Origin of the sequence: Leptospira kirschneri serovar Cynopteri str. 3522 CT (assembly GCF_000243695.2) — a bacterium.
Lineage (GTDB): Bacteria > Spirochaetota > Leptospiria > Leptospirales > Leptospiraceae > Leptospira > Leptospira kirschneri.
Window position 1 is genome coordinate 127,843 of the sequence record NZ_AHMN02000020.1, and the last position, 57,671, is coordinate 185,513.

Annotated in this window: 44 protein-coding genes and 4 pseudogenes (2 of these 48 only partly in view); 22 read left to right on the top strand and 26 right to left on the bottom strand. The window is 36.7% G+C overall.

Translation table 11 applies throughout. The features are described 5' to 3' along the window. Both LEP1GSC049_RS01390 and LEP1GSC049_RS209000 read right to left on the bottom strand, forming a co-directional pair. Positions 1 to 2,228 (bottom strand): annotated as a pseudogene (locus tag LEP1GSC049_RS01390) (ABC transporter permease); it reaches 227 nt to the left of the window's first position. 5 nt (positions 2,229 to 2,233) lie between these two features. Beyond that, positions 2,234 to 2,929 carry an ABC transporter ATP-binding protein gene (locus LEP1GSC049_RS209000; protein WP_004753899.1) on the bottom strand — a complete coding sequence of 232 codons (696 nt, stop codon included), beginning with the start codon at positions 2,927 to 2,929 and terminating at the stop codon, positions 2,234 to 2,236. Between the two features lie 308 nt (positions 2,930 to 3,237). Here LEP1GSC049_RS209000 and LEP1GSC049_RS2000000229185 point away from each other — a divergent pair, with 308 nt between their 5' ends. Next, positions 3,238 to 3,489: a transposase gene (locus LEP1GSC049_RS2000000229185; RefSeq protein ID WP_232410861.1), complete on the top strand. Its 252-nt coding sequence runs from the start codon at positions 3,238 to 3,240 to the stop codon at positions 3,487 to 3,489. 203 nt (positions 3,490 to 3,692) lie between these two features. Further along, positions 3,693 to 3,971, top strand: a complete 279-nt coding sequence (locus tag LEP1GSC049_RS2000000229195) for a hypothetical protein (protein ID WP_004761723.1) — start codon at positions 3,693 to 3,695, stop codon at positions 3,969 to 3,971. Between the two features lie 407 nt (positions 3,972 to 4,378). On the opposite strand, the gene LEP1GSC049_RS208995 is transcribed toward LEP1GSC049_RS2000000229195, so the two are convergent. After that, on the bottom strand, positions 4,379 to 5,503 hold the full coding sequence (locus LEP1GSC049_RS208995) for a SpoIID/LytB domain-containing protein (protein ID WP_004754484.1): 1,125 nt from the start codon (positions 5,501 to 5,503) through the stop codon (positions 4,379 to 4,381). Positions 5,504 to 5,774: 271 nt separating this feature from the next. Between LEP1GSC049_RS208995 and LEP1GSC049_RS208990 the strand changes: the two genes are divergently transcribed. Next, positions 5,775 to 6,929, top strand: a complete 1,155-nt coding sequence (locus LEP1GSC049_RS208990) for a hypothetical protein (protein WP_004754106.1) — start codon at positions 5,775 to 5,777, stop codon at positions 6,927 to 6,929. Positions 6,930 to 7,266: 337 nt separating this feature from the next. After that, positions 7,267 to 7,473: pseudogene (locus LEP1GSC049_RS2000000229320) on the top strand (hypothetical protein). A gap of 208 nt (positions 7,474 to 7,681) precedes the next feature. Here the strand turns inward: LEP1GSC049_RS2000000229320 and LEP1GSC049_RS208985 are convergent. The 7 genes and pseudogenes from LEP1GSC049_RS208985 to LEP1GSC049_RS2000000228590 form a co-directional block, all read right to left on the bottom strand. After that, a complete protein-coding gene (locus tag LEP1GSC049_RS208985; RefSeq protein WP_016561170.1) occupies positions 7,682 to 9,046 on the bottom strand; it encodes a class I SAM-dependent RNA methyltransferase in 1,365 nt (454 codons plus the stop codon). Positions 9,047 to 9,258: 212 nt separating this feature from the next. Next, the gene (locus LEP1GSC049_RS208980; protein WP_004754897.1) at positions 9,259 to 10,245 is read right to left on the bottom strand and encodes an LIC11086 family outer membrane transporter; all 987 of its coding nucleotides are present in this window, start codon (positions 10,243 to 10,245) and stop codon (positions 9,259 to 9,261) included. Next, positions 10,245 to 11,123 (bottom strand): laminin/fibronectin-binding adhesin Lsa30, encoded by an 879-nt coding sequence (lsa30, locus tag LEP1GSC049_RS208975; protein ID WP_004761769.1) that lies wholly within the window; start codon positions 11,121 to 11,123, stop codon positions 10,245 to 10,247. The genes LEP1GSC049_RS208980 and lsa30 overlap by 1 nt, the downstream gene beginning before the upstream one ends. After that, the gene (locus tag LEP1GSC049_RS208970; protein ID WP_004763033.1) at positions 11,095 to 12,294 is read right to left on the bottom strand and encodes an MbnH family di-heme enzyme; all 1,200 of its coding nucleotides are present in this window, start codon (positions 12,292 to 12,294) and stop codon (positions 11,095 to 11,097) included. Before LEP1GSC049_RS208970 ends, lsa30 begins: the two co-directional genes overlap by 29 nt. 54 nt (positions 12,295 to 12,348) lie before the next feature. Continuing rightward, positions 12,349 to 13,296 (bottom strand): MbnP family copper-binding protein, encoded by a 948-nt coding sequence (locus LEP1GSC049_RS208965; RefSeq protein ID WP_004755108.1) that lies wholly within the window; start codon positions 13,294 to 13,296, stop codon positions 12,349 to 12,351. A gap of 118 nt (positions 13,297 to 13,414) precedes the next feature. Continuing rightward, positions 13,415 to 13,852, bottom strand: a complete 438-nt coding sequence (locus LEP1GSC049_RS208960; RefSeq protein ID WP_004759444.1) for an LIC_11090 family protein — start codon at positions 13,850 to 13,852, stop codon at positions 13,415 to 13,417. Then, a pseudogene (locus tag LEP1GSC049_RS2000000228590) lies at positions 13,849 to 14,332 on the bottom strand (sulfate transporter). The gene LEP1GSC049_RS208960 and the pseudogene LEP1GSC049_RS2000000228590 overlap by 4 nt, the downstream one beginning before the upstream one ends. Here LEP1GSC049_RS2000000228590 and LEP1GSC049_RS208955 point away from each other — a divergent pair. The 3 genes from LEP1GSC049_RS208955 (at position 14,298) to LEP1GSC049_RS208945 (ending at position 19,973) form a co-directional block, all read left to right on the top strand. Next, positions 14,298 to 16,349, top strand: coding sequence for an O-antigen ligase family protein (locus LEP1GSC049_RS208955; protein ID WP_004770615.1), 2,052 nt, complete (start codon positions 14,298 to 14,300; stop codon positions 16,347 to 16,349). The pseudogene LEP1GSC049_RS2000000228590 and the gene LEP1GSC049_RS208955 overlap by 35 nt on opposite strands. A 288-nt stretch (positions 16,350 to 16,637) precedes the next feature. After that, positions 16,638 to 17,531, top strand: a complete 894-nt coding sequence (locus LEP1GSC049_RS208950; RefSeq protein WP_004759385.1) for a glycosyltransferase family 2 protein — start codon at positions 16,638 to 16,640, stop codon at positions 17,529 to 17,531. Positions 17,532 to 18,647: 1,116 nt separating this feature from the next. Then, positions 18,648 to 19,973, top strand: a complete 1,326-nt coding sequence (locus LEP1GSC049_RS208945) for an adenylate/guanylate cyclase domain-containing protein (protein ID WP_004754613.1) — start codon at positions 18,648 to 18,650, stop codon at positions 19,971 to 19,973. Here LEP1GSC049_RS208945 and LEP1GSC049_RS208940 read toward each other — a convergent pair. Together LEP1GSC049_RS208940 and LEP1GSC049_RS208935 are read right to left on the bottom strand one after the other, a co-directional pair. Beyond that, the gene (locus tag LEP1GSC049_RS208940) at positions 19,970 to 20,260 is read right to left on the bottom strand and encodes a YciI family protein (RefSeq protein ID WP_004755156.1); all 291 of its coding nucleotides are present in this window, start codon (positions 20,258 to 20,260) and stop codon (positions 19,970 to 19,972) included. The two genes, LEP1GSC049_RS208945 and LEP1GSC049_RS208940, sit on opposite strands and share 4 nt — an antisense overlap. Positions 20,261 to 20,280: 20 nt before the next feature. Next, entirely contained in the window at positions 20,281 to 21,696 is a 1,416-nt protein-coding gene (locus LEP1GSC049_RS208935; RefSeq protein WP_016561189.1) for a leucine-rich repeat domain-containing protein, read from the bottom strand. A 634-nt stretch (positions 21,697 to 22,330) separates the two neighbouring features. On the opposite strand from LEP1GSC049_RS208935, the gene ilvD reads away from it, so the two are divergent. Then, complete coding sequence (ilvD, locus tag LEP1GSC049_RS208930; RefSeq protein WP_004754351.1) at positions 22,331 to 24,013, top strand: dihydroxy-acid dehydratase; 1,683 nt, start codon at positions 22,331 to 22,333, stop codon at positions 24,011 to 24,013. A 239-nt stretch (positions 24,014 to 24,252) separates the two neighbouring features. After that, positions 24,253 to 24,498 (top strand): annotated as a pseudogene (locus LEP1GSC049_RS208925) (transposase); the annotation flags it as partial. Positions 24,499 to 24,569: 71 nt separating this feature from the next. Here LEP1GSC049_RS208925 and LEP1GSC049_RS2000000227660 read toward each other — a convergent pair. The 4 genes from LEP1GSC049_RS2000000227660 to LEP1GSC049_RS208905 form a co-directional block, all read right to left on the bottom strand. Further along, positions 24,570 to 25,366 (bottom strand): IS5 family transposase gene (locus LEP1GSC049_RS2000000227660; RefSeq protein ID WP_162833666.1). Its coding sequence is split into 2 segments (ribosomal slippage): positions 24,570 to 25,021 and positions 25,021 to 25,366, totalling 798 coding nucleotides; the frame shifts between segments, so codons are not numbered across the junction. Positions 25,367 to 25,497: 131 nt separating this feature from the next. Further along, positions 25,498 to 26,631, bottom strand: coding sequence for an alpha/beta fold hydrolase (locus tag LEP1GSC049_RS208915; RefSeq protein ID WP_004755099.1), 1,134 nt, complete (start codon positions 26,629 to 26,631; stop codon positions 25,498 to 25,500). A gap of 1,924 nt (positions 26,632 to 28,555) precedes the next feature. Next, the gene (locus LEP1GSC049_RS208910; RefSeq protein WP_016561167.1) at positions 28,556 to 31,933 is read right to left on the bottom strand and encodes a methylmalonyl-CoA mutase family protein; all 3,378 of its coding nucleotides are present in this window, start codon (positions 31,931 to 31,933) and stop codon (positions 28,556 to 28,558) included. A gap of 36 nt (positions 31,934 to 31,969) precedes the next feature. Then, positions 31,970 to 32,767: a lysophospholipid acyltransferase family protein gene (locus tag LEP1GSC049_RS208905; RefSeq protein WP_004759393.1), complete on the bottom strand. Its 798-nt coding sequence runs from the start codon at positions 32,765 to 32,767 to the stop codon at positions 31,970 to 31,972. Between the two features lie 235 nt (positions 32,768 to 33,002). On the opposite strand from LEP1GSC049_RS208905, the gene LEP1GSC049_RS208900 reads away from it, so the two are divergent. From LEP1GSC049_RS208900 to LEP1GSC049_RS208890, 3 genes are read left to right on the top strand one after another with little or no spacing between them, the layout of a single operon-like run. Further along, entirely contained in the window at positions 33,003 to 33,968 is a 966-nt protein-coding gene (locus LEP1GSC049_RS208900) for a phosphatase PAP2 family protein (RefSeq protein ID WP_004754020.1), read from the top strand. Between the two features lies 1 nt (position 33,969). Further along, positions 33,970 to 35,256 carry an oligosaccharide flippase family protein gene (locus LEP1GSC049_RS208895; RefSeq protein ID WP_004753518.1) on the top strand — a complete coding sequence of 429 codons (1,287 nt, stop codon included), beginning with the start codon at positions 33,970 to 33,972 and terminating at the stop codon, positions 35,254 to 35,256. Next, on the top strand, positions 35,253 to 36,968 hold the full coding sequence (locus LEP1GSC049_RS208890; protein ID WP_016750432.1) for a hypothetical protein: 1,716 nt from the start codon (positions 35,253 to 35,255) through the stop codon (positions 36,966 to 36,968). The genes LEP1GSC049_RS208895 and LEP1GSC049_RS208890 overlap by 4 nt, the downstream gene beginning before the upstream one ends. Here LEP1GSC049_RS208890 and LEP1GSC049_RS208885 read toward each other — a convergent pair. Genes LEP1GSC049_RS208885 through LEP1GSC049_RS208870 form a run of 4 tightly spaced genes read right to left on the bottom strand, consistent with a single transcriptional unit; the run spans position 36,948 to position 41,540 of the window. Continuing rightward, positions 36,948 to 37,862 (bottom strand): ATP-binding response regulator, encoded by a 915-nt coding sequence (locus tag LEP1GSC049_RS208885; RefSeq protein WP_004755029.1) that lies wholly within the window; start codon positions 37,860 to 37,862, stop codon positions 36,948 to 36,950. The two genes, LEP1GSC049_RS208890 and LEP1GSC049_RS208885, sit on opposite strands and share 21 nt — an antisense overlap. Before the next feature lie 36 nt (positions 37,863 to 37,898). Next, positions 37,899 to 39,236 carry a PDZ domain-containing protein gene (locus LEP1GSC049_RS208880; RefSeq protein WP_004759449.1) on the bottom strand — a complete coding sequence of 446 codons (1,338 nt, stop codon included), beginning with the start codon at positions 39,234 to 39,236 and terminating at the stop codon, positions 37,899 to 37,901. Continuing rightward, complete coding sequence (locus LEP1GSC049_RS208875) at positions 39,233 to 40,687, bottom strand: S1C family serine protease (protein ID WP_004755050.1); 1,455 nt, start codon at positions 40,685 to 40,687, stop codon at positions 39,233 to 39,235. Before LEP1GSC049_RS208875 ends, LEP1GSC049_RS208880 begins: the two co-directional genes overlap by 4 nt. Next, positions 40,680 to 41,540, bottom strand: a complete 861-nt coding sequence (locus LEP1GSC049_RS208870; protein ID WP_004753781.1) for an LIC11113 family protein — start codon at positions 41,538 to 41,540, stop codon at positions 40,680 to 40,682. The genes LEP1GSC049_RS208875 and LEP1GSC049_RS208870 overlap by 8 nt, the downstream gene beginning before the upstream one ends. Between LEP1GSC049_RS208870 and LEP1GSC049_RS0207400 the strand changes: the two genes are divergently transcribed. The 5 genes from LEP1GSC049_RS0207400 to LEP1GSC049_RS208850 all read left to right on the top strand — a co-directional run bounded on the left by LEP1GSC049_RS0207400 (position 41,514) and on the right by LEP1GSC049_RS208850 (position 46,041). Next, positions 41,514 to 41,708: a hypothetical protein gene (locus LEP1GSC049_RS0207400; protein WP_004759431.1), complete on the top strand. Its 195-nt coding sequence runs from the start codon at positions 41,514 to 41,516 to the stop codon at positions 41,706 to 41,708. The genes LEP1GSC049_RS208870 and LEP1GSC049_RS0207400 overlap by 27 nt on opposite strands. Before the next feature lie 54 nt (positions 41,709 to 41,762). Then, on the top strand, positions 41,763 to 42,611 hold the full coding sequence (locus LEP1GSC049_RS208865; protein ID WP_004755396.1) for a sulfurtransferase: 849 nt from the start codon (positions 41,763 to 41,765) through the stop codon (positions 42,609 to 42,611). A 198-nt stretch (positions 42,612 to 42,809) separates the two neighbouring features. Next, positions 42,810 to 43,304, top strand: a complete 495-nt coding sequence (locus LEP1GSC049_RS208860; protein ID WP_004759336.1) for a hypothetical protein — start codon at positions 42,810 to 42,812, stop codon at positions 43,302 to 43,304. 96 nt (positions 43,305 to 43,400) lie between these two features. Continuing rightward, positions 43,401 to 45,560 carry an alpha-glucosidase gene (locus LEP1GSC049_RS208855; protein WP_016561151.1) on the top strand — a complete coding sequence of 720 codons (2,160 nt, stop codon included), beginning with the start codon at positions 43,401 to 43,403 and terminating at the stop codon, positions 45,558 to 45,560. Positions 45,561 to 45,624: 64 nt separating this feature from the next. Continuing rightward, positions 45,625 to 46,041, top strand: a complete 417-nt coding sequence (locus tag LEP1GSC049_RS208850) for a thiol-disulfide oxidoreductase DCC family protein (RefSeq protein ID WP_004753746.1) — start codon at positions 45,625 to 45,627, stop codon at positions 46,039 to 46,041. A 534-nt stretch (positions 46,042 to 46,575) separates the two neighbouring features. Here LEP1GSC049_RS208850 and LEP1GSC049_RS208845 read toward each other — a convergent pair. Further along, a complete protein-coding gene (locus LEP1GSC049_RS208845; RefSeq protein WP_004759451.1) occupies positions 46,576 to 47,778 on the bottom strand; it encodes a Kelch repeat-containing protein in 1,203 nt (400 codons plus the stop codon). Positions 47,779 to 48,090: 312 nt separating this feature from the next. Next, positions 48,091 to 48,276, bottom strand: a complete 186-nt coding sequence (locus tag LEP1GSC049_RS2000000228105) for a hypothetical protein (RefSeq protein WP_157195959.1) — start codon at positions 48,274 to 48,276, stop codon at positions 48,091 to 48,093. 335 nt (positions 48,277 to 48,611) lie between these two features. Here LEP1GSC049_RS2000000228105 and LEP1GSC049_RS208840 point away from each other — a divergent pair, with 335 nt between their 5' ends. From LEP1GSC049_RS208840 to LEP1GSC049_RS208820, 5 genes are all read left to right on the top strand, one after another. Beyond that, positions 48,612 to 48,914, top strand: coding sequence for a Bor family protein (locus LEP1GSC049_RS208840; protein ID WP_004754767.1), 303 nt, complete (start codon positions 48,612 to 48,614; stop codon positions 48,912 to 48,914). Continuing rightward, a complete protein-coding gene (locus LEP1GSC049_RS208835; protein ID WP_004763031.1) occupies positions 48,911 to 49,951 on the top strand; it encodes a putative porin in 1,041 nt (346 codons plus the stop codon). The genes LEP1GSC049_RS208840 and LEP1GSC049_RS208835 overlap by 4 nt, the downstream gene beginning before the upstream one ends. 1,504 nt (positions 49,952 to 51,455) lie before the next feature. Further along, positions 51,456 to 52,064: an adhesin Lsa19 gene (gene lsa19, locus LEP1GSC049_RS208830; RefSeq protein ID WP_004754276.1), complete on the top strand. Its 609-nt coding sequence runs from the start codon at positions 51,456 to 51,458 to the stop codon at positions 52,062 to 52,064. Positions 52,065 to 52,186: 122 nt separating this feature from the next. Then, on the top strand, positions 52,187 to 53,221 hold the full coding sequence (gene purM / locus LEP1GSC049_RS208825) for a phosphoribosylformylglycinamidine cyclo-ligase (RefSeq protein ID WP_050572925.1): 1,035 nt from the start codon (positions 52,187 to 52,189) through the stop codon (positions 53,219 to 53,221). A 10-nt stretch (positions 53,222 to 53,231) separates the two neighbouring features. Continuing rightward, positions 53,232 to 54,488 carry a chloride channel protein gene (locus LEP1GSC049_RS208820; protein WP_004755049.1) on the top strand — a complete coding sequence of 419 codons (1,257 nt, stop codon included), beginning with the start codon at positions 53,232 to 53,234 and terminating at the stop codon, positions 54,486 to 54,488. A gap of 92 nt (positions 54,489 to 54,580) precedes the next feature. Here LEP1GSC049_RS208820 and LEP1GSC049_RS208815 read toward each other — a convergent pair whose 3' ends face one another. The 4 genes from LEP1GSC049_RS208815 to LEP1GSC049_RS208800 all read right to left on the bottom strand — a co-directional run. Beyond that, on the bottom strand, positions 54,581 to 55,516 hold the full coding sequence (locus LEP1GSC049_RS208815; protein ID WP_004753880.1) for a sensor domain-containing diguanylate cyclase: 936 nt from the start codon (positions 55,514 to 55,516) through the stop codon (positions 54,581 to 54,583). A 105-nt stretch (positions 55,517 to 55,621) separates the two neighbouring features. Further along, on the bottom strand, positions 55,622 to 56,542 hold the full coding sequence (locus LEP1GSC049_RS208810) for a sensor domain-containing diguanylate cyclase (RefSeq protein ID WP_004759412.1): 921 nt from the start codon (positions 56,540 to 56,542) through the stop codon (positions 55,622 to 55,624). An 87-nt stretch (positions 56,543 to 56,629) separates the two neighbouring features. After that, a complete protein-coding gene (locus tag LEP1GSC049_RS208805) occupies positions 56,630 to 57,568 on the bottom strand; it encodes a sensor domain-containing diguanylate cyclase (protein WP_004759343.1) in 939 nt (312 codons plus the stop codon). Positions 57,569 to 57,648: 80 nt separating this feature from the next. Next, positions 57,649 to 57,671, bottom strand: partial view of a sensor domain-containing diguanylate cyclase gene (locus LEP1GSC049_RS208800; protein WP_004759441.1) — the final stretch only. The gene runs 904 nt beyond the window's last position; the window shows 23 of its 927 coding nt (coding positions 905-927); its start codon lies off the right edge, out of view; the stop codon is at positions 57,649 to 57,651.

Sequence of the window (57,671 nt, forward strand, 5' to 3'; positions counted from 1 at the left end):
GTCAATAAAATTTTTCCAAGTTGTTTTTGATCGGCTCCTAAATATTTGAGAATTCCTAAAGTATTTTTCTTAGAAATGAGATTGTGAAATAGGGAAGAAATTAAAGATAACATCGCTATAATTAAAGCGGTCATTTTAAGAGTTCCTAAAATTCCAAATACCTTGTTCACTCCCTCTGTATATATTTCCTTAAGTTCTTTTGAATTGAACAGTTTTAAGTTGGAATTTTTTTTCAAAATTCGATAAATCGATTTTTCCACATCTTTTGAATTCGATTCTTTTTTTAAGAATATCTTAATCGAGTTATATCCGCCAAGGTCGAAAAATTTTTTGTAGTTTTTAATATCCATCATGATAGTTCCTCGTTCCGAAAAAAAATGCTCTTTGATTCCCCGAATTTTAAATTCTTTTTTTCCGAATTTTGTTTCGATTAAAATCGAATCGCCTATATTAAAGTTTTGTAGATAAGCCATATTAGAAGAAATTAAAATTTCATTTTCCATTTTTATAATGCGCTCTGGAGAATCCTCATTATCATAGGTCGCAAAAGTATATGCATGAATTGTAAAGTTTCCTCGATTTGTTTCTGCCCTTGTGTTGATGGAAAAACCGTCTAAAGATTGTATTTCTCGAATTTGAGTGAGTTCGTTTAATAGATCTTGTGGAACTCCTCCCTGGATTCCCGCAGCAAGGTTTGCGGCATTGATGATCGTAAATTCCGCAGGAAATTCGGTTTCAACCCAATCATTTAGAGACCTTTTATAACTATCGGTTAAAATTGATAGACAAACTACAAGAGAAGTCGCAAGCATTAAGGTGGCGGAAGTAAGAGTTTTTCTAAGAGGTTGGTTTTTCATTTCTTCTAAACCGACTTTTATAAAAACGAAGGAACGGTCAGATAAGTCGCCTAATTTAAAGAAAAGGAATATTAGAATTTTAAAAAACCAAGGAAAACATAACGTGAAGCCGATCACAATTCCACCGATTCCTATTAAACCAGTAACCGGAAATTTCCAACGTAAAGGAAGAAAAGCTATAATTACAAAGATGAAAAGAAAAAAAATTCCTATTGATAATAAACGAAACTCGTTTACGGGATAAGTGGCCTCTCTTAAGATAGAAACGGGAGAAATTTTTCCGGCTCTGAAAGAAGGAAGTGCGGCGGACAAAAAAGAACCGATGGTTCCGATTCCCAAACCTAAAAACCAAGAGGAGAAAGGTAGAGATAGGTATGTGTTGAGATATGAAAGATCTACAGAAGTTGTTTCCGGACTAAAAAACTCAAGTCTTGAAAAAAATAAACCCAGTCCTAATCCTAACAAACTTCCCATACTTCCTAAAAGTAGTGCCTGAGATATAAAGAGAGAAAAAATTTGTTTTGAGTTGAGTCCCATGGTCTTTAAAATTCCCAGTTCTTTTTCGCGGCTGAAATACAGACCAGACATAGTGTTTGAAACCATAAAAAGAGCTATAACAAGGGAAATAAAAGAAATTATTAATAGATTGAGCTGAAAGGAGCGTAACGCGTTTGAAGATTTTTCTTGAATATCTTCTATCGTTTCGACTCTGTAATCGACGCCTAATTTTTGTTCTAAGATTTTTTTTTGTTCTGGCAGAAATTCGTTCGGTTGTATTAAAAGGAAACTAACGTGTTCTTTTAAATCGAACCTTTCCATTGCAGATTCAATGTCTTCCATAAGAATATTGCCGCCTTCCGTTTCTAAAACCACAGGTTCGGAAATGGTGAATTTTCTGGAATTTGCACGTATGTTTATCTCAGAAATGTCTATCTTTTCGGAAAGGGAACGACTTATGAATATTAAAGATTCTGCATTTTCTTTATTGAGTCTGTATTGTAATTTGCCCGATTCTTTTAAAAAATCTAGGCCGATATAAACGGTTCGGACAGAATCATTTACGATGATTTCTTTTTGAAATCGGGGAACAATTTTTTTAATCCAAGTCAGGTTAGTATCTTCGGATAATTCTCGAATGAGAGAAACGGGAAGATTCTGATCTCCAAGTGAAGAAGATATTTTAATCTTGTATTCTCCTTGAAAGTATCCCATTGCGAAATCTGTCAGACTTTTTTCTGCTTTGATTCCGTTCGCTGTAGTAGAAATAAAAAGTCCAACTCCCAATGATATTCCGGATAACGCAAAAAATGTTCCTAGTTTATGGCTTCGAAAGTATTCAAATAAAAAAAGGATATAAATTCGAAAAGACATGAAGTTTAATTCTTTAAAATCCCGTCTTCCATTTTTAAACGGAATTCTCCCAGGGAACCTAACCATTGATCGTGGGTTACAATAAAAAGTGTAAATCCGTTTTGTTTTTGGAGGTCTAAAAGAAGTTGTATTACATTTTCTGCATTCTTAGTGTCTAAATTTCCGGTGGGCTCATCTGCTAAAATTAAAGAAGGTTGTTTACAGAGTGCTCTTGCGATTGCTACTCTTTGTTGTTCTCCTCCTGAAAGTTCGTCCGGTTTGTGAGTTTTTCTATCGGAAAGTCCTACATTTTCGAGGGCTTTTTCCGCCATGATGTGCGCTTTTGTTTTTCCGATTCCGGAAATATAAAGTGGTACGGCCACGTTTTCTAAAGCATTCAAATAGGGAAGTAGATGAAAAAATTGGAATATAATTCCGGTTTTTTCTCTTCTATATTTTGTCAGTTCTTTTTCACTCATAGAATGTAACATATTTCCGTTTACAAAAACTTCTCCGGAGTCTGGAGTGTCTATACCGGAAAGTATATTCAAAAAAGTTGATTTACCGGAGCCGGAAGGCCCCATAAGTGTGATGATGGATGGGCTTGGAATGTCTAATTCCAGACCTTTGAGGATTTCCGTTTTAATTTTTCCGATCTGATACGATTTATGTAATTTAGAAACTCGGATTCTTTGTAAATCGATTTTATTATCGTTCGTCATTTCTTTGAAAGAACAGTAGATTTAGGATTCAAATTTATGAAAAGTGAAAAACCTAATAATTCTAATTTTGATGAAAATCATCAGCGGTATTGAAGCTTACACTTTCATTGAATATTTATATGAGTGGAATTATATAAAATTTAAAAAGAATAATCGTACGATTCAGTTGTGCATAATATATTTGTTCGGCGAATTTTTAGAATTAAAACATTTTATATAAGAGCCGGTCTCAAAACTGTTTGTACAGAGAAAGTGTAATCATATCAATGTGAAATGGACAAATATTATTCAGAGATACCGGATGCACTTTGGAAACAAATAGCTCCATTCATCCCGAAAGAAAAGGTAAATCCGAAAGGAGGTCACCAACACGATTAGTAATGGCCGGTATCATCTATCGAATGAAAACAGGCTGTCAGTGGCGTGCCATTCCGAATGAGTTTGGATCTGGCCAAACTTGTCACAGAAGATTTCAAGAATGGGAACGAGCAGGAGTATTCAAAAAGATTTACAGCGCGTCCCAAAACTCGTCGAACGACAATAGAAGCGAGACGGCTTGAGTTTTTCGCTTTATCAGAAAGATCAAGCTGGATAGGTTCTTATAAATCTATTTTAAAATATTATGATGTAAAGAATCAAATAGCATGGGACTGGGCTTCGATGGATCCGCAATGGTTAAAGCGGGCTTAACTGGGAAAAACCCTACAGACCGTGCCAAATTAGGGTTAAACGGCATATTCTTACAGATGGAAATGGAATTCCTTTGGCAATTACGTTGACTGGAGCTAACGTTCATGACAAACACGGTGTAAAAGATACGTTGAATTCAATCCTAATATTTTCTGGAAAAAGAAGAAAGAAGCCAAAACATCTTTGTTTAGATAAAGGATATGACTTTAAAGATATAGAAGTTTTAATCAAAAGAAGAAACATTCAATCTCATATTCAGAAAAGCCTCTCATTGGTAAATATAAAGGAAAACCTAGACGATGGGTCGTTGAAAGAACTAACAGTTGGCACAATCGATTCAGGGCTATCCTAATTCGTTGGGAAAGAAAATCTGAAAATTATCTTGCATCTCTTTATCTCGTAAGCTCTATCATTGCTTTTAATTTTTTTGATAGGTAGTTTTGAGACCGGCTCTAATGTAAAATCTATTTTTATAAGTTTATTTTATTTGAAATTTGCTTAAAACGTTTTTCTATAAAAAATTTTTTCTAAAAATTGAATATGGGAACTCACACTAAAACGTAATTTGTAATAAAAATGTACGGTAATAGATTTTATAAGAATCAATCAAATGTAATTTTCATTTTACGAAAAGTTATTTATTCTAGATTTATCTGTAAAAATAGGGATTTGTTAGAGTTCCCGCATTTTTTATGAATGAATATCATAGTTTTATAAAATTTTAAATTACTTATGTCTAATTTTTTATTCAAACGATCTTTAGCGAGTAATTCTCGCTAGATCTGTGCCTGGATAATAATATCTTAAAATTTCAATATAGTTATAGTTCTCTTTTGCCATTCCGAAACTTCCCCATTGGCTTAAACCCACACCGTGGCCGGAACCCATACCTTTGATAAGAAAACCGTTTGATTCTTTTTGAATTCCGAAACGTAAAGAACGAACCGGAGTACCTAGGATTTGTCTGAATTCTTTTCCTCGAATTCTAGAAGTGCCTTCTGTGCCGTTGAGTTCCATGAGGTCGACTCTTCCAGAAGAGGTTCTGGATAAAACTTGGATCGATTGAATCTCCCCTAGTTTTAAATTTGAAAATTTAGAATTGATTAGATCTTGTGAGACTGTTTCTTTCCAATAAAAGTTTTCTCCTGCTCGATCAAAATGAGAAGGGACGATAGAAAGGTAGGGAATTTTTTTTCCACCCCAAACGTTTTCGGGAGTTTCTGTTTTTCCTCCGCTGTTTGAATGAAAGAAAGCTTGGATCGGATTCTCTTCGAACACCGCCATAACTCCGGTTGTATCTTGAACTGCTTTTGTAGTAAATGGATGTTCCTTTTCTATTCCGCCGTATACTTGGGAATTTGTTGTAGCTTCTACATCGTAAAGTGCATTCTTTTTATTTAATATTTCACGAACTGCATATGTTCTCGCGCAAATCGCCTGAGCCTTTAGGGCTTCCATTGGCCAGCTATAAGGAACTTCCGAGGGAACAACCGCTAAAAGATATTCTTCCAAAGGAAGCACGTTGATTACAAGAGCCGGTCCTTGACTTTGAGGAATTAGATGAATCGAACCTCTTACTTTATGCGATTTGAATTCAAGACTTGTGTTCTGACTTACAAATCGAATCGGAGCCTTTAGACGAGAAGAGTCGAGAGAGATGATGTCGATTCCTTTTTTAATCAAAAGATCGTTTGCGTCGTAGACGGATATAACTCCGTCTCCACGAATTTGAAGATCCCCCTCGGCTTTTCCGAGTAGAACTCTGATTTCATGGACGGGACGACTTTTATAAGGAGGGGTCCAAGCACGAATGATGACGGTGTTACAACCCGTTTCCAAAAGAATCATTGAAAGAAGGAAGAGTAAAATAATTTTTTTGGTCATAAAAATTCCAGAAATCCTCTTTTTAAATATCGAATCGAATTCAAAATCCCTATAGAAATTTTAGTGTTTAGGCGGATGGTCGTAACACCGCCCCTCAAAAAAAGTGTGTTAGTTCCCACAAGTTGGGAATATGACGATAAAATCACTGATTTGTGTTAGTTCCCACAAATTAGAATTGAACTTGACCGTTTTAAATTGAAAGTGAAACGCCCGATAAAAATGAGAAAATTATAACGATCGACCAACGATCCATTTAGAATAGGAAGATATAATGAAATGTACAAAAAAGAAGATTAAAAACGAAAGTGGACTAAGATCGGATCTGATATTTAGCGTTTTGATTTTTTTCTCGGTTAATGTTTGTACTTCTATACAAAATGGAGCTGAAGGTATCGAGGATCGATTTGTATATGTAGAAAATGTTCAAGGTAAAAACGAAGAGGATTTCGAACTCAACGCAAAAAGAAAAATATTGGAAAAAGGGTTGGGGGAATTGATCGAGGGCGGATCACAGACAATCAACGGGCAAATCAAAGAGACGGTGACAAATTCTTCTACCGAAGGATATGTAATTGAATTTTCCAGAATCGGATCTTTTCGCAAAAAAGGAAACTTATTAGAAGCAGATGCAAAAGGAAAAGTAAGTCGTAAGTTGATCGAAGACTCATTGCAAGAAAGGTATAAAGAATTAGGAAAACCTAAATTTTTGATGATCATTGACGAGACGATCCTAGGAAAATCAAACACTTCTATATCGGAAAATGCGATCGTAAAAAGATTCGTAGAATTTGATTTTCTGGAAAAAAATCAATTGGCTAAAGTTTTAACAAAACAAACCGGAAAATCGATCGTAATTTACGGAAATCAAACATTCGAAACAGGAATATTATCCGCCGCATCAGAAATGGGAGCCCAGATATTATTGGTCGGACAAACACAAGTGACAAACGCCGGAGAAATCGAGAATAGTGAATTAAAATCATATCAAGCAGTAATTCGGTTTAAAATTTATGATGTTAATACGAAAAGAATTATCGCAGCAGATAATACAAGCGGGGCCGTTTTGCACGTAAATCCAAATACCGGAGCTCAAGAAGCAATTCAAAAGGCGGTTGAAAAAATATATCCTAAAATTCGGGAACAAATATCAACAAAATGGAAGCCGGGAAATTTGATTCTGCTTAAAATAGAAGGAGTTTCTTATGACGACTATGTAGATAAAGATATAAAGGGACTGATTCGAGGGATTAAAGGCGTCAATAGCGTTTCCGAAGTTAATGTCAATCAACCGATCGTTTTAGAAATAGAAGCGTTGTATAACGGAAATAATTTATATCAGAAAATGAGAGAAAGAAAAATAGATTTCGGTTTTGATTTTTCGCAAAAAGAAATCAAGTCGAGTCTGATTCACATAATTAAAAAATAATATAATAATTTTATTATAAAATTGATTTTAAATTTTAAGATTAGAGTTTTGAAAAATTAGATAGTGCGGAATTGGTAAAAATTGGACGTATGAAAATAATACCAGAAAATGAATGGCCGACTTTACAATGAGGCAGAAATTCTCAAAAAATTATATCTAACTTGAAATCATTGGCTTTTTTGTGAGAGTTCCCACACTTTAAGCTTTAAAACAGGTTCTGGATAATGTTATTTTTATAACGTGAATTCGTGGAGAAATCCGTTTTTCTTAGGTTAATTTTTTTGTAAAAAAAGATAGATGTGGGAACTCTCACAAATCGTGGATTTACAGTTAAACTTTGAAAATTGTGAGAACCATTAGGAAGTACAAAAAGAACCATCGTCCAATCGATTTTTGCACAAAACCACTGTTTTACGGTCATCATCAAAATTTAAATTCCATTTTAACGTGAGTTAGGTGCGAGTAAAAATTTTCTAAAAGTATGAGTTCCTACAATTTTAAATCATACTTTTCCGAACGAAATTTTGCAGTAGTTCCCACTTGATCTATAAAGTTCAAATTTCAACTCATGGATTGCTCATATTTTATACGTTCAAATAATAACTTGATTTCATACATAGATTTGATGAAGTTTTTTTCTTCCGGCAATTTTAAAAATTCTATAGTTTTGTAAAACAAGAAGTCTCGTTTCTATTCTATTGACGCTCGAGAAACTCAGAGTTTTACTTCTATTCGAGTTCGACAATTTTGAATCAGATCGTAAAATTTTTACGTTTTAAAAAAGCGACCGATTCCAAATGTGGGGTTTGAGGATACGGGTCTGTAATTAAGATTTTTTGAATTTGGAAAAAATCCTTCAATTTCCATAGATCCGATTTCTGAGAAGTAGGGTTACAAGAAACGTAAAAAAAATAACAGATCTTAGAATCTTTCAACGCATCTAAAACGAATTCACCTAAACCTGCACGGGGAGGGTCTGCAATCAGAATGTTCTTGTCCGAAGACGAAAATAAAACTTTCAATTCGGAAGATGAATGTTTTGAAAATAAATCTACTTTCAAATATGAAGAATCTATCTTTGGGAAATCGACATTCATCTGTTTGCGTGCTATTTCCAAGGAACTTTCGATTGAATCCATTCCTGTTATTTTCAAAAACTTATGTGCAAAAATTCTGCTAAAAAAACCGGAACCGCAAAATAAATCGACTAAATGATCGGATGAATCCGGAATCTCTTTTTCGATAAAATCTAAAATCGGTTGGAATCCTTCCGGGTTGGGTTGAAAAAAAGAATCGAAAGGAACTCTAAATTCTTTTCCGCAAACTAGTTCTTTATAAAAATCCTTACCTTTGAGAATTTTGATTTCTCCGGTCGCAGAAATTTCCCCTTTTCTTCTATTAAAACAAAATAGAATATGATTTGCTTTTAGACTTTTTAAACATACATCTCCAAATTCTTTCTCTTCGATCGTGTCTTTAAACTCTTCCACAAAAGTAAGAATAGTCATCAATTCGGAAGTGTTTTTTGCTTTTCGAAGAGTAAGGTATTTTAGAAATCCTGAATCTGATTTTCTATCATAAGGTAGATTTGGAAATTTCGAAATTAGATTTCTAAATCTATATAATTCTTCGTTGGATTCTTCGCTTTGAATCAGACAAGTTTCCAGATTCACAATATGCCTAAAGGAGCCCGCTTCTCTTTGACCTACGATTGGTCCCGGAAATACCGCAAAGTCCATTCGATTTCTATAATAAAACGTTTTTTGAGCCGGATATAAAATCGGTACTATTCCAAAATCCTTTTTGTAACTTTCCAACAGACCGGAGGTTTTATAACGAAATTGATCTTGATAAGAAATGTGTTGTGCAGAACAACCACCACACTTAGTAAAAGCGGAACAAGGGGGAATAAAAGATCTTTGGGTTTGAGAAACTAACTCGAGTTTGGCGGAAGGTTTGCGACGTTTCTTTTTAAAAAAAGTTACGTTATAGACGTCGCCTGGTAGAGAGTAGGGAACTTCGATTTTAGTATCGTTTATAAAACCGATTCCACGAAGATTAGAATTTACAAATTCGATTTTACATTGATGATTTAAATTTGTATTCGTATCCGACATATGACCAGTCTATCGATTCTATATTTTGGGTAAATCTTAGTTTGTTTTTACAATTGAACCGATAGCCTTTATAAAATCCAAATAGAGGGATTATTTAATAGAGTTGTTGAAAAATGAATTCTTCATCTGTTTGTATTGGATTGAATGGACAATTGAAGCAATTTTACGAATTTTCACTATGGAATTTTTCAACAACTCTATTTTATAAAATTTTACTTTGTCTCTTGAGTCGTTTCTTCCGGTTCTTGTTTAACCTCTTCTAATTTTACGGGTTTAGAATTTTCTAATTCTGAAATTTCAATCGAGACCGCTGCCGTAATCGCATAGTCATACAATCTATAATCTTCTCCTCTATAAAGAGGATGACGATAGGAAAGATTGAAATTGAGTTTTTCAGAAATGTTTGCAGAAAAGCCGAGGCTGACTTCCCTAAAAATGGAAGGAACCTTTCCTTGATTCGATCTTTTAAGATCTACACCTTCGTAAGGGGTTCTATATAAAAAACCGGTAAAAAAAGAAAGTCCAGGTTTCCAAAGATACGTAACGTATCCGGAAAATAGACTCGTTTTTTTTAATAGATACGTTTCTTCTGGAGGAGAAGAGGAAGGATTTCTCAACCAATATACAATTCCGTCATTGTCCTGAAGATTAGAAGGTTGTAATTTAGAAAGAGGAAATATACCACTTACTTTTCCCACAAAACTGAACTTACCTAAAAGATAGCCGAATGTCAGACCTGGAATACCTGAATAGTAATTTCCTCCCGTAAATTTGTCCGTATCCGGACCGGAAGGAAAACCTACGTTCGCGCTAAAAACGATAAAATAGTTTTTTTGAAAATCGACTAAGGGTAGATATTTGATTCCAATGTATGTTTTGCCGATTCTTGCTGCATCAGAGCGGTCTTTTTGTTCGTAATACGTATAAGGAACGCTCAGATTTAAAGCGAACATTCCATTTTTAAGATTTATCTCACCGAAGAAAGTACTAGTGTGTATATTGCTGTTTTCGTTTGTTTGTTTAAAGAAGTCCTGAGTTAAAACCACATAGTTTGCGGGTTTTTCCCTTTTACCCGTAAAAGGATCCACAAAACGAGTGGAAGATTGATCGCTTCCTCCCATACCGGTGTGATGTGCTTCTAAGGGGATTATAAAGGATAAAAAAATAATAAAGTATAAAATTAGAATATTCTGTTTCATTAAAATAACTTACAACCGGTCTGATATAAAATTCGATCTTGCTGTTTGAAATTCTCCAAAATCAGATTGTATAAATTCGTGTTTTGATAAGGATTGATGTCCACTGGATTTGGTAGAGCAGAAATGGAACTTAAAATCGAAACGGAACCTTGGTCCTGAAAGATTCCGTCGGATTTCCAGGTCATAGGAAACCTACCTAAGTTTTCTGAAATAATATCGAATCTACATCTGGGAAAAAGTTCCAATACAAAAGAGGAAGTATTCAATCGAACTGTTTTGGCGATTGGGGCCAAAATTTGGAAAGTAAGATCTAAAGAGTTGATTTTATATTTTACGGAAGCCAAATAACCCGAAGGAATTCCTGAAATGATTGGAACTGAAGAAGTATGTACGTCTCCGGTAAGAATCGTTTCCGTTGTAGATTCTAAGTTGGAGTCTGTAAACGAAGAAGTACTGTATTCTCGAGAGTATGGAGAAGAAATAGGCAGATCCAAAGGAACCGTATACGGAGTGTGGGATTGGGTGGAATGTTCTCCTGCTTCGAAAATCCTAGTTTGTCCTGGAAGAGTGGGAACCGGATTTGGATTGACTCGTATGGAAATACTTTCCCATACAATTTTAGAACCAGGCTGTAGCTGAAGGTTATAAGTAGTCGCTCCGGAAACTACATTAAAATTTCCTATATTAGAATCTTGTTGATCGTCTGTATAGTATAAAAGAGTATGAAATGAGGCTGGTCTTTCGTTAAAAAGTAATAAAAGCCTCTGTAACATCTTTGTGTCTTCCTTTCTGGAATCTCCAACCGAACCGAATGTGCAGTTTACGAATAGGATACAAAAAAGAAAAAAATTAAAAAGGATTACTGTGTTTCGGATCATTTATAAACTCCGTATCCGTTAAACTTTTTAGAAAATTTACTAAGTCCGTTTTTTCACCCGCGGTCAGACCAATCGGAAAGATAAATGCGTTTTTGTTTGGATTGGTTCTTCCGTCTCCCGCGTAAGGACCGTTTAAGACGTTTCTACCTCCCGCGTTGTAATGTTCAACGACGTTCTCCAAAGAATCGATCGAACCGTCGTGCATATAAGGAGCAGTTAATTCAATATTTCTAATAGAAGGAGCTCTAAATTTACCCTTATCGGAGGTTAGTCCGGTAAATTCAAACAATCCGGGATTATCTACAGGATAATCCCCTGTACCACCTATATTGTATAAACCGTTATTATGAAATGTAATTTCTGCATTGACGGTTCCAGAGTGAATGCTCGTTTCTGTAAAGTTAAACCCTCCGTGACAATGAAAACATTCTCCTTTTTCTGAAAAGAAAATCTGAGCTCCTCTTAGAATAGAAGCCCTTTGGACTGAATTGCCAAGTGCGGAAACATTTCCGTCATATAAATATTTATCATAGGGAGAACGTCCAGAGATGAGGGTTCTTTCAAAACAGGCGATTGCCTTAATTACATTGGAAATCGTAAAAGGATCTCCAAACGGAAATGCTTTCCGAAACATATCTTGATAACGATTTTCCGATCTCAAACGATCGAGTAGTTCGTTTTCGTGGTTGGCTAGTCCGAGTTCTACTGGATGTTCTCCGAACATAGGAACGAGCATCTGATCTTCTAAATCTTTTAATACCGGATTGACCCAAGTCTGACGCACGTTATATGCAACATTGATGATACCTTGCGCATTCCTAGGATGTACTTCTCCCGTGGAACCGACTCCTTTGGTCAGACCGTCCGTAAAAGCAAGGGATTGTTTATGACAAGAAGCACAGGATTGAGTTTGGTTGCCCGAAAGTTTGCGATCATAAAATAAAAATCTACCTAAGTCTACTTTTTCTTGAGTCATAGGATTAGAAGCAGGAACAACCGGAGTAGGAAAACCAGGAGGTAAGCTCCAAACGTAGGAATTTTGTGGAATTAAAAGTAACAACAAAAGTTCGTTTGTATTGGATTTTTTCTTGTCGAATGGGGCAAAAGGAAGTATTCCAGATCCGCATTTGATTAGAAATAAAATAGAAATAGAATATAATAAAAATCTCATGTATTATATCTCCAAAACGCCCGAAACAAGAATTTGTGTTCGGGCATTTTTGAATTAATTTTTAGCCTTGATCGAAAAAACGGCTTTAGCCGGTGTGATCGGAGTTCCGGCATTCAGATCCAAACCGATATTTGCAAAGATGATAGGACAACCGGTGCTTGTTGCACCCACAAGTCCGGACATACACATCGCAGCGTTTGGGTTTGTGGTAAGATCGATTCCTTGTAAAAGAGCTTGAACGTTGATTTTGATTTCTTGGGTGGAGGGATTAAAACCACCTTCCGGGATCAGTGTAACTGGAATCCGATTGACTCTTGCGCAAGTGCTCGAATTTCCAGAGCCTACACAATTGGCAGAACCTATGTGGACCGAAGTTTCTACGCCTAAGGTTTCGGCGGTTTCAAAATCCAGTTTTAAAAATTTATAACCGCTCGTCCAACTCCAGAACATCCCAGAGTTATCGAGTGGGGGAGATTGATTGTCTGCGTCTAAGTGATTTTTGTTTTCGGGTACCCCAACGATGAACTTGATACCTTGAAATGTGCCCGAAGGAATTAACGCAGAGACTACGTTATGTGTGTCCAAAGTACCATTACACTTTCCTGTTTTGTTTTCAAAATCTAAAAGAGCGATTTCTCCGGATTGAAACTTACCGTCCTGGTTGAGAGTGAGAGGAGTTTCCTCACCAGAGTTTTGGATCAAAGTGACTCCGTGTACAAAAAGACGAAAGTCGTGCAATTGAAACGTAGTACTCTCTGCAATGTGTGCGTTCGGAATGAAAGGAATCGTTTCTAAAGATCTGGAGTGACCTCTGAGAGTTTGGCCGCATTCTAATTTTTGAGAACCGGCGTAAGCGGAAAATTGAATTCCTTGATTTCCGAGTGCAATCAACGCGGCTAAGGATAACAATTCGGAATCGTTATTATTTTTATTTGGAGAACAATAGATCAAAGAAAAATAAAGTAAAACGATAGAACCTAAGACTAAAACTTTTTTAGTCATAAATAAAATAACTCCTAATATATAAGTTGTCTTCTAAAACGAACGTTAAAAGAAAAAAGAACGATTAACGTACGTTAAAGGAAAATTTTTAGAAAAGATTTTTATGAAATGAAAAATGTTAGGAAATTCGAGGTGGTTTTAAAAGAAAAGAAAAAGAAGATATTCCAGAATTAGAATATTCTAAAGTAATAATTTGAATAAAATCTAGATCGTGCCGGATGTAAGAAGTTTGTTTTTGGGAAAAAAAAGTGGAATAAAACGCGCCCAACTGAGAAAGTTTATTTTCGGCTTTTTTACAGGAACAGGAATGCGCTTCTCCCGATTGAGCGGAATGACAATCAGGAAGTTTTTTGGAAGTAGTGGATCGATTGAAAGAACGTATCTTTTTGGAAAAAAGAACATCTTCTTTGTTTATGTGTTTTTGAATTTTACTGCCGTGATTACATTCGCAGATTTTTGCCTTTTCTGAAAGGATACATCCGAAAAGACCGCTGGAAAAAACCAAAGTTTGAAATAGGACTGAAACGGATAAAAAGATGGAAACGTAAAATTTCATCCCAGATCAATTTTGAGTTTAGAAAACACGAGTTGTAGACCGTAGACCTTGGCTCAGTTTTACTTCTGAAACTTGAATTTGGTCTTTTTTTAATTCAGAAATCAATTTTAGAATTCGATTGAGAACCATTGAGGGGATTGCAACAACCGGAGTCATATCTAAAACTACATTATCCGGACGGATTTCTCTGATTTGAGAAAGGATTTCCTGGATTTCTTCCGTTTCGACGGAACAAATGTTTCTTCGAAACTCAATTCGAAAAGAATTTTTATCCGGATAGATTGTAGACTCTTGTAGCTGTTGCATAAAAGAAAACTCTGTTACTACTATTTTAAGGAAGAGTTTTTTCTGGAAACAAAAAAACGCTAATTTTAAATCTATTGGATTAGAACGTTCGTTTGATTTTATCGTTTCGTAAAAATACCTTACTGACTTTTGTATCCTTATGAAAGATAGGGTACGAAAATTACTTCCGTTCAAATCCCTGATCTGGATCTTTTTTGGAATTCTATTAATTCTACCCTTACTTGCTTTTTATCCTTGGAAATACAGGATCGTTTTTGTATTTCTTTTTGTATGTTTTACGATTTTAGATCTATTGTTTCCTTTGGTAGCCACGTTTTTTTTGACGGCTTCGGGAGTGTTTTTTGGAAATCATCCAGGAGGAAGATTTTTAGAATTACAAGATTGTCTTTGGATTTATTGGTGCGTTCGAGGGATTATAGAAAATAAACTTTATGGAAATCGGATTTTAGAAGATCCGTTTTGGAAATCTACGATCGGAGTGTTATTACTTTCGTTTTTCGGTATTGGAATTTTAAGTCTGATCGCCAATCCGGAATTGTTTTTAGATTTTAAATATTACCAAAAAGGATGGTTTTGGTTTTTACATTCTACGGAGTTGGAACCGTATTATCCGATCAAACTTTTGTTTCTTGGAATTTTATTCTTATTTGGATTGATCGCTCGTAAGAATTGGTTAGGAAAAAGTTCGGAAACAAATTCGTTTTATTTGGTTTTTGCTTCCGGTGTTGGTTTTGGAATGATCGTATCGATCGGATTCGGTTGGATAGAATATTTTTCGCCGATCTTAAAATGGAAACTGAATTATTATCATCGTTGGTTGGACGGATACAAATTTTTAGCCCTACCTCATCCTTTAATTCCAGGTTTAAAACGATACCTGCCTAGATTTGGGATTCAATCCTTGTTTTGGAACCGTAGTTGGTTTGCAGTTTATTTAGTTTCGGGTCTTCCCTTTTTGTTTTATTGGATATTGAATGTTTCTAAGAATTCTAAAATTAGAATATTCAAAAATAATAAATTAATTGAAGAGGGTTCTTCGGAAAAAATACCTCTGTATGTATGGGTTTTGTTTTTTACGGTTTTATTGGTATTGGGGGCGGTCTTTTTTTTAATTGGTGCCAGGGGAGGAATGTTTTCTTTTTTAACGTTTTGTATTTTTACGGTTTTTATCTTTTTTTTCCTACTTATTAAGAATAAAAATATTTCCCGCGTGTTAACTCCGGTTTTTATCTCTCATTTTGTCTTGGCCGGAATTTTATTTCCTATCTGGGTGGTTTGGACGCTTGTGGGTCCGATGGATCCGGAAAGATTTTCTCATTTTTCTTCTGGGATGAAGTTAGGAATCGAAAAGTTATTGTTAGGTGGTGGTTTTGAAAGTTATGGATGGTACAACGAATGTTGTTTGAGTAGCGATATAAGGGCTTCTACATATCACACAACCCACAATCAATATCTACAGATTTTTTCCGGCTTAGGTATGATGGGAGTAGTATTGTATTCTTTATTGTGGTGTTTTCTTTTTTACGAACTTTTAAAATCGGAAAGAAGGGGCCGGTCTACTTTAGTAGTTTCGGTATTATTCTCTTCGGTTGCGGCGGTATTCGTTTATTCTTTTTTTCAGGAATGGTTTTATTTAAGATCTGTTTATTTTCAATGGATCGCTTTGTTTCCGCTGTTTTGGAAAGAAAAATTAGGTTCCGGTTTTTTAATCCGAACGAATTCTTTTTTAAATTTAAGGAATATTCTATTTTCTTTATGTTTGATCTTAATTTTACTTTTTGGCTCCTGGATTTTTTTTCCCACTAAAAAGTTTCGATTTGGAATTTATTTTCCTCCTGGAGAAAAGGAAAATTCTGGTTGGGTTTTAGAAGGTAACGGTAAAATGACTTTGTACTCTAAAGCAGAGACGTATTTTCTGGACATGGATAAAAAACTTGGGGATGTATCTATTTCCATCTGGGGTAGGTTTCAAAGAGAGATTTTCCCGGTAGAAACTGAAGATTCAAATGGAAATTCTTTGTTCTTTCGAGCCTCCAGAGGTAGGAATATTCTAAAAACGGAATGTATTTTAATTCGGAAAACGGAACCATTGGCGACTTTGAATTTTTGGAATCCGATTCCCTTGGATCCTGAACCTAGAAAACTCTGTTCTCAAATACGGATTCGAAAAATTGTTCGTCGGATGAATTGAATTACTGTTAACACCGAAATTTCTGGATGAAATTGTGGGAACTCTTACAATTTGAGATTTTACAGTGAGACTACTTAATTTAAGGTGAATTAACGCGAAAGGGATCGATGCGAGGAAAACTAAAGCAGAACGCTCACTACGGATCGCGTTCTAAATTGAAACTTAAGGTGAAATATTATATTACGTTTTCTGTATGCAATTTATTGACCAGAGCTAAAGAGCCCGGTCCGGCTGGCCGTGACAGCCGGATTCGCCCCGATTTTTTTTACGTCGAACTTACGTTAATTTATGAATGATGTTCCTATTTCTGTCGTGATTCCTACTTACAATCGGGAAATTAAGATACTCAATGCAATTTCTTCGGTTCTGAAACAAACTTTCTCGCCAAAAGAAATCATTGTAGTAGACGACGGATCCACTGACACTACGGTTTTTAAAATTCAGGAAACGTTTTCGGATAAGGTTCAAATTCTATCTTTAGAGCATAAGGGTGTAAGTCATGCAAGAAATTGGGGAGTGGAAAATGCAAATGAAGAATGGATTGCATTTTTAGATTCGGACGATGAATGGTTGTCTGAAAAATTAGAAAAACAATGGAAACATATTAAAGAACATCCGGAAACTGAGATTCTTCAGTCCCAAGAAATCTGGATTCGAAACGGAAAAAGGGTCAATCCTCCAGTTCGACTTTTAAAAAAGGACGGAGATATCTTTGAACAAAGTCTGGAATTTTGTAGTGTGACTCCATCTTCAGTTCTTTTAAAGAAAGAACTCTATCAAAATCAAGGAGGAATGGATGAAAAACTTCCCGCTTGCGAAGATTATGATCTTTGGTTACGAATAACTTCTCAAATTCCTGTTGCTCTTTTAGATGAATTTCTACTCGTTCGATATGGGGGACATAAGGATCAACTTTCTTTTCTATATCCTGCTATGGATCGTTTTAGAATTTACTCTATTTTAAAATTATTAAGTTCTAATTTACTCAATCAAGCGCAAAGAAGGCTTAGCGAACAAAAACTTTTTATAAAGTGGGAAGTTTTAAGGCAGGGAAGTATCAAAAGAAATAACTGGAAGAAGGAATTGGATTTTCTTTTAGACTCTGTGTTGAAAGAAGGGTTGGATTCTTATTTTGGAATCCAAATGCAGGAGTTTTTACTAGAAAATCAAAATTGGATTTGAATTTCGATTTCTGAATTTCTTTAGATTTCTAAAACACATAAGCTAAGAAATCTATTTTAACGTAAACTTGACGTAAAAAAACGAGAAAGAATTTTTTAAAAGTATGAGTTCCTACAATAGAGTTGTTGAAAAATTTCATAGTTCAATTAACAAAACTGATTCAATCGACCGTTTTCCATGAAATAGAAATAGATGGAGAATTTATTTTTCAACAATTCTATTGTAGAATTTGTTCGTAAAATCGTGTTTTTGCGGTAGTTCTCACACATTTTAGTGGATAGAAATCAGTGACATAAAAGCTTTTTCTGTGGTAGTTCCCACACTTGAACATGACAGGCTCAATTTTTATAAACTTCTATTTTATAAATAGTGGTAGTTCCCACATTTAAAGAATCGATCTGTAAAGTTCTGATTCAGTCTTTACGCGAACTCGCGTTATTTTACTACTCGGACGCCTAAAAATAGTATTAGAAAATGAATGAACAAAATTTTACAAAGGCGCAGAAATTCTCAAAAAACTATATCTGACTTGAAATCGTTGGTTTTTTTGTGTGAGATCCCACATTTTAAGTTTTGAAACAAGCACAACATAGCATGTCCGAGTGTAAGTCTGTCCTAAAACCTGTTGAGTGTCCGCGAGGCTCCTTGAGTTCACAAGATTGTAGGAACTCTCCATGAGAATATTGAAGAACCATAGAGGCCGTTTGAAAGTTATAAGTTGCCATTAGACTTGATTTGTGGGAACTACCGCAAACCACAATTTTACAGATAAATTTTGTAAATGTGGGAACTCACACAAAATTTCTAATCGTCTATTGATTTGTAAGAATCATCTTAATTTCATTTACATTTTAGAAATGAAATATACTTCTAAAATGTTCCTAGGCCTATTGATTTTGACTTACGTGTGTTTAGAGACAGAACTTTTCCGAGAAGATTCTACTGAATTCGATTTTACGTTAGTAAGGTTCATTACGTTTTTATTGATTTTTTAAATCTTTTTTAACTACTTTTAGGATTTATTGTTTTCTTTTTTATAACACTTTCAAAAGTTATTTCCAACTTTGACCGGATCGTTTATAATCAGCCGGCTAAAGAATAATCGGAGCTAAAAAAATGGTGAATCCAATCCAAGAATTGACCAAGAAATTTAAAAAACCAACGATGGATCCTCTTTCTTATGAAATCCTAAAAAGCGAGATCATCCGAACGAAAATTCTTTTTATTTTCTTTGCATCGGTGTCCGTTATTATGTCGGTCATATTTGTTGTTTTTCACGAATGGATCGTAAAAGAAACGGGAGGGCACTTTCCTTTTTACGCCGTTTTAGGTGTGAATTTAGGAACCGCGATCTATGAATTAGTCGTAAACCGTATTTTTAATAGTTTTCTTCAAAAAAGGAAGGGAGTTTTTTCCATTGCGAGATTCGGAAACGTAATCATTGAAATTTCTTCCGTAGGTTTGTTGCTTTGGTTCAACATAGGAGCTTTTGCATCTCCTTTGATTCCTCTTTATTCACCCGCGGTTTTGACTTTTTTTATATTCATCATTCTTTCGGTTCTTCGACTTGAATTTTGGTTGAGTGTGTTTACTGGGTTTGTGGCAGGAGCAGAACTTTTAGTATTAGCGATTTATTATATTCCCCAAAATCCGATTCCGATGCCAATCAACTTTTTTAATTCCCTGGCTCCTTTTATTTCTAAATCTCTTTTGTTTTTATTCAGTGGAATTGCAGCGGGTCTTGTAGGTATTCAATTGAAACGTTCTTTGGTTTCTGCGATGTCTGCGGTTCAAGAAAAGAATAAAGTAGTCGGAATGTTTGGACAGTATGTTTCTCCGGATGTGGTAGACAGACTTTTAGAACAAAAGAACGAAAGTTTTTCAGAATTCAAACGAGTATGTGTAATGTTTTTAGATATTCGCAACTTTACTCGATTTTCCGAAAAGAGACCTCCGGGTGAAGTGATCGATTATTTGAACTATATATTTAGCCATTTGATTGATATTGTAAACGTGCACAATGGTATGATCAATAAGTTTCTTGGAGATGGGTTTATGGCTGTGTTTGGAGCTCCCATTTCGGACGGAGGTAACGACGTTAAAAATGCGGTTGAGGCTTCTTTAGAACTTCTTAAAAAAATAGAGTTCTTAAATCAGGAAGGTAAAATTCCAGAGACTCAAATTGGGATTGGACTTCATACCGGAGAGGCAATGACGGGTAACGTAGGTTCTGAAGCTAGAAAGGAATATACAATTATCGGAGACGTGGTTAATCTCGCTTCTAGAGTAGAGTCTTTAAATAAGGAGTTTGGAACAAAACTCTTGGTAACTCAGGCGGTTTACGATAATATTAAAGATACGGTCCCAGGTAGACATCTTTCTTCTATCCATGTAAAAGGAAGAGAAGAGCCTGTAGACGTCTACGAACTGGGTAAGATCTAAAGCCAAAATTCAAATTCTTTTTGGAATTTAACCGGGTTCCATTCTAAGATTTGATATTCCGCAACGCCGTTGCTATAAAAAGGATCTTGGTGACAGAAAAATTCCATTTCATTGCGGGACTTTGCTCTCGCAATGAAAACCCCTCCGGTTCTAGGTTCTTGTGGTCCGGATGCGAGTAATATTTTTTGCTCGTATCCTTTGGATAAATATTCTCTGTGTGCAGTTACATGTTGGTCTACAGTTTCGATAGGAACGAGATAACGTAGTACTATTATAAATTGTTTCATAAAATTCTCCGATTTGATTTTCATTCAAAATAAATAATACATTTGGGAAGTAATTTTCGAATTCTTTCTATTTTTTCCGATGCAATTGGATTGTTATATAAATTCAACTTTCGTAACTTTTGCAGTTGCCCAACCTCTTTTGGAAGTGTCGCAAGTTGGTTAAACTCTAAATTCAATTCTTGTAAATTTTGTAGTTGCCCGATCTCTTGTGGAAGTGTTGTTAGTTGGTTGAATCCTAAATTCAATTCTTGTAAATTTTGCAGTTGTCCAATTTCTTTGGGAAAGGTAGTAATCTGATTGCCTTCTAAATACAGGGTTTGCAACTTTTGCAGTTGTTCGATTTCTTTAGGAAGAGTTCTGAGCGGGTTATTGCCCAAATATAATTCTTGTAATTTTTTCAGTTGTCCTATTTCCTCTGGAAGAGTTGTCAGTTGGTTACCATACAAATACAATTTTTGTAACTTACTAAGTTGTCCAATTTCTTTTGGAAGAGTTGTCAGTTGGTTACCATACAAATACAATTTTTGTAACTTACTAAGTTGTCCAATTTCTTTTGGAAGAATCGTGAGATGGGTATAGTTTAAATTCAATCCTCGTAAATTTTGTAGCTGTATGATTCCCTGCGGCAAAGTTTTCAGTTGGATACCATATAAATTCAATTCTTGTAATTTTTGTAGTTGTCCGATTTCTTTGGGAAGAGTCGTGAGAGGATTGGAAATCAAATCCAATATTTGTAAATTCTGCAATTGTACGACTTCCTCTCGAAGAGTGGTAAGTCGGTTAAATCCTAAATTCAATTCTTGTAATTTTTGTAATTGTCCGATTTCTTTGGGAAAGGTAGTAAGCTGATTACCTTGTGAATTCAGGATTTGTAAATTTTGCAATTGTCCAATTTTTTCTGGAAGAATCGTGAGTTTGTTAAGATTCAAATTCAATACTTGCAAATTCTGTAGTTGTCCAATTTTTTCTGGAAGAATCGTGAGTTTGTTAAGATCCAAATTCAATACTTGCAAATTCTGTAGTTGTCCGACTTCGTCTGGAAGAATCGTAAGTCGGTTAAATCCTAAATTCAATACTTGCAAATTCTGTAATTTTCCAATTTCTTTTGGAAGAATCGTAAGTTCGTTACTATACAAATCCAACACTTGTAAATTCTGTAGTTGTCCGATTTCATTAGGAAGAGTCGTAAGTTGGTTATAATTCAAATACAACTTTTGTAAATTCTGAAGTTTTCCGATTTCTTTCGAAAGAGTCGCGAGTTTGCTACCGCTCAAATTCAGAATCCGAGCATCCTTTGGATTTTGGAGAGCCTCGGTTAAATTACGATATGTTTGCGTTTCTTTAGATTGGGCTTGAAGCTTACAAGAAAAACAGATCAGAATCAAAAGAATCGTGAGTCTTTTATTTAAACGAATGTTTATGGATTGGAAATTCATGATCGATTCCTTGAAACGGCTTTTGGATTTTTTGGGAATGGAGCGCTTGTTTCTAAATCGCCCAGTGTAGGAACTCCAGAGTTTTTAAACGATTAGAAAATCATTCATGAAGCCTAAAAAACGGCCCAAGAGACTTAATCTGTGGGAACTCTCACAAATTGTGGATTTACCAGTAGTTCCCCACATCATTTTACAGACAAACCTAAGTTTTGTAATAGTTCCTACACTTGAATACCGACAGGCTCAATTGTTATAAACTTTTACTTTTTAAATTGTGGTAGTTCCCACATTTAAAGAATCGATCTATAAAGTCCAGATTCCAACTTTTAAAACAAGTCCACAATACTATCGTTCAAATAGTAAAATCTCCGCAAGAGACAAAATCTGTGAGAGCTCCAGCGGCTGTAGTTAGTTTGATTTAGAAAATCTGTGGGAACTTTTATAAATTTGAACTTTGTATTACGATTCTATTTTGAATTTGGGGGAAATTGCTGTGGCCGAAGTTACGACCTCGAATTGGAAATTTGCTGGAACTCTTACAATACAATTTGACTGGAAAGATCGTACACAAAACTGTACTTTTAAATCTGTTCCAACAAGAACGATTCGGAACGGCTAAAATAGAGGCTTAAACATGGGCGATAATCTAAAAAAAAGAAGTTCTATGACTACGGACGGAGACAACCGCGCTCCTAATAGAGCGATGCTTCGCGCGGTCGGTTTTACAGACGAAGACTTTCACAAACCGATGATAGGAATCGCGTCTACTTGGAGTGAAATCACACCTTGCAATATTCATATCAATAAACTCGCAGAAAAAGTTAAAGAAGGAGTTCGGGAAGCGGGGGGAGTTCCTCAAATTTACGGAACAATCACAGTTTCTGATGGAATTACAATGGGTCACGAAGGAATGCACTATTCTCTTCCTTCCAGAGAAGTAATCGCAGATTCAATTGAAATCGTATCTAACGCAATGAGGCATGACGGAGTGATTGCGATCGGAGGTTGTGATAAAAATATGCCAGGGTGTCTTATGGCCCTTTGTAGAATTGACGCACCTTCTATTTTCGTTTATGGAGGAACGATTCTTCCGGGACATTGTGGAGGACAGGATGTAGACATCGTCTCTATCTTCGAGGCCGTAGGTAAATTCAACGCTGGAAAAATTTCTAGAGAAGAATTTATTCGAATCGAACAAAACGCCTGTCCAGGGGCCGGAAGTTGTGGAGGGATGTACACGGCAAACACGATGTCTTCCGCAATCGAAGCGCTTGGAATGAGTCTACCCGGATCCGCTTCTATGCCTGCGGTAAGTTCTAGAAAGTCGGAGGATTGTTACGAGGCGGGAAGAGCCCTTGTCAATCTCATACAAAAAGGAATCACTCCAAAACAGATTCTGACCAAAAAAGCATTTGAGAATGCGATAACCGTAGTACTCGTGTTAGGTGGTTCAACCAATGCGGTTCTTCATTTGATTGCGATTGCCAAAGAAATTGGAGTAGATCTAACTCTGGACGATTTTGATCGAATCAGTAAAAAAACACCTCATTTAGCTGATTTAAAGCCGGGTGGAAAATACGCCATGACTGATCTTGACAAGGTTGGTGGAGTTCACGGTGTGATGAAGTATCTTTTAAAAGAAGGAATGCTTCACGGAGATTGTTTAACGGTCACCGGAAAAACGATTGCAGAAAATCTAAAGGACATGTCCGACTTGGTTCCTAATCAAACCATCGTTCGTAAAAAATCGGAGGCTCTACATCCTTCGGGTCCACTTGTAATTCTAAAAGGAAACTTAGCTCCAGACGGAGCGGTCGCAAAAATTTCCGGTTTGAAAAAAATTTCCATCACTGGTCCCGCAAAAGTTTTCGAGTCTGAAGACGATTGTTTTAACGCGATTATGACTGATAAAATCAAACCAGGAGACGTCATCATCATTCGTTACGAAGGTCCAAAGGGTGGTCCAGGAATGAGGGAAATGCTCGCTGTAACTTCCGCACTTGTCGGTAAAGGATTGGGAGAAGACGTTGGATTGATGACGGACGGAAGATTTAGTGGAGGTACACATGGTCTTGTAGTAGGGCATATATCTCCCGAAGCATTTGACGGAGGACCGATTGCAATCGTTCAAAATGGAGATAGAGTCACTATCGATTCTAGTAAAAATTTACTCCAAGTAGAAATTTCTCAGGAAGAAATCGATAAACGACTGAAAAACTGGAAACCGATAGAACCTAGATATAAAACAGGTGTTCTTGCTAAATACGTAAAACTGGTTCAATCGGCGACTAACGGAGCGATTACGAATCTACTTTGAATTTCAGTCGGATTCGTTGAGAATAATAATATAACCTAATTTATATTAGGTGGTATTGTTTGCTGATGAGTCCTATAAGTTGACGCGAGTTCGGCAGAGAAAGAATTTTCTAAAAATAGGAGTTCCCACACTTGAATATGATAGGTTCAAGTGTTATAAACTTTTATACAATTTATTAACTGGGACTAAAAGTTCAGTTCGGCAATACCCAAACTTTTTTACGTATTATTACAAAACTTAAAAAGAATATGAAGAATAAATTAATGCCCTTAGTTGATAAAATTCTTTTAAGAAAAAGAGCTATCATTGAATCGGTAAATGATGAACTTAAAAATATCTGCCAGATTCAACATACTCGACATCGAAGTTTTTTCAATTGGGCCGTTAATCTATTAAGCGGTTTAGTTGCATTTTCCTTTTTTCCAAAAAAAACTTCTTTGAATTTGAGATCCAATGACAATCTACAACTTTTACTCGCTCCTTAGCCCGAATTCACGTTAAACCTAGTAGATTGAGTATTCTATAATATAGTTCTGAGTAAGAGCCGGTCTCAAAACTACCTATCAAAAAAGTTAAAAGCAATGATAGAGCTTGCGAGATAAAGAGATGCAAGATAATTTTCAGATTTTCTTTCCCAACGAATTAGGATAGCCCTGAATCGATTGTGCCAACTGTTAGTTCTTTCAACGACCCATCGTCTAGGTTTTCCTTTATATTTACCAATGAGAGGCTTCTCACCTTTTTTCCGAATATGAGATTGAATGTTTCTTCTTTTGATTAAAACTTCTATATCTTTGAAATCATATCCTTTATCTAAACAAAGATGTTTTGGTTTCTTTTTTCTTCTACCGGAAAAAATCAGGATTGAATTCAACGTATCTTTTACAGCGTGTTTATCATGAACATTGGCTCCACTCAATGTTATGGCCAAAGGAATTCCATTTCCATCTGTAAGAATATGCCGTTTAACCCCCAATTTGGCACGGTCTGTAGGGTTTTTCCCAGTTAAGCTCCCCCTTTGGGAGCTTTAACCATTGCCGAATCCATCGAAGCCCAGTCCCATGCTATCTGATTCTTTACATCATAATATTTTAAAATAGATTTATAAATCTTTTTGAATACTCCTGCTCGTTCCCATTCTTGAAATCTTCTGTGACAAGTTTGGCCAGATCCAAACTCATTCGGAATGGCACGCCACTGACAGCCTGTTTTCATTCGATAGATGATACCGGCCATTACTAATCGTGTTGGTACTCGATTGCGACCTCCTTTCGGATTTACCTTTTCTTTCGGGATCAATGGGGCTATTTGTTTCCAAAGTCCATCCGGTATCTCTGAATAATATTTGTCCATTTCACAAGTAAATAATTACGATTCAAAAGTACAACCAGTTTTGAGACCGGCTCTAAGATGGAAATTGATTACAAAAAGCCGCGTCTAAATAAGACGCGGCTTTAAAGAAAACAGTTCGATCAGATTCAATTTTAAAACAAAGGAACTAATAAACTAGGTTTAGAATAAGGAGTTCCATGCACCGCTTCCGGATCGGAGATTGTAATCACATCTAAACCAGCTTTTAGATATTGTGCTAATCCTTGTTGTTCCGATTGGCTGAAAAAAGGATCCTTATCCAACCATACTACTTTCAGATTGAACCCGTTCCAAATATTTTGTGCAATACTCAAACGAGGTCTAGGCTCAGTGGTTTCTCCGGAAGGATCCAAGCCGACTACATTTGCTCCTGCGGGATAAGGTTCCAAATTATTCATCAAAGGAATTTCACTTGAAGTAGGGGCTCCTGAAACAGGCACACCGTTGACTGAATATTTAGTACCAATAAAAAAGTCGTCCGGACTGTCTATGAAATTACCATAAACTACTTCAGGGGGATGAATATTAAAATATACAACTTTTTGAACTTTAAAATTCCATACTAGACTTTTTGCGGAATTAGGATCGCTCATATCCGTATCTCCAGGATACCAAGGTAAAGGAGAAGGAATATCACTTGCGATAAGAATTGTATTTTCGATTCCAAAGCTAGATAAAAGATTTCCTCCCCAACCTCTAGAGACGAGTTGGCTTTGTGCAATTTGAATCACGATTCCACCTAAACTATGACCAACGATCGTATGGATTTTTTTACCTTCGGTCACCGTCATTTGGGATAACAGAGCACGAAGAGCGTCAGAGTAGTGTATCAGAGTCAAGTCGCTTGCGTATTTTGGAAGAGATGCGCTACCTTGAGTTACTGTACTGTTTCCATGTCCTGGTAAATCCAGAATATAAACGTTACGCGCCTTTCCCTTGTTGATCAGTTCTTTAGCGAGTGGTTCGTAGATTGTACTGTTATCTCCGAATCCGTGGACACATAATACGTTTTTGAGATTGGGGTCTATAATAATCCCTGATTTACTATATTTAATCACGTTTAGTCGATAATTCGTGGTCTGAATGCTGTTATAAAAGTTACGGCCTATAACGTCATAGGTCAAAACCGTTCTTTCATAGGCAGCACTGATCGACTGTGTAACGAATAAAACAATCGCAATACCAAATGTTATCCCGATTCTTCGAATCATAAAACGAACCGAAGATTGGTTCCATTCTCTGTTCATAAATTTTCTCCAGATCTAATTTGATAGAAGAAAACTATACTCTATTTATAAAACATATTTGAAACTAGGAAGACAAATACGAGTCTATAACATTGAAATTGTCAATAAAAAAATAACTAGAAGGTAAATTTAATCCTAGAAATATTTTATTTCAAAAAAAATAACTACCTTAAAATCAAATTTCTGCGTGAAATCGCTGTTTTGCGATTAATTATCATAAGTAAAAAATGTGATTTTTCTAAGTTAAAATAACGGTTGTTAGGTTTTTTAAAAAGTAAAAAAAGATTTTTTAGAGCCAAAAATATTCTAATTCGGAATACATATTAAAAATTTATAATGTATATATAGAAAATTTTAATTTTTAGAGTATTACCTTTAAAAAGTTTTAGGGACTTATCCCAAAAATCTTCCACTTTGTTAACAAATTGGTTTGGAAGAATATTAAAGTTATTATCGGATGGATGATAAAAATGAAAAATTGGATTATTGATTTTACATATTCTGTTTTTTTAAAGTTATAATAAAAAATCAAAATTTGTTCTAACATCAATAACGCGAGTTCGACATAGGACAATCTGGGCGAATCCGGCTTGCCACAGGCAGCCGGACCGGGCTCTTTAGCTCTGGTCAAGTTATTGTGAAATTCCAGAATCAGATTCAATTTTTATAAAATACCAATAACTTGAGTTTCCAACGCGACCTGCAGAACGACCCTTAGGGAGCGATGCATTGAGTTTAGGAGAGCGTTTTACTGAGTTTAAGAAGTGAGACGCTGAGTTACTTTGAGCGGGACCCATGGGGAGTCATAACCAACCCCACAAGTATTTAGATATAGATCTGTCGGAATTACGACAAATCCTCTGTAAAACTGAGTTCCCACCCTTATTTTTGGGTGGGGGCGGAGGTGGAGAAATTCGGAAGATTTTTCTCTATCAGAAAAACATACTTTTTGCAAGTTAAAAGACTCAGTCTTGTCGGAACACTTGAAAAATGTGCGTTTTTGAGCCTTCTGATTCTAAAATCCTATTCAATTTGTGGGGTTGGTTATGATGGAGAGTGAGATGCTGAGTTACTTTGAGCGACCCAGGAAGCTCAGCGAATGCCTCTCTAAGGATCGGCATTCAGGGAGCGATGCATTGAGTTTGAGGAAAGCGTTGTGCTTTAGTTCATTCATCGATCCCTTTCGCGTTAATTTACGTTAAATGTAAATGGGTTACTGATTTTTCTACTACTTATAACTATATAATAAAGTACCTAATATTTTGCATGGAATCAGTGTTTTGTGATAAAATTAACGGTACTCAATTTTATAGAGATCAGTAATCTCATCTAAAATGTATTTGAAACGGATACTTAAAGAAATTGCTCATTTTTTTTGAATTGCATTTGTTGTACTACGTTCTGACTTAACGTAGCTAGTGGGAGTAAACTTCAAAGTGTATAATAGGTAATTAGGCGGACTTGGCTCATATCAATAATTGTTCAAAAAAACTTCCATATGTTTTTTTCTTGTACTTCCTTTAAATATTGAATCTTATCATTCATATTTTTATAATAGAGTTGTTGAAAAATTAATTCTTGATCTGTTTGTATTGGATTGAATGGACAATTGAAGCAATTTTACGAATCTTCACTATGGAATTTTTCAACAATTCTAATATTTATATCCTTTGTTAATCGAAAGTGATCAACTGTTTTTATATATTAGAGTTGTTGAGTGGAGATCAACAAAACTGCTTTAATCAACCGTTTCAATACAACGGAAGCAGATGTAGAATCCAACTCTACTTATAACGTCCGAGAAACCGAAGCGGAGAGGATTTCGAATAGAAGTAATACATTGTATTACTTATCTTTCCAACCAAGATCTAAAAAATCACCGAGTTTTATAAAGAGCCATCGATGAATAAAACTAAAAGTTTTCTTACATACTTCTACGATACTGTCCACCTACCTCATAAAGCGCGTGAGTCATTTGACCTAAAGAAACTTTTTTAGAAGTTTCCATCAGTTCTTGAAAAATATTTCCGTTAAAAAGACTGACAGATTTTAGTCTTTTCAAACGATCTTCCAGATCCTTTTCATTCCGTTTGTGAAATTCTTTCAAAGAACCGATCTGAGATTGTTTTTCCATGTCCGTAGAACGGATCACTTCTTGGGGAACGATCGTAGGAGAACCTTCTTTGCTTAAGAAAGTATTTACGCCGATCACCGGAAATTCTCCGTTGTGTTTTAGAGATTCATAATATAATGATTCTTCTTGTATTTTATTTCTCTGATACATCATCTCCATGGCGCCTAAAACTCCACCTCTTTCAGAAATTCTATGGAATTCTTCTAAGATTGCCTGTTCCACAAGGTCAGTTAGTTCCTCGATGATAAAAGAGCCCTGACCAGGATTTTCGTTTTTAGCAAGTCCTAATTCCCGATTGATAATAAGCTGGATCGCCATCGCACGACGAACGGATTCTTCCGTAGGAGTAGTGATCGCTTCGTCATATGCATTCGTATGCAAAGAATTGCAATTATCATAGATTGCATAAAGAGCCTGAAGAGTGGTTCTAATATCGTTGAAAGCGATTTCTTGAGCGTGTAAGGATCTACCCGAAGTTTGTATATGATATTTGAGCATCGCCGAACGGTCGTTAGCTCCGTATTTATACTTCATTGCCTTTGCCCAGATTCTTCTGGCAACTCTGCCGATGACGGCGTATTCAGGATCGATTCCGTTCGAAAAGAAGAAAGAAAGATTGGGAGCAAAGTCGTCTATCTTCATTCTTCTACTTAAAAAATATTCTACGTAGGTCAGACCGTTTGCCAAAGTGAAAGCCACTTGAGTAATCGGATTGGCTCCCGCTTCCGCTATATGATAGCCTGAAATAGAAACGGAATAAAAGTTACGAACCTGATTTTTGATAAAAAATTCCTGAATGTCTCCCATCATTTTGAGTGCAAATTCAGTTGAAAAGATACATGTGTTTTGTGCTTGGTCTTCTTTGAGAATGTCCGCTTGAACAGTTCCTCGGACCAACTTTAAAGTTTCCTGTTTTATTTTTTCATAAACTTCTTTTTCTAAAACCTCGTCTCCTGTAACTCCTAAAAGTATAAGTCCGAGGCCGTCGTTTCCTTCTGGAATCTGTGAGTTATATTTAGGAATCGGAAGATTTTTTTCTTTGTAGATGGATTCGATTTTTTGACGAACTTCTTTTTCGATTCCTATAGCTAAAATGTGTTTTTCGCAGGCTTGATCAATTGCAGTATTCATAAAAAACGCAAGCACCATTGGTGCTGGACCGTTGATCGTCATAGAAACGGAAGTGGTGGGATTACATAAATCAAAACCAGAATAAAGTTTTTTGGCGTCGTCTAGTGTCGCAATGCTGACTCCGGAGTTTCCTATTTTACCGTATATGTCCGGTCTTTCCCCCGGATCTTCTCCGTATAACGTGACCGAGTCGAATGCAGTGGACAAACGTTGCGCGGGCATTCCTAAACTTACGTAGTGAAAACGTGCGTTGGTTCTTTCTGGACCACCTTCTCCCGCGAACATACGAGTCGGATCTTCTCCGGTTCTTTTAAAAGGAAAAACTCCGGATGTAAAAGGAAATTCTCCTGGAAAGTTTTCCTGAAAAGACCAACGAACGATTTCTCCCCAGTCTTTGAACTTAGGAACCGCAACTTTCGGAATTTTTAGATTACTAAGTGAAACTGTGGTATTGGAGACTTTAATTTCTTTGTCCCGGACCTTATAAGTAAAGTTTTCCCCTTGATAGTTTTTCAGTTTTTCTTCCCAGCCGGAAAGTATCGTTTTTGTTTCCGGGGAAAGTGAATTTTCAATTTTAGAATATTCTAATTTTAGAATGTTTACGTCTTGTCCTGAAGACTCTAAAACTTCTATCGCCCCGGAAAGTTGAAATAGTTTTCTAGCCTTGTCCGATTCGTTTTTTGTAAACTGGTCGTAACGACTGCATTCTTCTCTAATTTCAGCAAGGTAACGAACTCGATCTGGGGGAATGATAAATATCTTTTCGCTCGTTGCTTCTTCTTTTCCATAAGAAGAGTTCCAGTCAAGATTTAGTTTGTTGGATAAAAATCGGATTGTGTTCCCATAAAGAAGGTTGGTACCTGGATCGTTAAACTGAGACGCGATGGTTCCGAATACGGGCATCAAATCTACGTTTTGATTAAAAAGTTGTCTGGATCTTTGAAATTGTTTTTTGACGTCTCTGAGAGCGTCTAATGCTCCCCGTTTGTCGAACTTATTGATTGCGATCAGATCTGCGTAGTCTATCATATCAATTTTTTCTAATTGAGTCGCCGCGCCGTATTCAGGAGTCATCACATATAAGGCTACGTCCGAAACCTCTGTGATTTCGGAATCGCTCTGACCAATTCCGGCGGTTTCTACGATGATTAGATCAAAACCCGCACTTTTTAAAACTTCAATACTTCGCTTAACATTTTTGTTAAGCGCAATGTTTGCTTCTCTGGTCGCAAAAGAACGCATATAAACCCTGTCGTGTGAGATAGAATTCATCCGAATTCTATCTCCTAAAAGAGCACCACCCGTTTTTCTTTTAGAAGGATCAACAGAAAGGATTGCGATCGTTTTATCGGGAAAATCGATTAAAAATCTACGCACTAGTTCGTCAGTCAGAGAGGATTTACCCGCGCCACCGGTTCCGGTAATTCCTAAAACTGGAACCGGTTTGGTTCCGGAAGGAAAATTTAATTTTTCGTTTAACGCCGATTTTTCGAGGTCTTCTCTTTCGAACGTATTTTCCACGAGAGTGATCATTTGAGCGATTGCTAAAGGATTTTTATCCTTTAAAGAAGAATGTAAGGTGCCATTAAACGTAATCGGTGGAATAAAATCCGATCTACGTATGAGGTCGTTGATCATTCCTTGAAGTCCTAACTCTCTACCGTCGTCGGGAGAATAAATTCGTGTAACTCCGTAAGATTCCAGTTCCTTGATTTCGGAAGGTAGAATAGTTCCTCCGCCACCTCCAAATACTTTGATATGACTCGCACCTTTTTCTTTGAGTAAGTCTATCATGTATTTGAAATATTCTACGTGACCACCTTGGTAACTAGTGATCGCTATTCCTTGTGCGTCTTCTTGGATGGCACATTCTACAATTTCTCTGACCGAACGGTTATGACCTAAATGAATTACTTCCACCCCGGAAGACTGTAAAATTCTTCTCATGATGTTGATGGAAGCGTCGTGACCGTCAAAAAGAGAGGCCGCCGTAATAAAACGAACCTTGTGTTTAGGAGTGTAAATTTGAGTTTCCATATAAATTCTACTATTCTAATATTCAAAAAAACAATTTTAGTTTTCCGGGACTTCTATTAGTCTCCTAACCCGATTTTCCAATTCTTCCGTGACAATTTTTGCGGCCTTTTTAAGAGGTTCTTTTGGAAACTCGTGTGGATAAATCGGTTTACCAATGTTATACGTAATTTTGGCTCCGAATGCTTTCCCGGAAATAAATGCCTCCGGTTTTAACATTCTCCAGGCTCCTTTGATTCCGCTTGGAATGATTGGAACTCCGGCCCGGATCGCCAGTTTGGCAGAAAGCGCTTTGAAAGAACCAGTAAGAACGGTTTCGGTTCGTGTTCCTTGGGGGTACACCGAAATGAGTTCTCCTTTTTGGATCAGCTCCACCATATAATCTTCCAATTCTTCGTAATAGGCTGCAGCCGACTTTGCATCTTTTACGTTATGCGCCCTTAATATGGGATGTCCTCCCCAGTGCATGAGTTGTTTTCCTTGAAGATCTCCTAACGTATTTAGAGCGGACACCAGGGATTGTCTGATCAGACTCAGAGGAAAGGAATTCAAAGGAGAGGATGGACTGTTTAAAATTTCTAAAACGGTTTCTTGAGGATGAAACAATTCGTATTTTCCGAGATAAATCACTTTTCTTAAAACGGACGTTCCTTGTATGATCACATCTAGATTGTCCGTGTGATTGGAAATCAGAACCGCTCCTCCGGTTTCGGGAATGTTTTCGATTCCGGAAACTTCCACCGAATAAACTAGGTGAAGAAGTGTTTTAAGAAATTGTTTTACCGGTTCTCTGGGAATTAGGAATAGGCTGTCAAGTGGATCAGATTGGGTTTCCATGCAAGGTCTGCTTTTCGAACGTGTGTTCAATCAATATAGGATTTAGAAATCATTCTACGGAAAGGAATCGAATCCATCAAGTTGGATTTTTAGAATGTTATAAAACTAATACACGTCCAACGGCTGCAAATGTAGAAAGATCGGAGTAAATTGTAGATCTTGTATTCTACAAAAAAACTAAGGTTTAACTGTTTGTTTATCCTCTATCCATTTTAAAAATTAGGAGAAAGTAAAAATGAGTAAAAACATAAATTGGTTTCAAGATTCTTTTTGGTTTGGAGAAACCTTTTTGCGATCTCTGCGAGGTAGCGTATTTGATCCGATTTGGAGTGTGTTTGCGTTGGTATTTCATTATCTAGGAGAGACATTTTTTTTTATGGCTCTTCTTTCCATCGTTTATATTTATATCGATCGTAAACTTGGAATCCGACTTGGGATAGGCTTACTCACCACGGCGATCTTAAACGCTTTCTTGAAGATTTTGTTTGAAAGCCCAAGACCCACCCTTCCTTGGAACGGTCCCGGAAAACTGACTGAACTTTCCTACGGATTTCCGTCGGGACACGTACAAACTACGGTAGTGATTTGGGGATTACTTTTACTTCACTTAAAAAGTAAAACGGCTCGTTTGATTTCGGTTTTAGTCATAGTATTTATGCCTTTTGCTAGAATGTATGCGGGAGTACATTTTGCGGGAGACGTTTTAGGAGGATTTATTTTCGGACTTTTGGGACTCGTTCTGATAGAAGTTATCTTTCGAGTTTTTCCAGAGTTGGAATCTTCTACTCCTTTGGAGGGACAAACTTTTTCCAAAACAAAAACGATGGCTTTAATCGTTGTGGTGATGACTTTACCTTCCGTATTACTTCATACGAACATAAACTCGTATGAAAAAATAAAATCGTATGAAAACGTAATATCCGCAAGTGGAGCGTTGGGAGGATTTTTAATCGGGATACTTTTTTCCAAAATGAACTCTTTAGAATGGGGAAAGGCAGACTCAATTCAAGAAGGAATTCAAAGAGCGATAGTATTGATTTTAGGAATACTTTTGTTGTATGTATTACCAGGAATATTGATCCAAAAATACTTACCGGAAAATCCGGTTGCAAGATACCTCAGGTACGGGATCGTTAGTAGTTATATCGCTTTTTTCTCTGTAAATATCATGGTGAAGAGGAAAGGTAGATTCAAAAGATAAAATGTACAATTTTTCTGGGAAGATACAAAAAGTTTCGGATCTATGGTTTCAATTCCGTCATTCTGGAATGTTTAAATCTTCCCTATTTGTAAGCGTATCCAAAGCAATCTCTTCATTGCTCAATCTAGTGTTTATGGTATATTCCGTAAACATACTCACAAAAAGTGAGAACGGACTTTTTCAATACTACGCCGGATTTATACCAGTATTACTCGCAATTGCAGAATTCGGACTCCCTACAGCGCTCGTAAAATTTCTAGCACCAGTAACAACGGACAAACAAAAGATAGGAGACTTATTGTCTTCTTCCTTATTGATCAAGTTGGGTGCGTTAGTCGCATTGACCTTAATCAGTTTGATCGCCTCCGTACTGTTAAAGGAAAGTACGATTGTAGTGTCTCTTTTGGTGTTAGGAAGTTTTATACTTTCCTTTAATTCCTTTTTTGAAAGTATCTTTATCTGTTTTGGAAATTATATCTCTTTATCTTTTTGGAATCCTCTACCTAATTTAATCCGACTTGTGGTGTTGTATAGCGCCGATCGTTTTACGGAACGGGCTCTAGGACATTTGGATATACTGGCTATTTTTACGATTTCGCCCATGTTCGTATTGATACTGTTCTTTATTGTATTTCCAAGAAAACAACTCAATTGGAGCGGAGAAAAAAACGGAATTAGAGAGATGACTTATACTCTGACTTCGTTTAACGGATATGCGTTTTTGGCGTCCATCTTTGCAATGATATCGGATAGGATGGAAATATTTTTTTTGAAATGGTATTATTCCCAGGAATCCGCCGCTGTATACGGAACCGCCTTACAGCTGTTCAGCGGATTTGTGATCTTATTTTCTGTGATCAATTCACTCATCTATCCAAAACTATCTAGGTTAGTGGATTCGGATGAATTTCCAAAGTTTTTATGGAAGTCTGTAATGTTGTCCGTTGGAATGGCTGTATTATTGTCGCCCGGATTTTTTTTGGCGGAATGGATATTGAATTTATTATTCCGAGGAAAATACGCGGATTCGATCGGAGTGTTTCAGATTTTATATCCAAATTATATGCTGCAGTTGGTGTTTTCTCCGTTAGGAATCGCCTTATTCGCGTTAGGTCAACCGAGGATGCTCGCTCTTTTGGCGTTATTAAGACTTGTATGCGGGGTAGTATTGGCAAATCTACTAATACCGGAATACGGTCCGACCGGAGCGGCTTCTTCTTATTTTTTAGGACAGATTGTTTCTTGGTTGATATTGACCGGGTATTTTCTTGCGTTTTTTAGAAGATGAAATTGAGCCTATATACGCAAAAAAAAAGAGCGGAAGATTTTGTTACACGAACTAGGTTTTTGGTAGATAAATTTCTAATCGATCTAAAAACAAAAAAAAAACGTCTAAAAAATTTATCGACTTACGTTCAGATCCGTAAAAAGAAATCCAAAGAATTTACATTACGAGAGCCGGAAGGTATAAAGTTAAAATTTTTTGTATATTTCATAATTTGTATATTCTCAATTTCTAAATCGATTGGAGCTGAATCCTATTCCGGATATAGGTTGGACGACCTATTGCTGCTCAAGGACGGAAAAAGGGATCTGACTGGAAAAGGAAGATACGATGAAATCGAACCGGAAAAAGATGAAAATTCAATAAAAGCACAAGAGGAAACAAATCCAAATGAGGCCGTTAAAGACGGATTCAAAGAAAAAAAGGGTGTAGAAGACTACAAAGAACAGACCACCGGATTTTATGGAAACGGAACCTTGATTTATAGGGGTTTGAGACAAAAAGGAGGGGTTGAGGAAGAAAAACCGGACAGAAGTTTTTCCAGAGGAATTTTTAGCCCTGAAGTAGGATGGAAATACAAAGGTGAACGAGTATATAATAAAATACTCATATCTCCGTATCTACAGTATGAAGAAAACATAAACGGAAGTAAGACGATAACTAAAGGTGCGGACGGGGAATTTTTGTGGATCTCGGGGATGGAATCACAGAATTTACGGATTGGGATCGAAATGGGAAGAGGGTATCAAAGATTAGATAGAAACGGATTTATGTTCGTAGGTTTTTTAAATTACGGAGAGTTCCAAATACATTTGAAAAAATACGGCGTAAGCGCTTCCGCTATAGGAGCGCAGATGCAGAATACCGTCTTATATACAGAACGGGATAGAAACGAATCCCCTCAACGGATTTCTGGCGGAAGTATTCAAATACTGGAAAAACCTTTGGTTCAAAATTTTAGAATATTCTACTATTTGTATAAAGAATCCAGACAGGACGCGGTCAGGGGGGATCTATACAGAAAAGAAGAACCATATCGACCCTATGGAGCTTATCAATATTATGGATTTGAATTGTCTTCTTCTAAATTTTGGGGTTTTAGAATTGATTTGGACGCGATCAAAGTGGTCGGGTCTAGGGAATACGGGCTCGATCCGTTTCAAAGTAACAATACCACTCAGACTACAAACGGAAGTTTGATCGGATCTAAGATAACATGGGAAAGACCGGAAGCGGAGTATTTTTTGGGAGGGTTTTATACGTCCAAAGACGAGGAGCTAAAGATCGATCGAAAGTCAAACGGTTATTCCGGGATAAGAACCGATCTAAGAGGATATGGAGGAAAAACTTCCTTTTTATTGATGGAAAGTCTCTTAATACAAGAAGGAAACGTATTTCAAGAAGACGGAGTAGTAACAAGACCCAATTTTGAAAACAAAGGAATCAAACTGTTAGAATTAGGAGTAAAAAAAAATTGGGATCATAAATGGACCACTCAGGGAATGATCGTAACTACTACTTCTTCAATTGGACGAGGATGGGAAGGGGTTTTGACCGGCGGGTATCAATCAGAACATTCTTATATTCTAATGAGCTTGTCTTATGCTTACGTAAATCCGCAGAAAGAGAAAAAATTGTTTTTCGAGGAATGGAAAGTGGAAGAACCGAAACGAGAATATTCCAGAATCTATCTTTCAGCCGGCATTCACTTTTGAATTGGCCCTTTTTAAAGTTTTACTAAAGCTTACCTCGTTGCCAATATCGTTGTAAACGAGTTCGTCTACGTTCATTCTTGCTAAAAAAATTCCTCTACCGGAAAGATAACTTGCGTTAGGATCTGTGACCGGGTCTGGAACTTTAGAAGGATCGAAACCAGCTCCTCGGTCCTTAAGAGAAACGTAAACTTTTTGATCTTCAAAACCGATTTCAAGTAAAACACATTCGTTTATATTAGAACAGATCTGATCCACGTGATCAACATAATCCACATCGGAAGAAAGAAGACTTGCCTTGTGTTCGTAACTAATCCCGGCAAAACCATGTTCGATTGCGTTTCCGAGTAACTCGTATAATGCGAGTTTGATGGAAAGTATATCGTCTGTATGAATTCCAGGAATTAAAGAAATGGAACGCATGACCAGATTTACATACTGATTCAAATTTTTGAGACTGGGTTTGATCGCAAAATTTTGTTTGGAATGAGTCAATTGAAAGTGATTTTTACTGATGAGTTCTTGACTGAAAATGAATAGATTCTCGAATTTCTGAAGAGAATGACGGATCGCGTCCATTCTAAAAGGTTTGATAAAAAAATCCACCGCACCTAACCGAAGCGCCCGGATGGAAATTTCTATATCTTGATTTCCGGTAATTACTATAAAAGGAGTGTTGATTTCTTTATCTCTCAGTCTGGAAATAAAATCGATTCCGCTCATTTTAGGAAGACGCACGTCGGTTATAATCAGATCGAAACTTTTGTCTTTGCAGACTTCTAAAGCTTCTTCGGCGCTTCCGATTAAAGTGAGATCGTGTATAATTCCGAAAATTTCTCGAAACAAATCTCGGATCATTTCTTCATCGTCTAAAAAAAGAATTCGCATAGGAGTCAAACATTACATTTCCGGAATAGATCCGTCAAGATATTATCAATGTAAATTGTCTAATTTATCTAAGTTATAATTTAAAAGAATTTTCTGGTTCAAACTTTGAAGTTGTTCTTTGGAAAAAACGGCGATACGATTTCCGGAAAATCGAAACACGATCGATTCTTTTTGATTTCCGTTTAGAATTTCTTTGAGATCGGAAAGAGATCGAACAGTTTGATCGTTTACGGATTCTAAAATTTGATCTTGGAAATCGTGAAATCCTTGGTTTGCTGAATCCGGAAACACTCTACTGATAAATACGAGGCGATTTTTTTCAGGATGAACTTTTTTGTTAAAAGATTCGTAAAGATAAAGAAGTTTTTTATCCGAATTCTCCCTATATCGATCCCCGGATTCTTTTAGGTAAGCGCCTGTCAGTTCCGTGAAAAAAAGTCCGCCACTGATTAAATACGGAGGAGGTAAGGCTCCCGAATCAGAAGGAATAAAAAAAGAATCCTCTGTGTAACTTTTTAAAGAGTATGTAATTTCTTTTCTTTTACCGGCTCTGAATACGGAGAGGGTTACATTGGTTCCCGGGAGTGCCAGACGATGATGGTTTATAAGAATTTTAGAAAATACTTCCTGCCTGTTCGGAGAATGGGTAAAAATTTCACCGTTGATGGCATAGATCGCGTCACCCGGAAATAGACTGTGTGCCGGTCCGACTCCCGGAAAAACTTCTGAAACCACTACACCGTAAGAAGAATCCGGAAAGTAGAATTTCTTTTCGGGAATTGTAAGAGAGTCGTCAAAAGAAAATCCTGGATGAACGATAGGATTATTGGAAGAAGAACGAAAAAATAAATAAAGATATTCCGCGGGAATGTTCCAGCGTCCGTCCGTATAGCCACAAATTATATTTTTTGAATATAAAAAATTTCTAGTGTTTCCTTCTGGGCCGGGTCTTTTGCTCATTTTTAAAATCGAATTGGAAAGATCTGGGCTTCCCCATTCTTGTTTCGGAAAAAACTTGGAACAAGTGGAATGATTCGAGTCTCCAAAATGGGATTTTCTTTTAGCGGAAAATTTACCTTTGTGAGAAAAAAGAGCCAGACCCGTTTGGGGATCGTGTTTGAACAGATACAGACGGGTGCCCGGTTTTGTTTCCGGATTGGTTTCTGAAAAAAGAGGAAATTCTCCGGGGATAAGTAGTGCGAGTAAAAAATCCTGATCGGCTATAACTGCCGGAACTTTTCTTTCGTAGTGTGAACCTTTTTGCCAAGGATTTTGATGAGAGAATTTTCTAAAGTGAACCAAAATCGTTTCCGCTTTTAAAGGAACCGAAATTGTCAAACTACATAGGATTAGAGCGAAAATTTTGAAAAAATAAAATCTCATTCGTCCGCCTCCACGTCGAAGCGTTTTTTAATACGAATATTGATTTTATCGATCGTATCTTGATCTAAAATGATAGGAAGGTTTACACCTCTGAACTTCAAACTGATCGTACCACCGTAAAATTTTTTCCATAAGGATTTAAAATCCTCCAAGTCGGAAGGAGTGCGATCGTTGATCGATTCCAGAATTTTATAACGATAACTCGCATATTTGGAGTTAAGCGGATCTGGATAGATTCCCGAAAGTAAAATATCCCTGTCCGTAAAACGATATAACTCATCTTGAATATAATAACTGTAGTGATACCGAAGAGAACTTTCCAAACGTTTGGAATCCCCGCCCGCGAGCGCCCGATTGACCGGCTGAAACAAAAAACCGCCCGATAAAAAACTGGAACTTTTATTTTGTTGTCTATAAATATCTAACGTAGGAACACGTTTGAGAGTTCCTTCGACTTTGTAGTTTTTTCCGTTTCTATAAAAGAAAAGTTTAATATGATCGCCGATAAATTTTTCTTCGATCAGATCTCCTATAAAACCTCCTATTTCGTCCATAATTCCGCCGTCTCCGTTTAGATAAGAATTATCAATTTTATAAACGAAATCCTCCGGTTGTAAAAGATCCGAAAAAGACGAATCCGGATAGATCGTATTGATCAAAATACCGTTTAGGCCTTCCGGAATTTTAAGATAGGATTTTAAAGAAGCAGAATGACCGTTCTGAAAACTAAAACCAGGAAATGGAAAACCGTGATAGGTTCCGTCTTCAATGTCTTTTAAGAAATGATTGACGATTTCGGGAGGAATCAAGTAGGCTACGTTTCCTTGAGACTGACTGACTTGAAACGTAATTCCAACTACTTTACCGTTTTGAATGGCCGGTCCGCCGGAATAACCCGGAATGATGTTTGCATTGACGCGGATTGCTTTTCTATAATCCAAACCGCTAAAAGAATAACGAACTCTTTCCACTCTAGAAACATTCCCATTTTCTAATGTAATGTTCTCGTCTCCTCCGGGATAACCTAGAATCAAAAGGTTGCTTCCGAGGGCAGGAGAAACTTCCGAAATTTCTAGAGGTTCTACATTGCTAAAAAATTCATCCTCTTCCACTTTGAGAATCGCAAGGTCACAGTCGAATCCTAAGTATTGAACTTCCGCCTTATAAAATTTAGTAGAATTAAAATGTTTTACTTTGAGATAACTAGAATTGGAAACAACGTGCGCGTTTGTAAGAATCTTGTTTCCGGAAATGATCATACCGGTGCCGACGTCCCGTAAAATCGATTTTTCGGAATAGTTATCTTGATCTTCTTTTTCCGAAAAAGTATCACTTCGGATGATGACCACACCGTCCAGTAGAACCTTTAGATCGGCGGAATTGCCGTTTTGGGCGGAAAGCCGAAAGAAAGATAATAAAATTAGAATATTCAAAAATAATTTTTTACTCATTGTAAATTTCCGCTTCCTGATGCCAGAGGATTTTATCTGCTTCTATGGATTGAATTTTTAATTTGCCTATATATTTAGCGCCTTCTTGGATCTGATCCGTGTCTTTATCATCCAGTCTGATTTTTCCCAAAAAGTCAGAACGGATTCGGATATAAGAATAGGGAGAAGAAGGGATACAACTTGCTTGAAAAGAATAATAGATGGCTTTCTCCCAATAAAAATCAGAATCTTTTTTTAAAAAAATTAAAGGACAAGTAGAATCAAAAAAGATTTCTTTTCCGCTGTTTAGATTTCTTTTTGCAGGATGTTTTGCGATACTTAGGAAATACTGAAGTCCGTGATTGTCCTTATATTCTTTTGGATGTGAATGAGTTTTTGACGGAAGTCGATTATTCACGAACGTTTTTTTTTCAAATCTTTCTTCATCGAAAGGTTTCACTTCTAGATAAACCTTCTTACCAATTTTTAAAATTTCTCCGAAAGAAATTTTTGCGGAAGGATCTTTCCAAAATTCAGAACCTCCGCCTAAATATATAAAACCGGCCCATTGTTTTTCCTTACATTTGTAGGAAAGGTAGACTACTTTTTCAAAACGTTCCGATTCTTCAAAACTACAGTTTACGGTTTTAAAGGAAGGGTATTTGGTTCTAAAAGATTGAACTGTGGATTCGGAGGGATGTTTTTGAAATTCTTGAATAAAAGATTTAAGAATTTCCGGAAACTCCTCTGATTGTGATTGGGCATTACCCGAAATAAAAAATAAAAGGAAGAAAACCCACGTTCGTATTTTCCAGAAATCTTTCTTCGGAAAAATTCGAGAGAAAGAATGGTTTTTCCTGAATTCTTTTATCATTGTTTAGAATATCGGATTTCTTCCCCCTGGATGTTGAATCCTATCGAACAAAGAAAATGGATTCCGAATTACTTCTTTGATAGAATTGGGTCTTTCATTTTTATAAAAACTTATGTCCCAAATTTAAGATGTTTTTTAAAAAAAAGTACATCGGAATTTTCGGGCTGAAAATAATGGTTAAATTCAAATAGAGAATCGTTTCTAAGCGATAGGGTGGTTTGTTTGTCCAGCTGGAACTTTATAAAAACTGAATTGAATGATAAGGATTTTTTGATCGATTGCCGCTCGGCTTCTGGGTATCAGGAAGCCACTTTGAAAGGAGCTTATAGTTTTCCTTTTATTAAAAAAGCTTTTGCTTCGGATCCTGAATCCCAGAAGAAGATGACCGGGCCTTTAGAGGAAATTCTAAAACTCATAGAGAAAGAAGGAGCGACTAGAGTCATCGCTTTTGACGAAGGGATGGGGATGTTCGCATCTAGAATGGTTTATCTTTTGAGAGCGGCCGGTTTTCAAGACGCGTTTTTATATGGAAATCGTTGGCCGGTTTCCGGGGTCGCTCAAGAAAAAGGTTCCAGAGAAATGGAACTAGGTCCGGGAGATAAACCTAGAAAACTAGAAGGGATCGTAGACAAAGCATTTTTAGAAAAAAATTTAACGCGACTTCAGATTTTTGATACAAGAACTCAAGAAGAATACGAAGGAAAACTTCCTAGACTTACGGCTCCCGAACCAGGCTCGTTATGCGGTCGTTTGCCCGGTGCGTTTCTTTGGGATTGGAGAATTTTATACGACGGCCAAGGGAATTTAATCGAAAAAACTCAGTTTAATAAAAAACTCAGATCCTTTCCGTTTATGCCCGAAAGAACCACTATCATTTACGATTATAACGGAGCAAGATCCTCTCTTTTGGCTTTGATGTTACGTGAAGTAGGTTATCTGGACGTTCATACATATCAGGGTTCTTGGTTCGAATGGAGAAAATCCAGTCTTCCTAAACAGGCGGTTTCGGTTTACGGACAAACCGGGGCCGGAGGTGCAGCACCCAGGGTGGGCGGGGCAGATCGTAAATAAGGATTAATTCAAAATTTTGAATATACTATAAACGTAAAATTTGTTTTTAAAAGACCGTTTACGGCAAAAATTGTACGGAAGTAAAAACAAACTCCGGTTACGTCGGCGGATTTAAAAAGTCTGTTTGCGAATTTTCGACGTTAAAAAACGAACGAATTCCTACATTTTAAGTTTTCTGAATCTTTTGAGGATCTAAAAATGTTCTTTTTCAGAAAAAATTATATATGGTTGCTCATATTGAATGTGATACAGGCGATTTTACTTTGTTGTATCTATCTGAATTGGCCCGAAAATCCGTATCAAGGGAAAACTAAAATAGGCGAATTAGAGACCGGAATTAAGTATTGTAAAGTTGCGATCTATGTGGACGATTTTGGGGAACATGGACTACCAGCATATTACGAAATAGTTATAGATCGAAGATATGTAATTTCGTTGACGTATTTTACAAATGTGGATCCAGAAAAACTTTCTGTTAAAGAATTTGAAATTATAAAACATCCAAACAAAAATCTAATCGGACTGGTCAGAAAAACGGAGCCTAAGGTGCTTCTGATGATGCATAATTTCGATACCAATGAGAACTGGCCAAACGCGAATTTTACGGAAAAATACGAGAGCGTTCGAAAGAGAGGAAATTCGATGCGAAATTCGTTAAATCCATCCTTACTTTTATCTACCGAATCGATTTGAACCGGGATTTTTCAGATCGTTTTGGAATTTTAGTTCGAACAAACTAAAAAACGGAATTCATTTAAAAATATCTTATCGGTTTATAAGGAAAATTGAATGTTTTTGCAACGTGTGATTTTGGCGTTTGTTTTTTCGAGTTTTTTATCTTGTTCCGGACCTTTTGCAGACTACACAAAAATATATCTTCCTTCTGAAAAACAATTTTCCTTCGGTAAAAACTTTCAAGTGATCCGAAAGGAAAACGTTCTGGAAATACGTTCCGTTGCGGGCACTTTTTTAGAACTTTCTCTGACAAAACCTTTTTTATCCGCGGCAAAGGGAGAGCAGGAAGTGAAATATAAATTTGCTTCTTTTCATATTAAAGATAAAATCATATTTCGATGCAATTTTCAGAGTATTGAAACTATGATTTCTTCCTTGAACGATTTTAGAATTTCAGGAACCTTAGAAGGAAAAGGTTGTAGAACCAAGTATGAAATCGTTTTTATAACGTTAGACGAAACATCAATTCAATTTAAGATAAAAATCGAAGACGTTTCTTTAAATCGTTCATACTTTAGAATGGTTTCGTCCGAAACCGAAAATATTTTCGGGCTTGGAGAACAGTTCAGCCATTTCAATTTAAAAGGTAAAACACCTTTTTTATTTACCGAAGAACAAGGAGTTGGAAGAGGGGATCAACCGATCACCGCAGGGGCAAATCTTCTTGCGGATGCAGGTGGAAACGAATATACTACTTACGCTCCGATTCCGTTTTTTCTGACTTCTCAAAACAGATCTGTTTATTTTGAAAATTCATCTTATTCAAAATTTGATTTTTCTAAACCCGAGGAAATTTCAATCGAATTCAGAGAAAGTGGACTTCAGGGAATCATTTGGAAAGATTCTTCTCCGATCAAACTTGTGCAGAAGTTTACCGAAAAAACGGGAAGGGCGCCGGAACTTCCGGATTGGGTTTATGGAACTTGGTTGGGAATACAAGGTGGAAAAGAAAAAGTCCTAAAACAAATCGAGGCAGCCAGAAAAGAGGGAAATCCGATTACAGCGCTTTGGATTCAAGATTGGGTTGGAAGAAGAAAAACTAATTTCGGATCTCAATTGTGGTGGAGATGGATCGCGGATGAAAAGTCTTATCCGGAATTCAAAAAGTTTTGTTCCGATTTAAATTCAAAAGGAATTCATGTATTAGGATATTTGAATCCTTTTTTAGCCATGGAAGGACCGCTCTATGAAGAAGCTGTACAAAAAGGATATTTAGTAAAAGATAAAAACGGAAACGATTATGTAATTGAAACCGTAGGTTTTCCTGCGGTTCTTTTGGACCTTACTCATCCGGAAACTGTAAAATGGATTCAAAAAATCATTCAAAAAAATTTAATCGGAGTTGGACTTTCCGGATGGATGGCTGATTTTGGAGAATGGCTTCCCTTAGATGCAAGTTTGTATTCCGGAATTTCCGCAGATGTTTATCATAACGTGTATCCGGTCGAATGGGCTCGGATCAACAGAGAAGCGATTCGAAATGTTGGAAAAGAAGGAAAGATCCTATTTTTTACGAGGTCCGGATATAGCGGTTCGATGAAACATTCTACCCTTTTTTGGGAAGGGGATCAGATGGTAAGTTGGGGAGAACACGACGGAATTGTGTCCGCTGTAACCGCGCTTCTTTCTGGTGGTTTGAGTGGAATTTCACTCAATCATAGTGATATAGGTGGATATACTACGATCAACAATCCGATCCGAAACTATCATAGGTCCAAAGAATTGTTTTTACGTTGGGCGGAATTGAATGTATTTAGTTCAGTGTTTCGGACTCATGAGGGAAACCGTCCTGAGAGAAATCATCAATCTTATTCGGATGTGGAAACGATCCGAGAATTTGCAAGATATGGAAAGATGCACTTCGCATTAAAGGAATATCTCAAATCTCTTGTAAAGGAAGCTTTTAAGACGGGGCTTCCTGTTGTAAGACCGCTTTACTTACATTATTCGACCGATCGAAACACTCATGAACTTAAAAGAGAATTTCTTTTAGGAGAAGACCTTTTAGTTTTTCCGGTTTTGGAGGAAGGGGAAATTTTCGTGTCTGGTTATCTACCAGAAGGAGAATGGGAACACGTTTGGACCGAACAAATTTTTACCGGAAAAAACGAAGTGAAAGTGGAAGCTCCGTTAGGCGCTCCTGCAATTTTTTTGAAAAAAAACGGAATCTGGTATTCTAAATTAAAAAATGCTCTTTATAAATTTAAAAAATAAATCGTATAATTTTTCTTATTTATTCTTGAATGGTTAGGCGCACTGAGGCGGTCTATAAAATAGAATGCAATCTGAAGTTTTTAAAGATCCAATTGTATTTTTTGATGGAATATGCAATCTTTGTAATTCTGTTGTTTTGTTTTTTCTGGATCGAAATGAAAAGAGGAATTTAAAATTTTCGAGTTTACAGTCTACGGCTGCGGAACGAATTCTTGGAAAAAAAGTAAGCCTGAATGATTCTCCTTCTTCGGTTTTATTTCTGGAAGAGGGAATCCTTTATCAAAAATCGAATGCGATTTTAAAGATTAGCGTTCATCTTTGTTTTCCTTGGAATCTCCTTCCTTTATTTAAATGGGTTCCGAGTTGTTTGCGTGATTGTATTTATGATTGGATTGCAAGAAATCGTTATCGTTGGTTCGGAAGATTGGAAACTTGTAGGATACCGGACCCAAGTTTAAAACATAGATTTTTAGATGACTGAAGGAATTGTTTCGGAACTCGTTTTGGCAGTTTTGCTAATTCTTAGTTAATGTGAGCAGGGCGTAAGGAATCTGTTTCCTAAAGTTTTGTTTTACCTGAAAGAATGTATGTAGGAACTCTTACAAACCTTGAAATTGCCGTAAAAAATAAAATGTGGGAACTACCACATGTCTATATTTTACGGTTAGATTTTGAAAATGTAGGAACTCATGCAATTTTCAATCATGAAAAATGAATATTTAAACCCGTAATGTGACTTAATCTGTAGGAACTCTTACAGATTTAGATTTTGCAGTAAAACTTTGAAACTGTGGGAACTCTCACAGATTTGGATTTTGCAGTAAGACTTTGAAACTGTGGGAACTCTCACAGATTTGGATTTTGCAGTAAAACTTTGAAGCTGTGGGAACTCTCACAGATTTGGATTTTGCAGTAAAACTTTGAAGCTGTAGGAACTCTTACAGATTTAGATTTTGCAGTAAAACTTTGAAAAGCTCTGAAATTTTCTCGAGTGAATTCATAAAGATAAAAAAGATCAGTATGAAGACCGCCCACCTAAAATGAAAACTTTACCATTTTGTAATGGATTAGATGTGGCGTCATATCGTTTCTGAAGCAAACTTCCAGTAGAAGACAACGAATTTGAATTTGGATCAAAAACCTCCGCTTCCGAATGAACAATGTTGGAGGTTCTTCCGCCTGCAATCAAAACGTATCCATTATTTAAAACCGTGCCGGTATGAAATTGTCTGCTTACGGACATTTTAGAACTGATCTCCGTAAACGTAGAATCTAAAATCTGAATAGAATCGGAAGTACCATCTTCGTTGGAACCGCCAGTAATAAAAATTCTTCCGTCTTGTAAAACGTTAGCCGTAAAAGATCGAAGAGGTTTTCTTAAAGAAGGTCCTGCAGATAAAAGACCTGTAACCTCGTCGAATCTTTCGGTTTCGGAAAGAGTAGAAAAAGAATTTGTAGTCGAAGAATAATTCACTCCTCCGATCAAAATAGGATTTCCCATGTTGGGAACAAGGGCTGAAAAATTATATCTAGGTTGGAGCAGATTTCCTTTTAAAGAAAAAGTTTTGCTAACAGGATCATAGACTTCTACGGGAAGAATCCCGTTTCCGGAAATTGGATCGACCCCTCCGGCGATCAATACTTTTCCGTCGGATAATAAGACGGACTGATGTCTACATCTTGCGATATTTAAATTTCCTGTCCAAGTGGAAGTTTGGGTTTGTGGATCAAAAATTTCCGTTTTGTTTGTAGCCGGAGAATCCGAAAGACATCGACCGCCGGTAATTAAAATCGTTCCGTCTTGAAGTAGAGTGGCCGAGTGTAAATTTCTAGGCATCAGAAGATTTTGGGTCGAGTTTTGAAACGTATTCGAATTTGGATCGTAGATTTCGATCTGATCCAATAAATACGATTCAATATAAGGATAATAACCTCCTGTGATAACAACTCGTCCGTCTTGTAAAATAGAAGAAGTATGATGATACCTCGGAAAATTGAGAGAATTCTGAACGAAAGAAAAACCTCGAGTAGCCGGATCGTATAACTCAGCTGAATTTAAATATGGATTTGAGTTGCTGAAAAGGATTGCAAGAAAACCTAAAGGAGCTTTAGAGATTTTGTCGTCCGTATGGTGCAATAAACAACCGGAAATAAAAAAGAATAAAATAAAACAACTAATTCCGAAATAGAACCGCAGGTTTCCTAATCTGTAAGACATAGAAACAAGGTTTGTCTTCTAAAAGAACAACACAATCAGAATTTACAATCAAATGGATTGGATTCTTGTTGTTGAAAAAATTTTATAGTGAAGGTTCGTAAAATTGCTTCAATTGTCCATTTAAATAAAACTGAAACAGATCAAGAATTAATTTTTTAACAACTCGATTGCTCAGAACTATATAATAAAAAATTCAATCGTTTACATTTCAATAGTGCTAAATTCAGTGTAAGAAAGATTGGGCGAATCCGAACCGTGTTTTTTAGCTACAGTCAATAATTGTATGAAAGAAATGTAATGTACCATTTCATTTTAAGTTACGATTTCAAACGTGATCTGTCGAGCGCCAATAGAAGCGAGACGCTTTAGTTTGAGAGAACCGTTCTGTTGAGTTTCTCTACGCTCAATCGCTTTCGCATAGAATTCTATCAAACTTACGTTAAGCGACACTTTAATAGCGACTTTACGGGAAGTAGGGATCATTAAATGTTGTATCAAAGAATTTCAAAATTCTGGATCTAAATGTGAATTTGTCTTTAGAGAATATAAAACTTTAGTATAAAAAATAAATAAACTTGTTTGTGAGCGTTGCTATACTTTATTACTGATCTCTATAAAATTGAGTCCCGTTAATTCTATCACAAAACGCTGATTCCATGTAAAATATGAGGTAATTTATTATATAGTTAATGAGTAAGAAGTTTAAAAAGATTTTTTTGAGGTTTTGAACAAATTCTAAAGAATCAATAACGTTACCGAACTCGGTACTAACTTGACCTGGAGAAATGGAAAAATAATCTAGAAGGAATCTTCTCCTTTTTTAGGAAAATAGAATGAAACTGACTTCAATTATATTATTTTTTGCGATATTTATTTCCACGGGTTGTCAAACGGAAAAGTTTTATTGGAAACAGGAAGTGGAAAAACCTGGAAGAGTTCCAACTTATAGCGTTTACAGACATTTTTTTATCTGGGGTTTAGCACAATCCGAAGATCTGAACCTCAAGGATGCTTGTAAGGGAAAGGAAGTTTCCTACGTGGAAACTAAATACACCTTTCTTTCTTTGTTGGTGATTGTACTTACTTATACGTTATATTCTCCTAAACTCACGAACGTTTATTGTGAGTTGGAATGAGAATATTCTTAAAATTTTTACTCTTACTTTTTTTTCCGATCTCGGTACTGTTTGCGGGCGATTCTAAATGGATAATAGCGCCTAACGTTCAATACAATCAGGGTAGATTAATTTTTGAAACTGGTGGAGGCAATCTGATTCCTTCTTCCGATGATCATAGTTATGGCAGTGGTTCAAGACTGACTTATGCAAGGCAATATCCGCTCTTAGGTGTTAGTGCGATTTATATCAAAAAGAATTGGGAATTTCAACTTCAAGGACATTCCACCCTCGGTTATCGAAACTCAGGAAATTTTAGAGACGAAGATTTTTATATGTTCACGCCTTCACTTTATTCCAATCGATTTACACACTACGGTCCGCTTTACGGCTACGATCCGATTTGGGGGAATAATCGACTTACTCGGTTTTCTGGGACTAGCAATTGGTCCGATTTTGATTCTTCTTTAAAAGCGAACGATTCGATTGTTGGGTTTGATGTGAGATATTTTCCGAGTGGGGGTTCTCCTAATCCGAACGTCAAAGGTTTTGGTCTTTTTGTAATCGGAGGATATTCTTATGAATATTTAAAATTTATTGTAAACGGGTCTTCTGGTTCACAATTGAGTTCTGGAAAGATTTACTTGGGTTATTTAAACGGAGAAAGTATTTCTTATTCCAATTCTATCAACGAGATCAAATACGGTATCGGTACTCAAACTAATTTTCAAAGATGGGGATTAGAAGTTTCATTCAGTTTCATTTCTTCGGAAATCAAATCTAGAGACTTTCATCGGTATCGAACCCTTACTTTTTTGGAATCCGCTTATGGGAAAGGATGGACTCATACGATCAAATTTAACTATAAACTTTCAGAAAATTTAATTTTGAATTTAAATTGGACGGAATCTTTTAGGGAATTTGAAGGTAAGTCGCATGTTAAAGCGGGACTTGGGCCTGAATCTTGGTACGCTGGACTTATATCTTTCAATCAACAGTATTGGCTTTACTCCGTTCAAAATCAAGTATCACTTGGAATTTCTATTTTTCTTTTTTAAACTCTACTTTGAAACTGAAACGGTTTCTTGAACCTAAAAGTTATTTTATGTTTTTAGAATATAGAAGTTATTACATTGAAAAACTTTTTGCAATTGTGGGAACTCTCACAAAACGCAACTTTACGTGTTGATCTTGCAATTGTGGGAACTCTCACAAAACGCAACTTTACGTGTTGATCTTGCAATTGTGGGAACTCTTACAAAACGCAACTTTACAGGTTGATCTTGCAATTGTGGGAACTCTCACAAAACGCAACTTTACAAGTTGATCTTGAAATTGTGGGAACTCTCACAAAACGCAACTTTACAAGTTGATCTTGAAATTGTGGGAACTCTCACAAAACGCAACTTTACGGGTTGATTTTGCAATTGTGGGAACTCTTACAAAACGCAACTTTACAGGTTGATTTTGCAATTGTGGGAACTCTTACAAAACGCAACTTTACAGGTTGGTTTTGCAATTGTGGGAACTCTTACAAAACACAATTTTACAGGTTGATCTTGAAATTGTGGGAACTCTTACAAAACACAATTTTACAGGTTGGTTTTGCAATTGTGGGAACTCTTACAAAACACAATTTTACAGGTTGATCTTGAAATTGTGGGAACTCTTACAAAACGCAACTTTACAGGTTGATTTTGCAATTGTGGGAACTCTTACAAAACTTAGGTTTGTCTGTAAAATGAAGTGGAACTACTGGTAAATCCACGATTTGTGAGAGTTCCCACAGATTAAGTCGCATTACAAAATTTTAAACATTTATTTTTTATGGAAAAATCAGGTCTTATAAAACGAATCTTACGCCCAGTTCAACGTTACTCAGAATATAATAAATGTGAGTTCGACCTAATAAAACCAGGACGAATCCAGCTTGCTACAGGTAACCGGGCCGGGCTCTTTAGTTTTGGTCAGTAAATTGCATACATGGAACAACAATCGTCTTTAGTTTCAATAAAGAAGTGAGACGGCTTTAGTTTGAAAGAGTGTTCTGCTGAATTCCCACGTCTTAATCGTTTTCGCATAGGATTCTATCAAACTTACTTGAAGTGTCACTTTGTGATGAACATTCAGGCACTCAATTTTACAGAGATGAGTAAATTGATTTTGTATAATACAAGCCGTTTAAAAATTATAATTTTATAATATAATTCTACCGGAATATGATTTTTATTATGAGAAATTTTATCCCGGATTATGACTCTTTACGGTTTACTAAACTCTATAGGACAAAATGTCTATAATTTTGCATCCGAAACGGAAAAACGTTTCAAAATATATATGATCACAGTGTAGAAATTGAATAGGATGTATTTCGTTTTATAGAAAATGTTTCTACGATTTTGGAAATTTTTTTCCTAATTAAAAAAATGCCTATTCTTGGAAATAAATTTCCAAAGAGAAATCGAAATTTTTGGAAATAAATTTTTGAAGATTGTGGTAAAAAATCTAGACTGTTTTTTTCAAATTAGAGTATAATACGAAAACTTATCCATAGGACGTTCAATGGGAGTTACTATGATTCGATTAACAATTGTGTTTTTGGTTTTAATCTTTTTCAACGTTTGTAAACCTAAGACCGTCGAAAGTTCGGACGCAGTAGTCACTTTTCTCAAAGGAAAAGCTTCCATCATAGAAACGGGTAAAGAACTTTCGATCTATACAAATGTAACTGAAAGACAATCTGTAAAAACTGAGTCGGAGGCTGTATTAGATCTTACCTCTAAACTAGGAAGTTTTCGACTATTGGGAGGAAGTACCGCAACCATAGCAGCTCTCAATTCTGAGAGTGCTTCGTTTCAAGTCTCCGAAGGAAACGTATTGATCAAGGCGGGTAATCTTGCAAAAGGACAAAGCCTTATTGTACATACTCCTACCGTGGTTGCAGCCGTTCGAGGAACTCAGTTTTGGGGAAGAGTGAATGGTAAAGATGAGACCGGAACGTTTGCGGTTCGAGAAGGAGCCGTTGAAATTACCCGCAAGTCTGATGATGCAAAAATTTTAATTGAAGCAGGCCAGGCCTTGGATCTTAAACCGGGTGATAAGTATTTAAAAGTAAGAGTCGCAGCCAAAGAAGAATTAGCAGCGATGGAGCAAATCGACCAAATGAAATGATTTCCTGAATTCCCGAATCTTCGTTTTTAAGTGCCGGATTTCCAAGTGAATCCGGTTTTTTTTTGTGTGCAGGAATATCGATTTTTTCAATCTATTCTAAAAAAGAATCGGGACCTATAGGAATGGAAGAAAAGATTACATATAAAAATGCCGGAGTGGATACCGAAAAAGGAAGAGAGTTCGTACAAAAAATCAAACGTAACGTAGAATCCACTCAGGGGCCGAGAGTAATCGGCGGTCTGGGCGGTTTTGCAGGGGCTTATGACGTAAGCGTTCTTAAAAAATATAAACAACCGATTCTATTGTCCGGAACGGACGGAGTTGGAACAAAAATAGAACTCGCCCGACTTCTAAAAACTTACGACACGATAGGAATCGATCTAGTAGCGATGTGTGTAAATGACATACTCGTCTGTGGAGGAGAACCGTTTTTCTTTTTAGATTACATCGCCTGCGGAAAGTTAGATCCCGAAAAGATGGATCAGATCGTGGCCGGAATTGTACAAGGATGCAAGATGTCTAATACATCTTTGTTAGGAGGAGAAACCGCCGAACATCCAGGAACGATGAAAGAGGACGAATTTGATCTCGCCGGTTTTGTGGTAGGGGCGGTTGAAAAAGATTCGATGATAGATGGTTCTACAATTCGAACCGGAGATAAAATTTTAGGACTCGAATCCAGTGGGCCGCATAGCAACGGCTTTTCCCTCATCCGTAAACTACTTTTAAAAGAAGGAAAATATCTGCCTACCGATCCCCAGCAGGTGAAATTTTTAAAAGACTATGCGCTCAAACCTACACGAATTTATGTATCTAGTATATTAAAACTTTTGCAACAAATTCCCGTTAAAGGAATGGTTCATGTTACGGGGGGGGGGTATCAGGAAAATGTACCTAGAATCCTTCCGCAAGGAACTCAGTCGAAATTTTTTAAGGATAAGATTCCTTCGGGATATTTTTTCGAAAAAATCAAAAAAGATTATAAAATAGAAGAGTCGGAACTATTTGCCACTTTTAATATGGGAATCGGATATATGGTCATTGTTTCCAAAGAAAATGCAGAACTTGCAAGAAAATTTATGGAAAGTTCCGGCGAAATCGTTCACGAAATAGGAGAAATTATATCTGGAAATAAGGAAGAAGTCCAGTTCGCCTAACGGTGTTTTTATGAATAGGATTTCCGAACTGTTTCGATCCCCCGTACTAATACTTTCCAGAAAAAATCCTTTTATGCTTTCTAGGCTTACGTTTTTTTACGTGATTTTAGGAATTGTGGGAGGACTTTTTTCGGCGGTGTTTTGGATGTTTTTAGAATATCTAATACATTTAGGTTCTACAATTTCAGAAATTTTAACCGTTCCATATATGGCAGCAGCAGGGTTGTTTATAGGATTGATCATACATTTTTTAGGTGAACCGGGAGAGATTTCATTAGTAATTGATAATATACGATTTCGGGGCGGAAAATTAGAAACGAATCAAAATCCTTCTATGGCTCTTTCTTCTATTTTGAGTATCTCCGCAGGAGGAAGCGCAGGGCCAGAGGCGCCGTTGGTGCAGATAACCGGTTCCTTTGGAAATTGGTTTGCAGAAAAACTAGGACTTACTGGAGAGGAATACAGATCTATGACGATTGCCGGAATGGCCGCTGGTTTTACATCCTTGTTCGGGTCTCCATTGGGAGGTGCGTTATTTGCACTTGAGATCTTACAGCATAAACACGTCGTGGAGTACTATAAGGCTCTACTTCCAGCATTTTTATCCAGTACTTCTGCGTTTTTCGTCTTTCTTTGGATGACTCACGCAGGTTTACAGCCTACTTGGCAGTTTCCTCAATACGTTCCAGGAGACATTCAAGATTTCTTATATGCAATATTGTTAGGAGGGGTTGGAGCAGGGTTAGGTTGGATGTTTCATGGATTATTTTTAGTCAATCGTTGGTTTTATTCAAAAATTCCGGGACAAATTTATTGGAAAACTTTGTTAGGTGGACTTGTGTTGGGGCTGATCGCGTGGCAACTTCCACTCACTCGTTTTTTTGGACATGATCAGTTGAATCGAATTGTAGAGGGAAAATTTACGCCGATTTTTTTGGTTGTTTTGATTTTTTGGAAAACCTTTGCGATTAGTACCACTGTGGCGAGCGGTTGGAGAGGAGGGGTGATTATACCTCTATTTTTTTTAGGGGCCTGTGCAGGAAAACTTTTGTTTGGCTTTTTTCCGAGTGAGAATGAATCTTTTTTGATGATCTGCTTAATGGCCGCCGTAAACTCTTCCGTGACTAAAACACCTATCTCTACTACGATCTTATTATCCGCACTGACCGGACTGTATAGTTTTACTCCCGTGTTGATCGCGAGTTTGAGCGGATATTTCTTATCTCCTAAAGAACCATTTATTCCCACTCAAGGAAAAGAAAACTAGAACTGTTTAAAAAATCTATAGTTTCTGTAAACATTGTTTTGTAAGAAAAGATGAGTTGTTATAAAAATCGAAATTCAGTTTTTGTAAGCGGATTACGTCTTAAGCTGTGAACTGTGTGTCGTTTGATTTCTGCCGTTTGCCTTAGAACGATAGAGCGCGCGATCTGCCTCTTCTATAATTCCTGTAGAAAGATCGGTATGATATATCGGAGCGGAATCGTTGAAATTTAGGGTTGTTATGCCGACACTGATCGTAATCGGAGAATTTTCCCAAGATTGTTTTTTAACGTTGGTCATCAAACGTTCCGCGACTTCGACCGCTTTTTCTTCATTTGTGTCGGATAACGCAACTACGAATTCTTCCCCTCCGAAACGCGCAATAAGATCGCATGTCCGAAGTGTTTCCATAAAAACTTCGGACAATCGAATTAAAACACGATCTCCCGCCGGATGACCGAATTTGTCGTTGTAGTCTTTAAAATGATCCACGTCGATCATCATGAGCGAAATCGATTTCTCCTGACGTTGCCCCAGGCGAATGAGATGATTTATTTCTTCGTTGAATGCCCTTCTGTTTTTGAGTTTTGTAAGCGGATCCGTAGATGCTTGTTCTAATAATTTGTTATTTGCTTCTTCCAAATCGGAGGCAAGTTTATTGATTTTCTGATTGGACTCGATGATGTCCGTAATATCTCTTCCGGTCACGTAGATCCGACCGGATTCTAGATCCGGAAAAGCGGTCCATGAAAAATATTTATAAGTTCCATCGGCACATCGGCACCGATTTTGAATCGATAGATGTGATACTCCTTCGTTTAATTGTTCAAATTCTTTTAAACTGGATTCCACGTCTTCCGGGTGTAGTAGATGGAAATGTGTACGTCCTTTTAGATCTTCATTGGTCCAACCCATGATACGTTGAAAGGATTGATTGATTTGTAAAACAACGCCGTCCATTCTTTGGATAGCATGTAAGTCTAAGGAGTAGTTGAAAAATTTTTCATGATTGTATTCGTTTTCGTGATCCATTCTTAATTTTCCTGGAGTTGGATTGACATAAAAAAATTGCTCTTTCCGGAATCGATACGTCCATCCGTGTTAAAAAAACGGAAAAAAATATCACATTCAAAAAAATTAATATATTTGAGAACTATGAGTGGCTTTATTTCTTCCGCTAACTTTAGATTGATAAAGAGCTTTATCCGCGCTTTCGATCAAATGAGTGGGATCAACATTTAAGTGTTTTTTTTCAAAATCTATAGTGGAGATTCCTACGCTAATCGTAATGGAGCGATATTCCCAATCGAATTCTCGGACTGAGTTAAGTAATTTTTCCGTGACTTCTACCGCTTTTTCTTCATTGGTGTCGGGTAATGCGGCTACAAATTCCTCTCCACCAAAACGTCCCAATAAGTCGTTTGATCGCAAAGTGTTCTCAAAAACCTTAGCTAGACAAACCAGTACTTTATCTCCGGCGAGATGACCGAACTGATCGTTGTAAGTCTTAAAATGATCCACATCGATCATAAGAAACGAAAGAAAACTTTTCTCTTGTTGCATATATCTGAGAAGGCTATGAAGATCATTCATAAATGCTCTGCGGTTTTTCAACTTGGTCAAAGGATCGGTTGTCGCCTGTTCGAACAATAAGTCGTTTGCCTTCTTCAATTCGGTTGCAAGCTGACTGATTTGCTGATTCGCTTCGATGGTTTCTGTGATGTCTCTTCCGGTGATGTAGACGAGGCCTGCTTCTAGATCTGGATATCCGGTCCAAGCGAAATGTTTATATGTTCCATCTGCACATCGGATTCGGTTTTGAATAGAGGATCTAGGACCTCCTCCGTCTAGTTCCTCAAATTCTTTGGCGCTTCCTAAATCATCCGGATGTAATAAATGAAATGGATCACGTCCTAAAAGTTCTTCTTCTTTCCATCCGAGGATTCTTTCAAATGAGGGATTGACTGAGATCACTGTGCCGTCCAGCCGTTGGATCGAAAACAAATCCAAAGAATAGTTGTAGAATTTTTCGAGATTGTATTCGCTTTGATAACTCATGTGACGTTTTTCCAAAAAAGAATTTATAAATAAAGTCGTTCTATACAGGTTCGCCGATTAATAAATGCGTAGATTCTTTCTATATAATTACGCTTCTTTACAAGGAAGGATTCTGGAACTATGGTTTACCTGATTTCTTCCGTTTATCTTAGAATGATACAAGGCTTTGTCTGCGGATTCGATGAGATTTATAAAATGGCGGTTTTCTTCGAGAGAAGTTTTTTGTTTTTCGCCGAGGGTTGCTGCACCCACGCTGATCGTCACAGAACGTTTTTCCCAGTTGAATTCTCGTACGACGTGGATCAATCTTTCCGCGATCTGTAAACAAGTTGTTTCCGAAGTATCGGGCATGGCGACTATGAATTCTTCTCCTCCATATCTTGCGATCACATCGTGTTGACGCAGTGTATGGGTTAAGAGAAAAGCTAGGTGAATCAAAACCTGATCTCCCGCCGGATGACCGAATTGATCGTTGTAGTTCTTGAAATGATCCGCGTCTATCATCAATAAAGAAAGAGGAGATGACTGTTTTTGAGCGACTTGAAGTAAACGATTGAGTTCTGCGTTGAATGCCCTTCTATTTTTTAACTTAGTCAAAGGGTCTGTACTTGCTTGTTCCAGTAACATATCGTTTGCTTCTTTGAGTTCCGAAGCGAGTTCACTAATTTTACGGTTGGATTCGATTACTTCCGTAATGTCTCTTGCAATTGCATAAACCATGCCACTTTTATATTCCGGTACTGCAGTCCAAGATAGGGTTCTGTAATTTCCGTCAATTGAACGATAACGGTTTTCAAAAGATACAACTGGAGCACCTGTGGCAAGTTTGGCGGCTATTTCTTGTGTGGATGGAAGATCTTCTGGATGAAGGAATTCATATGAACCTAATCCTAACAGACGTTTTTCCGACCAACCAAAAATCCTTTCAAAGGAAGGATTCACGTGGATTACGTGACCATCGTCCATCCTGGCAATAACAAGTATGTCCAAAGAGTTGTGGAAAAATTTTTCATAATTGTACTGCATTTGTCGGCCAATTCATTTTAAAAAAGATAAAAATATTTTGGAAGAAACTAAATTACATTCAAAAATCCTCATAAACCAGTTCAAGATATTTGGGAACTATGAG

Bases quoted from the DNA above. Each gene is read 5' to 3' on its own strand.
- LEP1GSC049_RS209000 (WP_004753899.1), bottom strand. From the start codon at position 2,929: ATGACGAACGATAATAAAATCGATTTACAAAGAATCCGAGTTTCTAAA.
- LEP1GSC049_RS208995 (WP_004754484.1), bottom strand. From the start codon at position 5,503: ATGACCAAAAAAATTATTTTACTCTTCCTTCTTTCAATGATTCTTTTG.
- LEP1GSC049_RS208990 (WP_004754106.1), top strand. From the start codon at position 5,775: ATGAAATGTACAAAAAAGAAGATTAAAAACGAAAGTGGACTAAGATCG.
- LEP1GSC049_RS208985 (WP_016561170.1), bottom strand. From the start codon at position 9,046: ATGTCGGATACGAATACAAATTTAAATCATCAATGTAAAATCGAATTT.
- LEP1GSC049_RS208980 (WP_004754897.1), bottom strand. From the start codon at position 10,245: ATGAAACAGAATATTCTAATTTTATACTTTATTATTTTTTTATCCTTT.
- lsa30 (WP_004761769.1), bottom strand. From the start codon at position 11,123: ATGATCCGAAACACAGTAATCCTTTTTAATTTTTTTCTTTTTTGTATC.
- LEP1GSC049_RS208970 (WP_004763033.1), bottom strand. From the start codon at position 12,294: ATGAGATTTTTATTATATTCTATTTCTATTTTATTTCTAATCAAATGC.
- LEP1GSC049_RS208965 (WP_004755108.1), bottom strand. From the start codon at position 13,296: ATGACTAAAAAAGTTTTAGTCTTAGGTTCTATCGTTTTACTTTATTTT.
- LEP1GSC049_RS208960 (WP_004759444.1), bottom strand. From the start codon at position 13,852: ATGAAATTTTACGTTTCCATCTTTTTATCCGTTTCAGTCCTATTTCAA.
- LEP1GSC049_RS208955 (WP_004770615.1), top strand. From the start codon at position 14,298: ATGAAAGATAGGGTACGAAAATTACTTCCGTTCAAATCCCTGATCTGG.
- LEP1GSC049_RS208950 (WP_004759385.1), top strand. From the start codon at position 16,638: ATGAATGATGTTCCTATTTCTGTCGTGATTCCTACTTACAATCGGGAA.
- LEP1GSC049_RS208945 (WP_004754613.1), top strand. From the start codon at position 18,648: ATGGTGAATCCAATCCAAGAATTGACCAAGAAATTTAAAAAACCAACG.
- LEP1GSC049_RS208940 (WP_004755156.1), bottom strand. From the start codon at position 20,260: ATGAAACAATTTATAATAGTACTACGTTATCTCGTTCCTATCGAAACT.
- LEP1GSC049_RS208935 (WP_016561189.1), bottom strand. From the start codon at position 21,696: ATGAATTTCCAATCCATAAACATTCGTTTAAATAAAAGACTCACGATT.
- ilvD (WP_004754351.1), top strand. From the start codon at position 22,331: ATGGGCGATAATCTAAAAAAAAGAAGTTCTATGACTACGGACGGAGAC.
- LEP1GSC049_RS208915 (WP_004755099.1), bottom strand. From the start codon at position 26,631: ATGAACAGAGAATGGAACCAATCTTCGGTTCGTTTTATGATTCGAAGA.
- LEP1GSC049_RS208910 (WP_016561167.1), bottom strand. From the start codon at position 31,933: ATGGAAACTCAAATTTACACTCCTAAACACAAGGTTCGTTTTATTACG.
- LEP1GSC049_RS208905 (WP_004759393.1), bottom strand. From the start codon at position 32,767: ATGGAAACCCAATCTGATCCACTTGACAGCCTATTCCTAATTCCCAGA.
- LEP1GSC049_RS208900 (WP_004754020.1), top strand. From the start codon at position 33,003: ATGAGTAAAAACATAAATTGGTTTCAAGATTCTTTTTGGTTTGGAGAA.
- LEP1GSC049_RS208895 (WP_004753518.1), top strand. From the start codon at position 33,970: ATGTACAATTTTTCTGGGAAGATACAAAAAGTTTCGGATCTATGGTTT.
- LEP1GSC049_RS208890 (WP_016750432.1), top strand. From the start codon at position 35,253: ATGAAATTGAGCCTATATACGCAAAAAAAAAGAGCGGAAGATTTTGTT.
- LEP1GSC049_RS208880 (WP_004759449.1), bottom strand. From the start codon at position 39,236: ATGAGATTTTATTTTTTCAAAATTTTCGCTCTAATCCTATGTAGTTTG.
- LEP1GSC049_RS208875 (WP_004755050.1), bottom strand. From the start codon at position 40,687: ATGAGTAAAAAATTATTTTTGAATATTCTAATTTTATTATCTTTCTTT.
- LEP1GSC049_RS0207400 (WP_004759431.1), top strand. From the start codon at position 41,514: ATGGTTTTTCCTGAATTCTTTTATCATTGTTTAGAATATCGGATTTCT.
- LEP1GSC049_RS208870 (WP_004753781.1), bottom strand. From the start codon at position 41,540: ATGATAAAAGAATTCAGGAAAAACCATTCTTTCTCTCGAATTTTTCCG.
- LEP1GSC049_RS208860 (WP_004759336.1), top strand. From the start codon at position 42,810: ATGTTCTTTTTCAGAAAAAATTATATATGGTTGCTCATATTGAATGTG.
- LEP1GSC049_RS208855 (WP_016561151.1), top strand. From the start codon at position 43,401: ATGTTTTTGCAACGTGTGATTTTGGCGTTTGTTTTTTCGAGTTTTTTA.
- LEP1GSC049_RS208850 (WP_004753746.1), top strand. From the start codon at position 45,625: ATGCAATCTGAAGTTTTTAAAGATCCAATTGTATTTTTTGATGGAATA.
- LEP1GSC049_RS208845 (WP_004759451.1), bottom strand. From the start codon at position 47,778: ATGTCTTACAGATTAGGAAACCTGCGGTTCTATTTCGGAATTAGTTGT.
- LEP1GSC049_RS208840 (WP_004754767.1), top strand. From the start codon at position 48,612: ATGAAACTGACTTCAATTATATTATTTTTTGCGATATTTATTTCCACG.
- LEP1GSC049_RS208835 (WP_004763031.1), top strand. From the start codon at position 48,911: ATGAGAATATTCTTAAAATTTTTACTCTTACTTTTTTTTCCGATCTCG.
- lsa19 (WP_004754276.1), top strand. From the start codon at position 51,456: ATGGGAGTTACTATGATTCGATTAACAATTGTGTTTTTGGTTTTAATC.
- purM (WP_050572925.1), top strand. From the start codon at position 52,187: ATGGAAGAAAAGATTACATATAAAAATGCCGGAGTGGATACCGAAAAA.
- LEP1GSC049_RS208820 (WP_004755049.1), top strand. From the start codon at position 53,232: ATGAATAGGATTTCCGAACTGTTTCGATCCCCCGTACTAATACTTTCC.
- LEP1GSC049_RS208815 (WP_004753880.1), bottom strand. From the start codon at position 55,516: ATGGATCACGAAAACGAATACAATCATGAAAAATTTTTCAACTACTCC.
- LEP1GSC049_RS208810 (WP_004759412.1), bottom strand. From the start codon at position 56,542: ATGAGTTATCAAAGCGAATACAATCTCGAAAAATTCTACAACTATTCT.
- LEP1GSC049_RS208805 (WP_004759343.1), bottom strand. From the start codon at position 57,568: ATGCAGTACAATTATGAAAAATTTTTCCACAACTCTTTGGACATACTT.